Origin of the sequence: Kordiimonas sp. (genome assembly GCF_048264555.1) — a bacterium.
GTDB lineage: Bacteria > Pseudomonadota > Alphaproteobacteria > Sphingomonadales > Kordiimonadaceae > Kordiimonas.
In genome coordinates, this window is the sequence record NZ_JBLXCX010000001.1 from 230,687 (window position 1) to 286,144 (window position 55,458).

At 52.6% G+C, this 55,458-nt stretch carries 58 protein-coding genes (2 of these 58 only partly in view); 36 read left to right on the plus strand and 22 right to left on the minus strand.

The genetic code is table 11. From position 1 onward, the window contains the following. Nucleotides 1-126, minus strand: the 5' portion of a protein-coding gene (locus tag ACN0XZ_RS01005) for a bifunctional riboflavin kinase/FAD synthetase (RefSeq protein WP_417455840.1). It extends 903 nt beyond the left edge of the window; 126 of the gene's 1,029 nt are visible here — the first part of the coding sequence; the start codon lies at nt 124-126; the stop codon falls past the left edge of the window. A gap of 58 nt (nt 127-184) precedes the next feature. Next, a complete protein-coding gene (locus ACN0XZ_RS01010; RefSeq protein ID WP_417455841.1) occupies nt 185-613 on the minus strand; it encodes a MaoC family dehydratase in 429 nt (142 codons plus the stop codon). Nucleotides 614-893: 280 nt separating this feature from the next. On the opposite strand from ACN0XZ_RS01010, the gene ACN0XZ_RS01015 reads away from it, so the two are divergent. Both ACN0XZ_RS01015 and ACN0XZ_RS01020 read left to right on the plus strand, forming a co-directional pair. Then, nucleotides 894-1,280 (plus strand): response regulator, encoded by a 387-nt coding sequence (locus tag ACN0XZ_RS01015; RefSeq protein WP_417455842.1) that lies wholly within the window; start codon nt 894-896, stop codon nt 1,278-1,280. Next, complete coding sequence (locus ACN0XZ_RS01020; protein WP_417455843.1) at nt 1,280-2,245, plus strand: protein phosphatase CheZ; 966 nt, start codon at nt 1,280-1,282, stop codon at nt 2,243-2,245. Before ACN0XZ_RS01015 ends, ACN0XZ_RS01020 begins: the two co-directional genes overlap by 1 nt. 283 nt (nt 2,246-2,528) lie before the next feature. On the opposite strand, the gene ACN0XZ_RS01025 is transcribed toward ACN0XZ_RS01020, so the two are convergent. Together ACN0XZ_RS01025 and ACN0XZ_RS01030 are read right to left on the minus strand one after the other, a co-directional pair. Continuing rightward, entirely contained in the window at nt 2,529-3,419 is an 891-nt protein-coding gene (locus tag ACN0XZ_RS01025) for a TIGR01459 family HAD-type hydrolase (RefSeq protein ID WP_417455844.1), read from the minus strand. A 9-nt stretch (nt 3,420-3,428) separates the two neighbouring features. Continuing rightward, the gene (locus ACN0XZ_RS01030) at nt 3,429-4,889 is read right to left on the minus strand and encodes an EAL domain-containing protein (RefSeq protein WP_417455845.1); all 1,461 of its coding nucleotides are present in this window, start codon (nt 4,887-4,889) and stop codon (nt 3,429-3,431) included. Between the two features lie 339 nt (nt 4,890-5,228). Here ACN0XZ_RS01030 and ACN0XZ_RS01035 point away from each other — a divergent pair, with 339 nt between their 5' ends. From ACN0XZ_RS01035 to ACN0XZ_RS01045, 3 genes are read left to right on the plus strand one after another with little or no spacing between them, the layout of a single operon-like run. Beyond that, nucleotides 5,229-5,978, plus strand: coding sequence for a hypothetical protein (locus tag ACN0XZ_RS01035; RefSeq protein WP_417455846.1), 750 nt, complete (start codon nt 5,229-5,231; stop codon nt 5,976-5,978). Nucleotides 5,979-6,032: 54 nt separating this feature from the next. Next, nucleotides 6,033-6,332, plus strand: coding sequence for an SCP2 sterol-binding domain-containing protein (locus ACN0XZ_RS01040; RefSeq protein WP_417455847.1), 300 nt, complete (start codon nt 6,033-6,035; stop codon nt 6,330-6,332). Nucleotides 6,333-6,364: 32 nt separating this feature from the next. Further along, nucleotides 6,365-6,892: a hypothetical protein gene (locus ACN0XZ_RS01045; RefSeq protein WP_417455848.1), complete on the plus strand. Its 528-nt coding sequence runs from the start codon at nt 6,365-6,367 to the stop codon at nt 6,890-6,892. Between the two features lie 4 nt (nt 6,893-6,896). Here ACN0XZ_RS01045 and ACN0XZ_RS01050 read toward each other — a convergent pair whose 3' ends face one another. Beyond that, complete coding sequence (locus ACN0XZ_RS01050; RefSeq protein WP_417455849.1) at nt 6,897-7,412, minus strand: hypothetical protein; 516 nt, start codon at nt 7,410-7,412, stop codon at nt 6,897-6,899. Between the two features lie 220 nt (nt 7,413-7,632). Between ACN0XZ_RS01050 and ACN0XZ_RS01055 the strand changes: the two genes are divergently transcribed. From ACN0XZ_RS01055 to ACN0XZ_RS01075, 5 genes are all read left to right on the plus strand, one after another. After that, the gene (locus ACN0XZ_RS01055; protein ID WP_417455850.1) at nt 7,633-8,400 is read left to right on the plus strand and encodes a hypothetical protein; all 768 of its coding nucleotides are present in this window, start codon (nt 7,633-7,635) and stop codon (nt 8,398-8,400) included. Between the two features lie 156 nt (nt 8,401-8,556). Further along, the gene (locus ACN0XZ_RS01060; RefSeq protein WP_417455851.1) at nt 8,557-8,892 is read left to right on the plus strand and encodes a hypothetical protein; all 336 of its coding nucleotides are present in this window, start codon (nt 8,557-8,559) and stop codon (nt 8,890-8,892) included. A gap of 171 nt (nt 8,893-9,063) precedes the next feature. Then, nucleotides 9,064-10,203, plus strand: coding sequence for an acyl-CoA dehydrogenase family protein (locus tag ACN0XZ_RS01065; protein WP_417455852.1), 1,140 nt, complete (start codon nt 9,064-9,066; stop codon nt 10,201-10,203). 24 nt (nt 10,204-10,227) lie between these two features. Then, the gene (locus tag ACN0XZ_RS01070; protein WP_417455853.1) at nt 10,228-11,184 is read left to right on the plus strand and encodes a glycosyltransferase; all 957 of its coding nucleotides are present in this window, start codon (nt 10,228-10,230) and stop codon (nt 11,182-11,184) included. A 102-nt stretch (nt 11,185-11,286) separates the two neighbouring features. Continuing rightward, complete coding sequence (locus tag ACN0XZ_RS01075) at nt 11,287-11,466, plus strand: hypothetical protein (RefSeq protein WP_417455854.1); 180 nt, start codon at nt 11,287-11,289, stop codon at nt 11,464-11,466. On the opposite strand, the gene ACN0XZ_RS01080 is transcribed toward ACN0XZ_RS01075, so the two are convergent. Continuing rightward, nucleotides 11,463-12,044, minus strand: a complete 582-nt coding sequence (locus tag ACN0XZ_RS01080) for an SRPBCC family protein (protein WP_417455855.1) — start codon at nt 12,042-12,044, stop codon at nt 11,463-11,465. The genes ACN0XZ_RS01075 and ACN0XZ_RS01080 overlap by 4 nt on opposite strands. 87 nt (nt 12,045-12,131) lie before the next feature. Between ACN0XZ_RS01080 and ACN0XZ_RS01085 the strand changes: the two genes are divergently transcribed. Then, nucleotides 12,132-12,524 carry an MAPEG family protein gene (locus tag ACN0XZ_RS01085; protein ID WP_417455856.1) on the plus strand — a complete coding sequence of 131 codons (393 nt, stop codon included), beginning with the start codon at nt 12,132-12,134 and terminating at the stop codon, nt 12,522-12,524. Between the two features lie 42 nt (nt 12,525-12,566). Here ACN0XZ_RS01085 and ACN0XZ_RS01090 read toward each other — a convergent pair whose 3' ends face one another. From ACN0XZ_RS01090 to ACN0XZ_RS01100, 3 genes are all read right to left on the minus strand, one after another. Continuing rightward, nucleotides 12,567-13,067 carry an MgtC/SapB family protein gene (locus tag ACN0XZ_RS01090; protein WP_417455857.1) on the minus strand — a complete coding sequence of 167 codons (501 nt, stop codon included), beginning with the start codon at nt 13,065-13,067 and terminating at the stop codon, nt 12,567-12,569. Nucleotides 13,068-13,118: 51 nt separating this feature from the next. Further along, entirely contained in the window at nt 13,119-13,760 is a 642-nt protein-coding gene (locus tag ACN0XZ_RS01095; protein ID WP_417455858.1) for a LysE family translocator, read from the minus strand. A 90-nt stretch (nt 13,761-13,850) separates the two neighbouring features. Beyond that, entirely contained in the window at nt 13,851-14,795 is a 945-nt protein-coding gene (locus ACN0XZ_RS01100; RefSeq protein WP_417455859.1) for a hypothetical protein, read from the minus strand. A gap of 230 nt (nt 14,796-15,025) precedes the next feature. Here ACN0XZ_RS01100 and pabB point away from each other — a divergent pair, with 230 nt between their 5' ends. The 12 genes from pabB (at nt 15,026) to ACN0XZ_RS01160 (ending at nt 25,481) form a co-directional block, all read left to right on the plus strand. Continuing rightward, nucleotides 15,026-16,861 carry an aminodeoxychorismate synthase component I gene (gene pabB, locus ACN0XZ_RS01105; protein ID WP_417455860.1) on the plus strand — a complete coding sequence of 612 codons (1,836 nt, stop codon included), beginning with the start codon at nt 15,026-15,028 and terminating at the stop codon, nt 16,859-16,861. Nucleotides 16,862-16,870: 9 nt separating this feature from the next. After that, a complete protein-coding gene (locus ACN0XZ_RS01110) occupies nt 16,871-17,743 on the plus strand; it encodes a fumarylacetoacetate hydrolase family protein (protein ID WP_417455861.1) in 873 nt (290 codons plus the stop codon). A gap of 156 nt (nt 17,744-17,899) precedes the next feature. After that, nucleotides 17,900-18,094 carry a hypothetical protein gene (locus ACN0XZ_RS01115; protein WP_417455862.1) on the plus strand — a complete coding sequence of 65 codons (195 nt, stop codon included), beginning with the start codon at nt 17,900-17,902 and terminating at the stop codon, nt 18,092-18,094. Nucleotides 18,095-18,734: 640 nt separating this feature from the next. Continuing rightward, nucleotides 18,735-19,511 (plus strand): DUF3450 domain-containing protein, encoded by a 777-nt coding sequence (locus ACN0XZ_RS01120; RefSeq protein ID WP_417455863.1) that lies wholly within the window; start codon nt 18,735-18,737, stop codon nt 19,509-19,511. Between the two features lie 2 nt (nt 19,512-19,513). Continuing rightward, entirely contained in the window at nt 19,514-20,878 is a 1,365-nt protein-coding gene (locus ACN0XZ_RS01125) for a MotA/TolQ/ExbB proton channel family protein (protein WP_417455864.1), read from the plus strand. After that, nucleotides 20,865-21,392: a MotA/TolQ/ExbB proton channel family protein gene (locus ACN0XZ_RS01130; protein ID WP_417455865.1), complete on the plus strand. Its 528-nt coding sequence runs from the start codon at nt 20,865-20,867 to the stop codon at nt 21,390-21,392. Before ACN0XZ_RS01125 ends, ACN0XZ_RS01130 begins: the two co-directional genes overlap by 14 nt. Before the next feature lie 22 nt (nt 21,393-21,414). Continuing rightward, nucleotides 21,415-21,837, plus strand: a complete 423-nt coding sequence (locus ACN0XZ_RS01135; protein ID WP_417455866.1) for an ExbD/TolR family protein — start codon at nt 21,415-21,417, stop codon at nt 21,835-21,837. Nucleotides 21,838-21,897: 60 nt separating this feature from the next. After that, nucleotides 21,898-22,299: an ExbD/TolR family protein gene (locus ACN0XZ_RS01140; RefSeq protein ID WP_417455867.1), complete on the plus strand. Its 402-nt coding sequence runs from the start codon at nt 21,898-21,900 to the stop codon at nt 22,297-22,299. Continuing rightward, complete coding sequence (locus tag ACN0XZ_RS01145; RefSeq protein ID WP_417455868.1) at nt 22,299-22,916, plus strand: energy transducer TonB; 618 nt, start codon at nt 22,299-22,301, stop codon at nt 22,914-22,916. Before ACN0XZ_RS01140 ends, ACN0XZ_RS01145 begins: the two co-directional genes overlap by 1 nt. 20 nt (nt 22,917-22,936) lie before the next feature. Further along, nucleotides 22,937-24,295, plus strand: a complete 1,359-nt coding sequence (locus tag ACN0XZ_RS01150; RefSeq protein ID WP_417455869.1) for a tetratricopeptide repeat protein — start codon at nt 22,937-22,939, stop codon at nt 24,293-24,295. A gap of 162 nt (nt 24,296-24,457) precedes the next feature. Next, complete coding sequence (locus tag ACN0XZ_RS01155) at nt 24,458-25,072, plus strand: energy transducer TonB (RefSeq protein ID WP_417455870.1); 615 nt, start codon at nt 24,458-24,460, stop codon at nt 25,070-25,072. A gap of 10 nt (nt 25,073-25,082) precedes the next feature. After that, nucleotides 25,083-25,481, plus strand: a complete 399-nt coding sequence (locus tag ACN0XZ_RS01160) for an ExbD/TolR family protein (protein ID WP_417455871.1) — start codon at nt 25,083-25,085, stop codon at nt 25,479-25,481. A 60-nt stretch (nt 25,482-25,541) separates the two neighbouring features. Here the strand turns inward: ACN0XZ_RS01160 and ACN0XZ_RS01165 are convergent, their stop codons facing one another. Then, nucleotides 25,542-26,801, minus strand: a complete 1,260-nt coding sequence (locus ACN0XZ_RS01165) for a serine hydrolase domain-containing protein (protein WP_417455872.1) — start codon at nt 26,799-26,801, stop codon at nt 25,542-25,544. Between the two features lie 202 nt (nt 26,802-27,003). Here ACN0XZ_RS01165 and ACN0XZ_RS01170 point away from each other — a divergent pair, with 202 nt between their 5' ends. Continuing rightward, on the plus strand, nt 27,004-27,945 hold the full coding sequence (locus ACN0XZ_RS01170; protein ID WP_417455873.1) for an ABC transporter substrate-binding protein: 942 nt from the start codon (nt 27,004-27,006) through the stop codon (nt 27,943-27,945). Continuing rightward, on the plus strand, nt 27,942-29,657 hold the full coding sequence (locus ACN0XZ_RS01175; RefSeq protein WP_417455874.1) for a sensor histidine kinase: 1,716 nt from the start codon (nt 27,942-27,944) through the stop codon (nt 29,655-29,657). Before ACN0XZ_RS01170 ends, ACN0XZ_RS01175 begins: the two co-directional genes overlap by 4 nt. A 2-nt stretch (nt 29,658-29,659) precedes the next feature. Here ACN0XZ_RS01175 and ACN0XZ_RS01180 read toward each other — a convergent pair whose 3' ends face one another. From ACN0XZ_RS01180 to ACN0XZ_RS01190, 3 genes are all read right to left on the minus strand, one after another. After that, on the minus strand, nt 29,660-31,657 hold the full coding sequence (locus ACN0XZ_RS01180; RefSeq protein ID WP_417455875.1) for an ATP-binding protein: 1,998 nt from the start codon (nt 31,655-31,657) through the stop codon (nt 29,660-29,662). Between the two features lie 119 nt (nt 31,658-31,776). Further along, the gene (locus ACN0XZ_RS01185) at nt 31,777-32,391 is read right to left on the minus strand and encodes a glutathione S-transferase family protein (RefSeq protein ID WP_417455876.1); all 615 of its coding nucleotides are present in this window, start codon (nt 32,389-32,391) and stop codon (nt 31,777-31,779) included. Nucleotides 32,392-32,418: 27 nt separating this feature from the next. After that, nucleotides 32,419-33,504, minus strand: a complete 1,086-nt coding sequence (locus ACN0XZ_RS01190; protein WP_417455877.1) for an NAD(P)H-dependent flavin oxidoreductase — start codon at nt 33,502-33,504, stop codon at nt 32,419-32,421. A 169-nt stretch (nt 33,505-33,673) separates the two neighbouring features. Here ACN0XZ_RS01190 and ACN0XZ_RS01195 point away from each other — a divergent pair, with 169 nt between their 5' ends. From ACN0XZ_RS01195 to ACN0XZ_RS01210, 4 genes are all read left to right on the plus strand, one after another. After that, the gene (locus tag ACN0XZ_RS01195; RefSeq protein ID WP_417455878.1) at nt 33,674-34,030 is read left to right on the plus strand and encodes a winged helix-turn-helix transcriptional regulator; all 357 of its coding nucleotides are present in this window, start codon (nt 33,674-33,676) and stop codon (nt 34,028-34,030) included. Nucleotides 34,031-34,109: 79 nt separating this feature from the next. Next, entirely contained in the window at nt 34,110-34,733 is a 624-nt protein-coding gene (locus tag ACN0XZ_RS01200; protein ID WP_417455879.1) for a class I SAM-dependent methyltransferase, read from the plus strand. Nucleotides 34,734-34,924: 191 nt separating this feature from the next. Beyond that, the gene (locus ACN0XZ_RS01205; RefSeq protein ID WP_417455880.1) at nt 34,925-35,908 is read left to right on the plus strand and encodes a tyrosine-type recombinase/integrase; all 984 of its coding nucleotides are present in this window, start codon (nt 34,925-34,927) and stop codon (nt 35,906-35,908) included. Nucleotides 35,909-36,073: 165 nt separating this feature from the next. Continuing rightward, nucleotides 36,074-36,487, plus strand: coding sequence for a DUF6088 family protein (locus ACN0XZ_RS01210; RefSeq protein WP_417455881.1), 414 nt, complete (start codon nt 36,074-36,076; stop codon nt 36,485-36,487). Nucleotides 36,488-36,533: 46 nt separating this feature from the next. Here ACN0XZ_RS01210 and ACN0XZ_RS01215 read toward each other — a convergent pair whose 3' ends face one another. After that, a complete protein-coding gene (locus tag ACN0XZ_RS01215; protein WP_417455882.1) occupies nt 36,534-36,833 on the minus strand; it encodes a type II toxin-antitoxin system RelE/ParE family toxin in 300 nt (99 codons plus the stop codon). Beyond that, nucleotides 36,820-37,071, minus strand: coding sequence for a type II toxin-antitoxin system ParD family antitoxin (locus ACN0XZ_RS01220; RefSeq protein ID WP_417455883.1), 252 nt, complete (start codon nt 37,069-37,071; stop codon nt 36,820-36,822). Before ACN0XZ_RS01220 ends, ACN0XZ_RS01215 begins: the two co-directional genes overlap by 14 nt. Nucleotides 37,072-37,229: 158 nt before the next feature. Between ACN0XZ_RS01220 and ACN0XZ_RS01225 the strand changes: the two genes are divergently transcribed. Then, on the plus strand, nt 37,230-37,577 hold the full coding sequence (locus ACN0XZ_RS01225; RefSeq protein ID WP_417455884.1) for a hypothetical protein: 348 nt from the start codon (nt 37,230-37,232) through the stop codon (nt 37,575-37,577). A gap of 155 nt (nt 37,578-37,732) precedes the next feature. Here ACN0XZ_RS01225 and ACN0XZ_RS01230 read toward each other — a convergent pair whose 3' ends face one another. The 3 genes from ACN0XZ_RS01230 to ACN0XZ_RS01240 form a co-directional block, all read right to left on the minus strand. Beyond that, nucleotides 37,733-40,264 (minus strand): type IV secretory system conjugative DNA transfer family protein, encoded by a 2,532-nt coding sequence (locus tag ACN0XZ_RS01230; protein WP_417455885.1) that lies wholly within the window; start codon nt 40,262-40,264, stop codon nt 37,733-37,735. Then, a complete protein-coding gene (locus ACN0XZ_RS01235) occupies nt 40,264-40,797 on the minus strand; it encodes a hypothetical protein (protein ID WP_417455886.1) in 534 nt (177 codons plus the stop codon). Before ACN0XZ_RS01235 ends, ACN0XZ_RS01230 begins: the two co-directional genes overlap by 1 nt. A gap of 67 nt (nt 40,798-40,864) precedes the next feature. After that, nucleotides 40,865-42,046 (minus strand): type IV secretory system conjugative DNA transfer family protein, encoded by a 1,182-nt coding sequence (locus tag ACN0XZ_RS01240; protein ID WP_417455887.1) that lies wholly within the window; start codon nt 42,044-42,046, stop codon nt 40,865-40,867. Nucleotides 42,047-42,380: 334 nt separating this feature from the next. Between ACN0XZ_RS01240 and ACN0XZ_RS01245 the strand changes: the two genes are divergently transcribed. The 5 genes from ACN0XZ_RS01245 to ACN0XZ_RS01265 all read left to right on the plus strand — a co-directional run bounded on the left by ACN0XZ_RS01245 (nt 42,381) and on the right by ACN0XZ_RS01265 (nt 48,337). Next, nucleotides 42,381-44,489 (plus strand): AAA family ATPase, encoded by a 2,109-nt coding sequence (locus tag ACN0XZ_RS01245; RefSeq protein WP_417455888.1) that lies wholly within the window; start codon nt 42,381-42,383, stop codon nt 44,487-44,489. Continuing rightward, nucleotides 44,490-44,972: a hypothetical protein gene (locus ACN0XZ_RS01250; RefSeq protein ID WP_417455889.1), complete on the plus strand. Its 483-nt coding sequence runs from the start codon at nt 44,490-44,492 to the stop codon at nt 44,970-44,972. Nucleotide 44,973: 1 nt separating this feature from the next. Continuing rightward, complete coding sequence (locus tag ACN0XZ_RS01255; protein ID WP_417455890.1) at nt 44,974-47,121, plus strand: DEAD/DEAH box helicase family protein; 2,148 nt, start codon at nt 44,974-44,976, stop codon at nt 47,119-47,121. Nucleotides 47,122-47,191: 70 nt separating this feature from the next. Next, complete coding sequence (locus ACN0XZ_RS01260; protein ID WP_417455891.1) at nt 47,192-47,389, plus strand: hypothetical protein; 198 nt, start codon at nt 47,192-47,194, stop codon at nt 47,387-47,389. 18 nt (nt 47,390-47,407) lie between these two features. Continuing rightward, the gene (locus tag ACN0XZ_RS01265) at nt 47,408-48,337 is read left to right on the plus strand and encodes a hypothetical protein (protein WP_417455892.1); all 930 of its coding nucleotides are present in this window, start codon (nt 47,408-47,410) and stop codon (nt 48,335-48,337) included. A gap of 21 nt (nt 48,338-48,358) precedes the next feature. Here the strand turns inward: ACN0XZ_RS01265 and ACN0XZ_RS01270 are convergent, their stop codons facing one another. From ACN0XZ_RS01270 to ACN0XZ_RS01280, 3 genes are all read right to left on the minus strand, one after another. After that, entirely contained in the window at nt 48,359-49,201 is an 843-nt protein-coding gene (locus ACN0XZ_RS01270) for a phosphoadenosine phosphosulfate reductase family protein (RefSeq protein WP_417455893.1), read from the minus strand. Further along, entirely contained in the window at nt 49,194-52,433 is a 3,240-nt protein-coding gene (locus ACN0XZ_RS01275; protein ID WP_417455894.1) for an ATP-binding protein, read from the minus strand. Before ACN0XZ_RS01275 ends, ACN0XZ_RS01270 begins: the two co-directional genes overlap by 8 nt. 130 nt (nt 52,434-52,563) lie before the next feature. Next, nucleotides 52,564-53,514 carry a DUF4007 family protein gene (locus ACN0XZ_RS01280; RefSeq protein WP_417455895.1) on the minus strand — a complete coding sequence of 317 codons (951 nt, stop codon included), beginning with the start codon at nt 53,512-53,514 and terminating at the stop codon, nt 52,564-52,566. Nucleotides 53,515-53,658: 144 nt separating this feature from the next. Between ACN0XZ_RS01280 and ACN0XZ_RS01285 the strand changes: the two genes are divergently transcribed. Further along, a complete protein-coding gene (locus tag ACN0XZ_RS01285; protein ID WP_417455896.1) occupies nt 53,659-54,822 on the plus strand; it encodes a cysteine desulfurase family protein in 1,164 nt (387 codons plus the stop codon). Here the strand turns inward: ACN0XZ_RS01285 and ACN0XZ_RS01290 are convergent. Then, nucleotides 54,819-55,458, minus strand: partial view of a recombinase family protein gene (locus tag ACN0XZ_RS01290; protein WP_417455897.1) — the end only. 1,121 nt of this gene lie beyond the right edge of the window; only the last 640 of its 1,761 coding nucleotides appear in the window; its start codon lies off the right edge, out of view; it ends in the stop codon at nt 54,819-54,821. The two genes, ACN0XZ_RS01285 and ACN0XZ_RS01290, sit on opposite strands and share 4 nt — an antisense overlap.

Below are 55,458 nucleotides of genomic sequence, written 5' to 3' on the forward strand. Positions count from 1 at the left end.
CGCCTGCCGCCCTGCTTCGCCAATCACAACCTGATGGCCACGGTGAAACCCATCAAAATTGCCGAGCGCCACAACAGACCCACGCTCTTTCGGCTTCACTTCATTGATGTGACGATAGAGGCGCATGATCGTTCGGGCATTCCTTCTCGGGCAGTGTTTTTATCGGTTTAAAACAGACGTTAGCTTACGGCTGCGGACGGTTGGGGACATACACGATTGCCTCCCCGACAACCACCTTTTTATCCCCAACCTGACAATGAGTGGTAAACACAACACGATTTTTTTCCGCTATTTTATCCGTCACCTCAACCACAGCCTCCACCTCATCGCCGAGCTTGACCGGGCCGATAAATTTGGTGCTTTGGCTCACAAACACAGTGCCCAGCCCCGGCAGCTTTGTTCCCAGCACAGCAGAGATAAAAGCCGTTGTCAGCGCGCCGTGGGCGATACGCTCCCCGAACATGGTTGTTTTGGCGTAAGCCTCATCAAGGTGCAGCGGGTTATTGTCACCGGAGACATCTGCGAAGGCTTCAACAAGCGCCGGTGTCACTTTTTTCGTGATCGACTCACGCTGGCCGATGGAAATTTCCTCAAAAAAATGCTGCGCGACCATGGGGCTGACCTCCTTTTTTGACAATAATGTCGAAAACTTGTTGGAAAATTGGAACTTATACAGAAAGATGGACCTGCCTGTCCTCCAACCTGCCTTCAGGTTGAGCCCGGGCGAGGGCAAAACTTCCTTAACACGAGGGGCTTTGCATCGGAAGTATTTGAATTGTCGTCACCTTTGGGTTAACCAATTCTTCATTACATCGGGGCTAGTGTCCCGAAAAGGGAATTAAACGGTGTCGCTTGGCGCCGGAGGTGCGAAATCATAAAACTGAGGAAATATCATGGCCGTTGATTTGGGTATGCCGATCCTTATCGTCGACGACTACAAAACGATGCTGCGGATTGTCCGCAATCTTTTGAAACAGCTTGGCTTCAATAATGTTGACGAAGCAACCGACGGCGCGCAGGCGCTTGAGAAGGCCCGTGCCAAGCAATATGGTCTGATCATCTCAGACTGGAACATGGAGCCGATGACCGGTTACGAGCTTCTGAAAGAAGTGCGCGCCGACAACCAGCTCAAGGGCACGCCGTTCATCATGGTTACCGCAGAATCCAAAACCGACAACGTGATTGCCGCGAAAAAAGCCGGTGTTAACAACTATATTGTTAAGCCGTTCAACGCTGCGACACTGAAGCAAAAACTGGTGGCGGTACTCGGAGAATTCTAATGACTTCCGAAAAGCTTCCCAAACAGATTGAACTGCTTGTCGACAGTTTGCGGAAGCAAAATACAGCGCAGTTGTCTCTCACCGATGTTGCATCGGTGACGGAAGTGCTGATCGGCACCATGTCGGTTTTCTTTAAATCCATCGACACCTCGATCTACCGCGAATGCCGGTCGCTGAGCGATTATATCTCGAACGCCCGCAAGGAAATTGCTTCCCTGCAACCGGGTGACCTTGAGAGCGCCCGCATCCCGCGTGCGGGGCTTGAGCTTGATGCTATCGTGCAGCAAACCGAGGAAGCCACCAACACCATCATGGAAGCGGCGGAAGAGATCATGGGTCTCGACCCCGCAGACACGGACAATTACGTGGCCAAAAGCCAGGATGCGGTGATGCGCATCTTTGAGGCTTGTTCGTTCCAGGACATCACCGGCCAGCGCATTTCGAAGGTTGTGGAAACCCTCTCGCACATCGAGAAGCGCGTGCTTGAACTTCGTAACCTCCTTGGGGTCACGGAAGAAGATATCGAGCAAGCGAAGGCTGAGCATACAGAAGAAAAAGCCGCGAGCGGCGACAAGGCGCTGCTCTCGGGCCCAGCGCTTGACGGTGAAGGCATTGACCAGTCTGAGGTAGACGCCCTGATGGGCGGCGCGGCGGCTGAAGCGCCCGCACAGGCTGCGGCGGCACCGGCGCCTGCACCGGCACCAAAGCCAGAACCGAAGCCTGAGCCAAAAGTCGAAGCCCCAAAAGCTGTCAGCCCGAAAGAGCTGGACGCCATGTTTGAGGAAGACTTCGACCCGGTAGCGGACCAAAAAGCCGCTGAAGCCAAAAAAGCCGAGGAAGAGAAAAAAGCCGAGGCCAAAAAGGCAGAAGCAAAGCCCGCGAAAAAAGAGAAGAAAGACGAAGAGGTCGACCTTCCCGCAGGTGAAGAAGTTAGCCAGGACGATATCGACGCCTTGTTTGGCTAAGCAACCCTGCTTTCAAGAATTTCCGAAACCCCGCGAGCCCCGGCACGCGGGGTTTTGTTTTGTGCGGTGCCCACCCCTGCCCCCGCCCTCACCGTCATACCCGGCGAGCGGCCATAGCCGCGAGGCAAGGGTATCCGTGAACCGGCAGCATCCAAGAACAGTCATCCACCATTTCATGGACCCCGCCCGCGCGGGGGTGACACGAAGGAGAACAGTGCACTGGGCGTAGCCTCGATTTAGGTCGGTATGGTCCGCGCGCAGCGCCAACCTCAAAATTTCACACCTACCAAACCAGGCTCTCAAGAACGGCGTGCGGAACAGCTTTGCCCGCGCCGAATATGTTTTGGAAGGTTCCCACAGGCACCTTATCTGCGCCTCGGGCCGCGCTATAAAGCTCAGGCAGCTCGCGGCGGTGAATGCCGCCCGCGATAAACAGGCCCTTATAGCCCGCGGCTTTTGCCCCTGCCATATCGGTTTGCAGGCTGTCACCAATCATCATGATGCGCTCAGGCGCTGTGTCGGGCGCGAGGCCCACCTCTTTGAGGCAGGAGGTCAGCGCGCTGGCCATGGGTTTACCGAACCAGTGCACCTCGCCGCCCATCTCGGTATAGAGGTCTGCGATAGAGCCAGCGCACAGGTAGAGCTTCTCCCCCACATGCACCACGCGGTCAGGGTTCGCGCACAGGAAAGGTACACCGCGCGCAGCCGCCCCCTCAAGCCAGGGCCGGTGGGTTTCAACCTCAAAAAAATCCAGGTCTGTTGCCAAAATGATATCGGCTTCATCGGGCGTTTTCACCCGCTCGACCGGCAGGCCATCCACCGTGTTGTGGTCGCTTTCCGGCCCCATATGGTATAGCCGCGCACCGCTGTAGCGCTCCCGCACCTCATCGCGGGCGAGCCCGCCGGACGTGACGATATAATCATTAAGCGTGATGGGCAGGCCCATCTTCTCGAGCATATCCCGCACATGGGTGCGCGGGCGTGGCGCGTTTGAGAGGAATACGGTTTTAATGCCGTGGGCGCGCGCCTCGGCGATGGCATGCACGGCACCCTCGTTGAGCGTGATACCGTCGTGCATCACACCCCATAGGTCACAAATCACCAGAGACAGATCATCTTTAAAGTCGCTTAGGCCACCGCTGAGGGCAACCGTCGCACCAATGCTGTTGGGCATAAATTACTCTCAGAGTTCGCGGTTCATATCATTGGCGGAGGTCGGCTCGCCAAACAGGTAGCCTTGCGCAAATTCGACCCTGTTCTCAAGGGCCTGCAAGACCATGTCTTCGCTCTCGATCCGGCTGACGATCAGCTCCATGCCCTTGCGGCGCAGGAAGGATTTAACCGCCTCCACGTCACCGTCATCGGGGTGGCTGGCCATCAGGTCACCAAGGTCGGATTTCACAAACTGGAAGTGCCTGTCACCCAAGAGCGCAAAGTCCTGATTGAAATCTTTCACCAGATCCATCGAGAAACCAAAACCCTTGCGCCCAAGGGTGAGCAGCCTGTCTTTCACCTCGCCGGCAAGGCTCAGGTAGTCGGCCTGGCTTATTTCAAACACCAAGCGGTCCCGGAATTCCTCGTTCGAGGTCATGAAGTCGATAAACTGCGGGAAAAATTCTTCGTCCGCCATGGAGTGCTTCGACATATTACAGAAGAAACGCACACCGGGCCTGCGCTTGCCCATGCGGCGCACAAGCTGGATCAACCGAAACAGAAGCAGGTTATCAATGGTGCCGATAAGGCCCTTGCTTTCCGCGACCTTCATATATTGGCGCGGCAGTACGATACGGCCTTCATCATCCCGCACGCGGGAGAAACATTCATAATGTTTGGTGTGGCGCGCGGGCAGGCTCACGATGGGTTGCAGGTAGAGGTCTACCCGGTTTTCAGACAGCGAGTTGCGCACCACAGAAAGGAGCTGATCTTCCCGCTTGATGATCCTGATCTGCGCTTTCTTGCGGGTCATGCCGCGCGGGGTGGCCTTGCCAACCGGCTTCGGTGTGGTGTCATCCAGCGTGTTCGGGTCAACATCCCCTGCGGCAGCGTCAGCATCTTCGCGCTCAACCTCATCGGTGCCTTCATCCACCACCGCCATCGCGGCTTCCTCTGGTGTCAGCTCCAGCGCTTCCAGCTCTTCCTCTGTGGCGGGTTCCATTTCCTCTTCGGGCTCGGGTTCAGCTTTCGCAGGCTTGCGGGCAGCAGGTTTCACTTCCGTATCCGCGCTCAGCGCCAGCGCTTCCTCATCGCTGCCGGATTTTTTCTCAGGCTTGGTTTTGGATTTCTTGCTGCTGAACTCAACCTCGCGCTCCATCACCTGGGTGAGAAGCGTGTGCAAAACCTTCAGCTCAGACACCAGTTGGTCGCTCTTCTCGTCACCCTTTTCACCGTGGCGGCGGGTGCGTTCCAGGTCTTTTCGTAGGATGGTGGTGATGTCTTCAAGCTTGCTCAGGCGCTCGTCCGCGCTCAACTCCGCGCGGCGGTTGATCAACCACATTTGCAGTTGCCAGGCACCAAAAAACACCATCATGCCAAGCGCCATGGAGACATCGGCCGCAAAGTCAAAGGCCCGAGGCGGGATCACAGCAACCGCAACCCCCAAAACCGCATAGGAAACCAGCAGCAAAAGCTGTGTTACAAGCGCCATGAAATTCGTATCCCTTTCCTTAGCCCTTTGTGCTTGGTGCCCATGCTGGCACATGGAACAGGCGAGGTTAAGACTTTTGTTGTGGCGCGCCACACCTCAAAACGCATTATTGGCGGAAACCCTGAAGTTTTGCCGAAAAAAGACGCCACACTCGCGCCACAAAAACCGTCACACTTATGCCACCTGTGTGGCGTAAAGAAGCGCCCCCCGGGTGGTGTTTTTATACCCCCTCACCAATTGTTATGCTAAGAGCGTTTGCATGAGACCCGTGTCATGGGCCGGATGGGAGCCTATCTGACACTATGCGTTGAAAAGCACATTGCGACGGAGACCGATAAGATGAAAAAGTTTTTCCTTCTGCTCCTTGTCTTGATCGTTGGCGGGGCGGCCTATGCCTATTACCAGCTTGATTCTATTGTCAAAACCGGCGTTGAGACCACGGGGCCTGATGTGCTTAAGGTGGATGTGAAAGTTGATAGCGTCAGCCTCTCCCCCTTCTCCGGCAAGGTGGGCATCAAAGGACTTACGATCGGCCAGCCTGAAGGGTTTGGTGAAGGGGCGATCGCGTCGCTTGGGGCTTTTGATCTGCAGCTCCAGACCAAAACGCTGATGTCGGATCATATCATTATCGACCGCATGTATATTGAAGCCCCGGTTCTTGATGCCCGCACCAAAGGCAAACTCACCAATTTTGACGCCCTGCAAAAAGGCATCGGCTACACCGCCAGCGAAGATACCGCGCCGTCAAGCGTTACGCTGACCATCAAGGAAATGGTGGTGAAAGCACCTGAAGTTGCGGTCTCAACAGAGGGTGGCCTGATGGATGTGAACGAGCGTATCAAGCTTGCTGACTTCACGCTCACCAACCTTGGTACCGATGAAAAAGGCTTGGCCCCCGGCGAGATCGCCCGTCATGTGATGGATGTGCTGCAGCCCCAGATCGCGAAAGCTCTGATCACCGCTAACGCCCCGGATAAGCTCAAGAATATTGCCAATGATGCACGCGGCACCCTTGAGAAAGGCATCGGCGGCCTTGTGGGCAAGCTGAAGAAGAAGTCTGACGAAAAAGACGATGACGGCAATAACTGATTGATTTCTGGACTGAGGCGTCCAATATTCACCAAATTCATCAGGGAGATCACTATGTCACTAGAAAAAATCACCAATGAGCTACGCACTCGCATTGGCGCACACTCACCCCTCACCGCTATCATCAAGTTTGATTTTGGTGATGACGGCGTGGTGCGGATCGACGGTAAATCTTCGCCAACGGTTGTGGACAATGCCGATTCGGAAGCGGACTGCACCGTGAAGGTCACCATGGATAATTTTGTCCAGATCGCTGAAGGCAACCTCAACCCACAGATGGCTTTCATGACCGGCAAATTGCGTGTAGAAGGCGACATGAGCCTTGCAATGCAGCTTGGCTCCATTCTTGGGTAAACTAAAAATAACAGCCAAAATAACAGGTTGATATGTTTGAGAAATTTCGCAGTGCTGCCATAGGGCTCAGTGTCCTTGTTATCCTTGCCGGGGTTGGTCTTTACATCCTTGTGCAAACCGGCGGCGGCGATAAAATCTTTGGGGGCAAGGAAGGCACTTTGCCCCCCGTTGACTTCGCGGTGCTAAGCCGCGCGTTTGACGACCCAAGCTACCTTTTGTGCGACAAAGAGCTGTGCAAAAACGCGGAGGTCGACGGCCCCGCCCCACAGTTTGAGGTAGACGCCCAGACCCTTCGCCTCGCCATCGCAGATTACACCGACAATATGCCCACGGTGCGGACCTTCCGGTTCGACCCCATGGCAAACCAGTTTGATTTTACCGAGCGCCTGCCCGGTGAAAGCCTGCCGTCTGTTGTTACTGTCCGCATCATCGACAAAGGCAACTATGCGAGCGAACTGGTGATTTTCAGCCGCACACCGGTTGGCGACAGCAAGGCGCAGGATCATGAAGAACGGGTGACACGCTGGATCAGGATGATCTCGTCACGCCTCGCGGGCTAAACACTCAATAGCTATCGCTATCAAACTCGTCATCGCCGTGGCGTGCGTAAGGGTTCGCAGCGGTTGTGCTGCCGCTTGAGCCGTAGTCAAGTCTGCCGGAGGCACTGGCTGGCGCCGCCTCGGTTTGCTCACCCGCATCCGGTTGTGCGGTAAGCGCTGCGAACTGCCGGTTAAGGGCGATGGTCTCCCGCACGCTTGCCTGCACGTTGAGGTAACTGTCCCGCGCGCGGCCAAGGCTTGAGATGGGCGGCAGCGGCGCACTTGCTTCCTGGGTTCTGGTTTCCGCCAGCGCAAACTGCACACCGGTTGAAAGCAACCCACTGCCCGGCCTTGGGCTATTGTCCTGCAAAACCGCCGCTGTGGCCGATGCTGATGTCAGGGAAGATGTGCCGGATGACAGGCCACGGGAAAACTCGCCAGAGCGCACTTCGCTTGCCCCAGAAGGCCGGGCGCTTGCCCGTTCCGAACGTGTTATAGGGGCCGCAGACTGCGACCGCATGGCAAATGTTGCATCCGCCATTCAAGCACCCAAAAATTTTCACCCACCCCAATTTACCGCGCAATGCCCCCAAAAGGCAACGCAGAACCGCACAAAGCCGCTAATAGTTGCTGGAATGCCCCCGATTGCTGTGCTATCGCTCAAGCCGCAAACGGTGTGTTCTGGCTACCTGCTCGGCAGAGAGGGAAGGTGCTAAAGGGGGGCTCACTGATAAAACTCAAGATAAAAGCGAAAAGTTGACATGGATAATAATACCCTCGCGATTTACATTCACGAACTTAGAAACCAGTGCCTGCACGCTGAAGCGTCATTCAATATCTTCAATCAGGCCATGACGAACCGCATGGGGTCCGGCATCCTCTATGGTGGCCAAATGATCCTCATTCCCGGCAGCCAAATTGCCTCCGTGCTGTGGCCAACACGTGCCCGCGCCCGCACACGCGGCGAAGCGCTAAGGAAAGTACTCCAACTGCCTGAGAAGCATCCGCTGAACGACCGTCGCCTTTGCGAACTGTGGGAACGTTCTGACGAGAAGCTCGAGGAATGGATCACAGCCACTCGTGGTCAGCAGGTTATTTTTGACTTTGTGGGTGACCCTGCAACGGTTGGTGACGGCAAAACACCAGATGCCTGCATCTACCGCGCTTACAACCCGGCTGCACGCATCTATTGGTACCGCGGTGTTGCCTATAACCTGCAAGCCGTTGCCAACGCGCTGACAGACGTTGCCACCCGCGTGAACACAGTTTACCGGCAGATGTTCCCTGAGCAGGCGAAAGCGGAAGACGAAGCCCGCCGCCAAGCAATGGAAGCTCAGAAGGCGGCGCAGGAAGCAGCGCAAGCTGCAGCACCGGCGCAAGCGGGCGCTGACGCCGCACCCGCTGCCGCGAATGATGCGGAAGACGCACCAAAAGCAAAGCCAGCAAAAAAAGCAGCAGCCAAAAAGCCAGCCGCGAAAAAAGCTGCGCCTAAAAAAGCCGCCCCTAAAAAGGCCGCAAAGAGCGAATAATCAGAACCAGGTGAAAAGGGTGGAAACCTGCCCTTTTCGCGCCCGCGTGGCCGGGTGTCTCGGGATATTGCGCGAGCGAACAAATTCTGTAAGATACCGCCAGTTGGGCTTGAGTACCGCACTAAACAAAGGAATTGTGCACCGATGAAAAAACATATGTCTCTTGTATTTGCCGCTGCACTGTTTGGAAGCCTGCCAGCCATGGCGCTGGACTGTGGCGAACCACCGCTGGATTACCCGCCCGTGCCAGACGGAAGCCGCGCAACCGCCGATGATATCCGCGACGCCCGTGACGCTGTGCTTGCCTTCTCACGCACCGTTGATGAATACCTGACGTGCATGGACCAGCGCGCGCCAAACATCCTGCCTTACCTGACCAAAGAGCAGAAAGCCCGCTGGGACGAGGACCTGACCAAGATCCACAACGAACGCCGCGACCTGCAGGTGAAGCTCAATGAAGCGATCCGGGCTTACCGCCGTCAGGACAGCTAAGACGAACAGCGCATCACCTCAGAGTAAACAGCAAGGGGCTTTCATGGGCCCCTTTTTTGTATCTCCCTCCCAATATCCCGCCCATTATTGGACTGTACCGTCCATAAAATTTGACAGCCCGCATCCCTCGCCCCATCTTCATTTCCAACAAGGAAATAGAGGGGATGATCCATGCTTGCACGCCGTGCCGTTTATGATGAAGAACATCATATTTTCCGCGATGCTGTCCGTAAATTTTTTGAAGCGGAAGCCACGCCACATGCGGCAGACTGGTCGAAAGCCGGGCAGGTCCCACGCGACTTCTGGAACAAGGCAGGCGAAGCGGGCATCCTGTGCCCTCAGCTACCGGAGCAGTATGGCGGTGTTGGCGGTGACTACCGCCTCAATTGCATCATCAATGAGGAGCAGGTTTATAACCGCGCGGGCGGCGCAGGCCTTGCTGTGCATTCAGACATTGTTGCGCCATATCTGCTGCACTACGGCTCAGACGACCTCAAGGAACGTATCCTGCCCAAAATGGCGACCGGCGAGATGGTTGGTGCTATCGCCATGACCGAGCCCGGCACCGGCAGTGACCTGCAGGGCATCAAAACCACCGCTAAGCTGGACGGCAACCACTATGTGGTCAATGGCTCCAAAACCTTCATCTCAAATGGCCAGAATTGCGACTTTGTGATTGTGGCCTGTAAAACCGACCCCAAGGAAGGGGCCAAGGGAGTGAGCCTCGTGGTAGTGGAATGCGACCGGGAGGGTTTCCGCCGTGGCCGCAACCTGGAGAAAATCGGCCAGCATTCATCGGACACGTCCGAGCTGTTTTTCGACGAAGTGCGTGTGCCTGCCACCAACCTCATCGGGCATGAAGGGGCGGGCTTTATGTATCTGATGCAGCAGTTGCCGCAAGAGCGGCTCTCCATCGGTGTTATTGCCATGGCGGGCGCCCAGCGCGCGTTTGACATCACGCTTGATTATGTGAAAGAGCGCCAGGCTTTTGGGCGGCCCATCGCTGCGTTCCAGAACACGCGCTTCAAACTCGCGGAAATGAAAACCGAGATTGATGTTGGCTGGGCCTTTATCGACCAGTGCCTCGCCCGCCACGTGAAAGGCGAGCTCGACGCTGTGGGCGGTGCCATGTCAAAACTCTGGACCACCGAGATGCAGGGCCGTATCGTGGACACCTGCGTGCAGCTTCATGGCGGTTACGGCTTTATGGCAGAGTATGAAATTGCTCACCATTTCACCGATAGCCGGGTACAGCGTATCTATGGCGGCACGTCTGAGATCATGAAGGAACTTATCGGTCGCTCTCTATAGAGCCACAATATTCAAGCAGGTTTTATGTCGCTTCCCGCCCTTACCGCTGTCATCTGTTTTGCCAATGAGGGTGAAGAGGTTGAGATCACGGTTCAGGGGCTTCGCGATACCTGCGGCGACGATATCGACATTCTGCTCATCAATGATGCATCAGATGACAGACGGGACTATGAAACGGTCGCGGACCGCTATGGTTGCCGTTACCTCTTGAACGAAAACCAGATCGGCCCAGCGCATAGCCGCCACAAAGGCGCGAGCTGGGCCAAGACCGAGAATGTTATCTTCCTTGACGCTCATATGCGCTTCTATGAGCGCGGCTGGCATATCATCGTCAATGAAATGATTGCCCAGAACCCGACCACTCTTTTTTGCACCAAAAGCAAACCGCTTAAACCGGGTGGCGAGCCGTCCGGCGCGCCCACCGGGCACGGTGCGAGCATGATTTTCATGGCCGACGATTTTAACGCCGCGCTGAAACCAGACTGGAATATCTACCCCCTTGAGGGGGCTGGCCCCGCGTATGTGCCCTGTGTGCTGGGTGGCAACTACGCAGTAAACCGTGATTTTTTCCTCAGCATTGGCGGCTACAGGGGGCTACACAGATATGGCGGGGAAGAAGCGCTCATCAGCATCAAGACATGGCTCGCAGGCGGGAACTGCCAGTTGATCCGGGACGTTGAGATTGGCCACATATACAGGGACGGGCGCGGCGCGCCGTGGAAGGACAAGGTGAAATACTTCCACTTCAACAAGCTGGCCACGGCGGAGATCCTTTTTGACGCGCAAGAGAAAGCACCATATTTCAAGCTTCTTGACGCTTTGCCGGAGGGGAAATCAGCCAAACAGGTGTTTGATAGCCGCCGGTCGTTTGTGCATAGCGCCAGAAAAGTCTTCCAATCTGTGAAGCGCCACCCCATGGCCTATTTCCATGAACTGAACGATGCGTTTCGGCGCAAGGAAAGCATCACTCCCGAAGCGTGAAACCGACCGCACCAACTCTGATTGCAGGGCGCCCTGCTTCATGCTAGACCGGGCAAAAGTTGGGTGCCAAGCACCCGCCCAGAGCTAAAGAAGGAAACATCAATGGCCCGTCAGAGAGTCACCCTGCAAGCAAACCTGCCTCACGGCACTTTTTATTGGGTTACCGAGGTCAATGCCAGCACGGAAGAAGAAGCCGTTGTGGCTGCAGAAAACCTGTTTCTGGCCGAGATGGAAAACATTGATGAATGGGAATTTACCGACTTTGAGGTAGCTGGCGCCTAAGGCTCCCCACCTTCCGCCACACACGCAGGGGCCCTTTTTCCAAGCCAGCGCTCAAGCGCCTCCAGCGATGTGCCCCATTTTTCCTGATGATCGCCCGATTCCCTGAAAAACCAGAAACGCGCATTATAGGCTTTTGGGCGAATAACCTCAGAGATGGATACGCGGGTCGAACATGGCCCTTCGGGTTTAAGCTCAATACGAAACCAGCGCTGGTCATTGTCTGATTCCTGAATTGTCGCAAATACGCGGCCCGGCAGCACCTCGCTGGTTTGTTCCATGGCGTGCCAGCGCTTGCCTTGCTTTTTCCAGAACACGAGCCGGGTTGCGCCATTTTCAAGCTCATTGCCTTTGAGGCGTTGAAGATCAATAAGTTCAGCCTGCCACCGTTCGCGGTTTTCGTCGTTTGTGACCCATGGCCAGATGGCTTCCGCGCTATAGGGCAACACCGCTTCTTCTGAAATTTCAAAACCGGCATCAATCACCAGAATCAGGCGGACGACAATACTGACGCCAAAAGCGACCAGCGCCGCCACCACCGATTTATGATATAGATTCCAGTCTCTAAAACGGTCTTTCACTGCCATTCCCCTTGACCAACCTTCGCCACCACCCCAGTTTTATCCCTAGCTGCAATCCCTGCAGCGGATGATGTCTGGGGAGGGCATATGACGATCACCCTTATTTCTGCAAGCCTTTTAGGTCTGCTTCTTATTCATCTTTCCGTCAGAGTTTCAAAAAACCGGCAACGTGCCAAGGTCTCAATTGGTGATGGTGGCGATGAAATGCTCGCCAACGCCATTCGCGCGCACGGCAACCTGACAGAATTTGCGCCATTCTTTCTGATCCTTCTCGGGCTTCTGGAGTTCCGCGAGGTCAATCCTGTGCTGCTTCTTGTGCTTGCAGGCGCCTTTGTTGTTGGCCGCTTCATGCATGGCCTGACCTTCGGGCGCTTTGAGGGCCTCAATCCGTTCCGCTTCTGGGGCACTGTGCTCTCTTGGCTCGCAATCCTTGCGGCCTCCATCTTGGGCCTGCTGGACGGCTACAACCTGCTGCCTTAAGCCATAGTTTGGAGGCGCACCTGCGCCTCCAGCACAATAGGGTCAGGATGCTTTCCCGCGTTCTTCATCGGTTTCGCCTCTCACCGTCCGCACAGAAAGACCACCAACAATCAGTGTTAGCGATACGGCGATAAATGCCATGAGGCCGAGGAGGTAAAACCCGAAGCCAAGCGCGAGGCCTATAGCGCCCGACGCCCATATGCTGGCGCCCGTCGCGGTACCAACCACATCATCCCCCCGCTTGAGGATCGCGCCTGCGCCCAGAAACCCGATGCCTGTCATCACACCTGAGATAATTTTGGAGAGGTCTACGAGCACGGGTTCCCCCACATGGGCATAATCCGCATAAAGCTCCTGCCCCATAACCGCGAGGATGCAGCTGCTGGCCGCGATGATCATGAAGGCGCGAAAATCCATCGGTTTTTTCTTACGGTCCCGATCAAGGCCGATCACCGCACTGAAAAGCATCGCGAGCCCAACCCGCAGCAGGAGCTCTCGCCCTGAGACAATGCTCAAACTTAGTTCGTCAAATATATAATCCATACGCCAAGCATGGCAGCGCTTCTTGACGAAATCTAGGCAGGCCCACCCTCGCTACTTTTCGGAAAGCGCGAGCCTCGCCCCGAGGCCGATAAGCGTCGCACCCGACAATGCCTGCACGAGCTTCGCGCCCGCGCCAGAGGATTTCATCTTCCGTGCAACCTTATCTGCTGCAAGGATCACCATCACGTCCGCCGTGCTGAAGGAGATATTCACGAAAGCACCGAGCAAAAGGAACTGCGCCCACACGGGCAGGCCCGCCCCAGCGTCAACAAACTGCGGCAGAAACGCGATAAAAAATATCGCCACTTTGGGGTTGAGGATTTCAACCCACATGCTTTCGATAAAAGCCCGGCGGGCCGACTTGGGCATATTTGTGGATACGCCCTCGTCAGCCACCGCGCCGGAGAGCTTCTGCCTGATCAGGCTGATACCAAGCCAGACGAGGTAAATAGCCCCCACAATTTTCACCACGGTATAGGCCAGGGGCACATGCACAAAGATGGCTGAAAGCCCAAGGGCTGCGGCAAATACGTGCACATAACAGCCCAGGTGAATACCAAGCGCCGCCATAAATCCCGCACGGCGCCCGCGCGCCAATGTTTGCGCGGCCGTATAAAGAATGGCCGGGCCCGGCACAAAAGCAAAAATGGCGGTCGCTATAAAAAACGGTATCAGGTGCTCAAAAGACGGCATGGCTTAGCCCTCTGCATGCAAGTTATAAATTCGCTGGCCATAGTGCCGCATCCAGACAAGGCGTTCAATGCAGGGATCTAGGCTTCCCAACTATTTTTGAAGCGCTGTCTGTAGGTCGTGTTGAGCGGCGGCATCGATCCATTGAAGATAGGGCTGTACCAGCAGGGCATTGTCATGCTGCTTGTCCTGCATGATCTGATTGACAGCGTTGATGACCTGCTGGCCTACCGGGTCCACACTACAGCCGATATAGCTCTCAACAAGTATGGTTTCCTCCTCAAGGGGTAAGGTGGTCAGCGTATCCATCATGTCTTTGCCCTCATGCAAGCGCATGAAATAACCAACCTCATCCGGATAGCCGAAGGTATAGTCCACCCTGCCCCGCGCCAGCATCAGAAACGCAAGTTCCGACCGCGCGGCAACGTGCAAATCGCCCTTCTCCCGCGCGACATGCATCCAGGGGTCGATATGTGGACCATAACTTCGGTCTTTTACTGCCGCGCCCGACAAGCCCTCCAAAGCGGCCAACTGCGGCAGCCCAATTCTTCCGTGCTCATTCACGAGCTGTTTAAGCTCATCACTGCGCGTGCTGTTTACCACCAGACGCAGAGGGAGCGAGGTTAAAATAGGTTCAGAAAAAACCATGAAACGCGCCCGGTCTTCCGTCTTTGCCAAGGCGCTTGCACATGCAGCTTCTCCATACCGGACATTAGCGATAACACGCGCGAGCGCTGTCTCATGGCGACGGATACGGAAATCGACCAGCCGTTCTTCGAAATAGTCAAGGATCTGGTCCTGATATCCTTGAGCCTTGAAAGGGCCATCCATAATAAAGGCGGGCGGATAGTTGAAACTGTACCAGTGGACAAGCGGCCGGGCGTCGCCCTCCCCTTCCGCAGAATTCGCTGGTGATGCATCAGAACTGATGACACTGAACAGCAGTACCCATAATAGCTGGAAAACGCGACCTGGCTCGATCAACCGGCGTCTACGACTGAGGATCGACGGTAAAAAAAACGCTTTAGGTTTTCTCATGGGTAATATCATGCTCAATCTATCTAGCCGACAGCATCATTCTGGCCGACTATTCTGTGCAGTGCAACACGTGAAACCAGTTCACATTTCTGCAACGCCGATTGACTTCATCAACAGGTTCACCGGCAAGAACATCACTCTATGTTGACGCGGGCGCGTCATCGGCACATAAGGTGCCCGCGAGGCCCTTGGGCCACCAGACTTTCTACCGAGGCAAACACGTGACGGCAGTGAACCTGAGACAGGGCCCTTTTGTTCTGCTTGATGACAGCAGACCCCCGCATCTGGCGGGGCGGTCACTCCTGTTTCATAGCCCACGGGAAATTGTCACCGCGCATACCTTTGATGAGGTGGGCTCGGCCCTTGAGCGCATTGATGCCCTGCAGCAGGAAGGCCTGCACCTGGCAGGTTGGACCGCATATGAATGTGCCGCATATTTTGAGCCTCGCCTGAGAGAGGTGATTACGACCACGGCACATGAGCCGCTTGTGTGGATGATGGCAACAGAGCACCGACTTGAGCTTACCCCCCATGAACTGACGGATATATTTTTGCAGGCGCGGCGAGGGAACGGGCGGGCCTCAAACCTCAGCTTCGGCACGAGCCGCGAGACCCGCGACAGCTACGGCGAGGCGCTAGCGCGCATCCATAACTATATTGAAGCGGGTGATGTCTATCAGATCAATCATACGTTCGAGCTGCCAGCCACGCTCGACGGTGATTTTCTCGCGCTCTATGAAGACCTCAGGCGAAACCAACCCGTGCCCTATGGGGCGTTGATCGACACCGGTGACTGGCGGGTTTTGTCCCTATCGCCTGAACTGTTTGTGGAGCGCAAAGGGCGCACACTGATGTCCCGCCCCATGAAGGGCACGGCCCCGCGTGGGCGCACCAACGACGAGGATGCCACGCAAGCAAACTTCCTGCGCACCGACGCCAAATCCCGCGCGGAAAACCTGATGATTGTTGACCTGATCCGGAATGACCTCAGCCGGGTTGCCCTGCCCGCCAGTGTGGACGTGCCCGCGCTTTTTGAGGTGGAGCGCTACCCGACCCTGCACCAGATGACATCTACTGTAACCGCTGAAACCAAGGATGATCTGACACCGTCCCAGTTGCTGGCCGCGCTGTTCCCTTGTGGTTCTGTCACCGGCGCGCCAAAGGTGCGCGCGCTTGAGATTATTAGTGAGCTTGAAAAGTCACCCCGCGGCATCTACTGCGGCGCCATCGGGCACTTCGGCCCCAGGGCGGCAAGCAGGGATGCACACTGGTGTCTCAACGTGCCCATTCGCACCATTGTGCTTGATGATACCGGCAAAGGCCGCATGAACGTGGGAAGCGGTGTGGTTGCAGACAGCAATACGGAAAATGAATATGACGAGTGTCTGCTCAAGGCACGATTCGCCCAGCAGGCAGCCGAAGATTTTTCGCTGATCGAGACCATGAAGCTGGATACATCCGGCAGCTATCATATGCTGGACGCCCACCTGCACAGGCTCAAGGCAAGTGCCGCCTACTTTAATTTCCATGTGGATGACGAAGGCCTCAATGAGGCACTCAAAGACCATGCTGCTGCCTTTGAAGCCCATGATCTACCCCGCAGGGTGCGGGTGCTGTCGGGGCCGCGCGGCTCGGTTTCCGTCACCAGCACGCCTTTGCCTGTTGCTCTGCCCGAGCCACTGCAGGTGTGCCTGGCCAAGGAACGTGTTTCTTCCCGAGATGCTTTTCTCGCGCACAAGACCACGAACCGCCGCCAGTATGACGGTGCCTATGCGCGGGCCTTTCAGGCAGGATACGCCGACATACTATTTTTCAACGAACGTGATGAGCTAACGGAAGGCGCTATCAGCACCGTATTTGTTGTGTGTGACGGGCACTGGTATACCCCGCCCCTCGAGGCTGGTGTACTGCCCGGCATCTTACGTTCGGCCCTGCTCGGCGATAGCGATCACAAAATTGAAGTCCGTCCAATTTCAAGAGCCATGCTTCTGTCGGCCCAGACTATATATATCGGCAATAGCGTGCGCGGTCTGCGCGAGGTCACGCTGGACCCACTAGAGATTTAGGAGAGCACTATGCGCCTTGCCCGCCTTCAACTTGACTATGCCCCCGTGCCCGCCTTCGTATATGAGGGGAAATACCTGCCTGTCTCAAACATTCTGGCTGAAGCTTCGGGCAGCATCGGCGCGCTGGTCTCTCGCACGGATTGGGCTAACCTCGCACAAGCCGCACAAAACGCCAGCGGGTGGCAGCCTTTGGAAGGCGTATCGTTCCTGCCAGCGTGCGACCCAACCAGCCGCATCTTCTGTGTTGGGAAAAACTACGCCGACCACGCCCGGGAAATGGGCATGACCACACCAGGTGGGCCCGCAGCACCAGATATTTTTGTGCGCTTCCCGCAAAGTTTTGTCGGCCACGGCGGCACAGTTGAATATCCCAAAAGCGAATCCACTTTCGACTATGAAGGCGAACTGGCCGTGGTGATCGGCAAAGCCGGGCGTGCCATTTCGCGTGAAGCCGCAAAGGACCATGTATTTGGCCTGACATGCGCGAACGACGGCTCACTGCGCAGGCTACAGAAACGTACCAGCCAGTTCACGCTTGGTAAAAACTTTGATCGCTCAGGCGCGCTGGGGCCCACGATCACACCGCTCACGCAACTACCGGCGTCACTCAAGCTCGATCTGCGGACCAGCGTGAACGGCGCGGCAAAGCAAAACGGCAACACGGCCGACATGATCTTCGATATCGAAACCGTCATTGCCACCATCAGCGCCATGACAGAACTTCAGCCCGGTGACATTATCCTGACAGGCACACCATCAGGCGTGGGGGCTGGACGTACACCACCTGAGTTCCTGAACCATGGTGACAGAATTGATATCGAGATCGAAGGCCTCGAGTCGCTCAGCGTCACAGTCGCCGCCGTGGACGTTTTGCCGCAATAGGCCCAATAGCCGCCCAAATAACGCCTCACTTTTAGCCAAGCATTAACTCGTTCTTTAGAACTGTGAGCTAGGATAGTTGCAGTCATGAATCGCCTGTTATTGGGGAATTCACAGGATCTCGTGGCAGCTCGCTAGGTAAGTTTGAGGTGTATGAGTATGAGTCCAATATCAGCAAGTTCAGCCGCAGTGCCAACTGCGGATTTTGAGGACAGCAATATTTCTGAAGACTGTCGCGCCCTTGCCCGTCGTCTTTCAGGCCACATGGGTTTGGAGCATGCGCTGCAAATCAGCAATGAGAATCAGTGGCACGGTGTCGTAGCGGCACTTCGGGAAATGCAGCGTAAAAAATAACGCGTTTTCCTCATCGAATATAAACTTAGGTTTATTTCCAATCTTTTGCATTCTGCTGGATGCAAATCACAACCCTTACTGGCGATGCACCTCTAAACATTTGACTTTTTTCGATAAAAGTTATATTATCACATATACAAAACTGCCATCATTTCCCACAGCGAAAGCAGTAAAATTATATGTTGACCCCCCTTCAGAGACGAAAAGTGAAATTTTTGCTTGGAATCACAGAAGATTCTTGGATGATAGGCACCGAGCCGGACCGCTCATCTCATTCCGGGGTCGAGGTGCGCAAGTACATCAATCACGGAACTAATGATAAAAATCGTCCTCCCGCCTCCCCGAGGAGGGACATGTGATGGCGAGATACAAAAGAGATAACGCGGAATTAATCCGTGAGGTGGTCGGCACAATTGGGAGAGGTACGGGAAAGCCTTTTGAAACGACATTCAGTCAGACCGAACGATTTCGCTTCGGGTTCTGTTGTATGTTGGCTTGCTCCCAATTTTATAGGGTAAAGGTTTTGAGGCCAGCGGATAAACCATCCAACGGCACATCATCTTTGCAAGGTTTAATCCGCTGCAGGATTTTCTCGTCAGAGAGTTTCTTGCGGCTTTGTTAAAACCCATGTGGGCAGAAAATGGATAAGGCTAAAGTGAAACGGATAGCTGTCTCGACGGCTGCGGTTGCCTCGGTCCTTCTCGGCGCAACTCTTGCCAACGCACAAGATGCACGCCTGAAGTCGATCGTAGAAGAGGTCAACCAGGCCAATCAAATCGCACAGGAATCTCAGCAACGCATTGATAAAACTGCTGATGCCACTTCCAAACTTTTTGGTGAATATAGAACGGTCCTTAAGACCAACGCGGGCCTGGAGGCATACAATGCCCAACAGCGCCGCGTGATCACCAAACAGTTAGAAGAGATCGAGAAAATCAAAAACTCAATCGGTCAGATCGACGAAATTAAACGTCAGATCACACCGTTGATGCTTGATATGATCTCGAACCTCGAAGAGTTCGTCAACGCAGACGTGCCTTTCCAAAAAGAAGAGCGCCTCGCTCGCATCGAGTCCCTTCGTGACGCGATGGACGATCCAAACGTAAGCGACCCAGAGCGCTTCCGTGTTGTGCTTGAAGCTTACAAAGCTGAAACACAGTACGGTCGTACGGTGAACTCATATGAAGCCAACCTTGATGATGGCCGTAGCGTGAACTTCGCTCGTATCGGTCGTGTTGGTTTCTATTATCAGACCAAAGACGGCAAAGAGAGCGCGGCTTGGGACAAGTCAACCGGCAGCTGGAAACAGCTTGACGCCGAGTTTGCTACTCCGGTGAAACAGATGATCCGGATGGCACGTCGCCAGGTTCCTTATGACATCGTCGTTCTTCCGATCCAGGCGCCGAAAGGTAAGTAATAATGAAAAAGATTCTGACATCTGCTGCTGTCCTGGTCTTTGGTGCAACTGTTGCCGTCCAGGCTCAAACCGCCGATCTCGGTTCCCTTCTCAATAAAGTACGTGAAGGTAGCGTAACCGAATCTGCAGAACATAAACGTCGTGAAGCTGAGTTCCAGGCACGCAAAGACCAACAGCAAACGCTGCTGGCCGAAGCACGCCGCGAACAAGAGCGCCTTGAGCGCGAATCAGCGCGTCTCGAAGAGACACGTCGTACAAACGAAGAAGAAATTGCTCGTCAGCTTGAAATCCAGCGTGACCGTCTTGGTCAGTTGCAAGAGCTGTTCGGTGTTCTTCAGCAAGCTGCTGGTGACGCGAAAGCGGTTATCAAAGGCTCGCACGTAACGATCGACAACCCAGACCGTATGGCTGAGATCGACAATCTCGTTGCTAAAGCTGCTGACAGCGCCGAGCTGCCAACGCTTGACGAAATTCGTTCATGGCCTGCTCAAATGATCATTGAATCTATCGGTTCAGGTGAAGTTGTTACCTTCGATCATGAAGTACGCATGGTTGACGGCACAACAGACGTTGTTCCTCTGACACGCGTTGGTGACTTCGCGCTGATGAGCGGCGACAAATTCTTTATCCTGAAGGAAGACGGCTCTGTTGAAGAACTGCAGCGTCAGCCTTCAAGCCGCTTTACCGACACTGTTTCTTCGTTCACGGGTGCCTCCTCCGGCATGCCAGGCGTTGCAATTGACCCAACACGTGGTCAGCTGTTGAACCTGGAAGTTGAGAAGCCAACCCTTGAAGAGCGTATCGCACAAGGTAAAGAAATTGGTTACATCACGCTTGCACTTGGTGCGGTTGGTGTTCTGATGGCTGTACTTCAGTGGCTGTACCTCATGGTTGTTAAAGGCAAGGTTCGCCGGCAGATCCAGTCTGACACTGTCAGCACTGATAACCCGCTGGGCCGTGTTCTCGCTGTTTACGACAACAACAAAAACGTTGATGTTGAAACACTTGAGCTCAAGCTTGACGAAGCCATCCTTAAGGAAACGCCTGCCCTTGAGCGCTTCCTGGTACTGATCAAACTGATCTCCGCTGTGGCTCCACTGTTCGGTCTTCTTGGTACAGTGACCGGTATGATCGAAACCTTCCAGGCTATCACCCTCTTCGGTGCTGGTGACCCGACCATGATGGCATCCGGTATTTCCGCTGCCCTTATGACGACGGTTGAAGGTCTCGTTGTTGCTATCCCGACTCTGCTGCTGCATGCCTTTGTTGCCGGTGCTTCCAAGTCCGTGATCCACGTACTTGAAGAGCAATCCGCTGGTATCATCGCTGTACACGCAGAGAAGGAGCATGCGAATGCTAGCGCTTAATGAAGCATTCGACGCGATCCGTGCGTTCATGGAGAGGGGCGGCGACGTCCTTCTCATGATCCTCGCGGTCACGTTTATCATGTGGGTGCTAATCGTTGAGCGGCTCTGGTACTTCGCGCTGGAGTACAAAAAGCAAAAGAATCGTGTTGTTGACGCATGGGAATCCCGTGCCGAGCGTCGGTCCTGGTATGCGCATAAAATTCGCATCGCCATGATCTCAGAGGTCCACCACAACCTGAACCAGGGTGTGGGTATGATCAAAACGCTCGTGGCTCTTTGCCCTCTTATCGGGCTTATGGGTACGGTTACCGGCATGATCGAGGTTTTCGATGTCATGGGTTCGCAGGGGACGTCAAACGCCCGTGCCATGGCAGCAGGTGTATCAAAAGCAACAATCCCGACAATGGCGGGCATGGTTGCGGCGCTCTCGGGCGTATTCCTGAGCACCTATATCGAACGCCGTGCTAAGCGCGAATCAGAGCGTCTCGAAGATAGCCTGACGACTGATCACTAGACCAGGAACTGGAGTTTAACCAATGCGTAAATTCGCAAAGGCAGAAGAAGAAGCTGAAGTCAACATGACCCCGATGCTCGACATCGTGTTCATCATGCTGATCTTCTTCATCGTAACTGCCACCTTTACCAAGGAATCTGGTCTGGAAATCAACAAACCGGAGGATAACAATACCCAAAACGATCCTCCGCCACCGGATGACGACAAGCGTGCCATCGCTTTCATTATCGATAACAACAACCGTATCAGTCACGATTTCCGTACGATTGATATCTCGTCTGTTGCTTCGATAATCAAGAAAGAGAGCGTGGAACGCCCGGAAGCACCGGTTGTTATTCAGGCTGCCGAAGGGGCTTTCACAGGGAATGTCATTCGTATTTATGACAATGCCCTCGAGATTGGTATCCCGCGGGAAAAGATCGTCGTAACGCCCAAGAAGAAATAAAGCCGGTGGGGGCTAGCCCCCGCCTCAAGGGCCGCCCTTCGGGGCGTAGTGGAGAAAACAATGCGAGACCACGCACAAAACCAAGAAGAGGAAGCTGAAATCAACATGACGCCGATGCTCGACATCGTGTTCATCATGTTGATCTTCTTCATCGTTACCGCGGTCTTCGTGAAGGAAGCCGGGGTCGACGTCGTGAAACCGAACGCCGAGACTGCTCTTGCCCAAAAGCAAGTCAGCATTCTTGTCGCGGTGACGCCAAACGACGAGATCCATATCAACAGGAATGAGGTGGCTCTCGACAGCGTCCGTACGACGATCGAGAAACTACACGCCGAAAACCCGAAAGGGACTGTTGCTATCCAGGCTGATATCGAATCGAAGGCCGGTTTGGTGATGAAAGTATACGACGCCATACGCGACGCAGGCGTTGAAAAAATTGCCATAGCAGCGGAGAGACAATAATGATTACACGTGTAATTTCGTCGCTCATTGCCGCATCTGGCGTTACCTTTGGCTTGTTTTTCCTCATGCAAAGCCTGGTTTCCTTCAATGACGAAGTAGACCTGAATGAGGACAAGCAGCTGCGTTTCATCGATGTTGTGGAAGATATTGACGATCAACCACCACAGCGCATGGAGCGTAAAGTCGAAAAGCCGCCAGAGGTGGAAGCACCTCCGCCTGAGATGGAAACACCTCAGGTGGAAATCGACGGTCCTAACAAGATGAACCTTTCTATCGGCCGCGCCAATTCCGGTTCGGGTGTAGACCTCGGTTCCATCGATCTGGGTCCAAGCCAGGATGGTGACTATCTGCCGCTGGTACGGGTTCAGCCTCAGTACCCACGCCGTGCACAGGAACGTGGCATTGAGGGTTATGTGATCGTAGAGCTAACGGTGAATGAAGACGGTACTGTACCGCCTGAAAGCATCCTCATCCTTGAAGCTGAGCCGAAAGGTTATTTTGAACGCGCTGCAACAAAAGCTGCAGAGAAGTTCAAATACAAGCCCAAGGTCGTTAACGGCAAACCTCAGAAGGTGACCGGTGTTAAATACCGCTTCTCCTTCGACCTTGCAGACTAATTGGGGGACAGGAGACCATCATGAACATGATCGAAACCATCAAGTCCCTTCCTATGGCCTTGGCAACTGCTGCGATCCTCGCGGCCCTGCCAATGCCTGAGGGCGCCTCTCTTGGGGGGAAAGCATTCGCGCAAGAGAATGAGGAATCATCCTACGCTTCACGGGCCAAAACCCGTAAAGTGCCTGCTATGAGCGTGGATATTCACAAGAAGATCCAGAAAGCTCAGGAAGCAATGGACCTCAAGGAGTATGTGGAAGCCAAAGATATCCTCACGGAGACTCTTGAGAGCAAACGCATCAACGACTATGAGCGTGCTGTTGCCTGGCAGCTCCGGGCGATGATTTCCTATGAGGAGGACGACACCGCAGGCACGATCCGTGCTTACGAGCAAATCCTTCAATATTCGGAAAGCATTCCGGAAGCACTTGAGCTGAACATCATCTATGGCCTCGCTCAGCTGTATTACAGCGAAGAGAACTACCAGAAAGCCATCGAATATGTGAAGCTTTGGGAGCCTCGGGCTGAAGTTATCAGTGTTAACCACCTCGTGTTCATCGCACAGGTTTATTACACACTGACCAACTTTGAGCAGTCGCTTGCCTATATCTACCGCGCAATTTCCGATGCTCAGGCTGTGGATACAGTCGAAGTTAAGGAAGCCTGGTACGGCATGGCTCTCTCCGCACACTGGGAACTTGGTCAATATACCAAGGTTCGCGATGTGCTTGAGATCCTGCTCATCAACTGGCCGAAGCCACAATACTGGATTCAGCTGGCGGGTGTTTATCAGGAACTTGGCGATGAGAAGACGTCTTATTCACTGACCGAAGCGGCCTACAAGCAAGGTTTCCTTGATGACAAGCCTCTTCAACTGGTGAACGTTGCTCAGATCCAGCTTGCGCGCGGTGCGCCAATCAAATGTGCGTGGGTTCTTGAGAAGGCCTTCAAGGAAGACCGTATCGAGAAAACCGCACAGAACTACCGCACTCTCGGCCAATGTTACCTGATGGCAACTGAGTATGAGCGTGCGCTGAAGCCACTGACTGCAGCAGCGAAAAGCGAAGCAGACGGTGACCTCTGGTTCCAGATTGGCCAAGTGCAGATGCAGTTGACCCACTATGCGGATGCTATCAACAGCTTTGATAATGTTGTTGATGCCTTCAAAAACACCAAGGACCCTAAAGACGCTGACAAGCGCCTGACCTCGGTGATGCAGAAAGGCCAGGCCCTTACAGAGATGAAGCGCTTCAAAGAAGCTCATGAAGCTTTCGATACGGCTAACCGCATGGCGTCAGACCGTAAAGACAAGCGCATGATCACTCAGTGGCGCAACTACCTGAAAGCAGAGCAAGCCCGCGAGGAAATGCTCAAAGGCTAAGACCTGATGCGATAAAGAGTTCAAACGGCGTCCTTTCGGGGCGCCGTTTTTGTTTATGCACCTGTCACTTTGCACCTATCGCAACAATAAAAAGTTATATTATAACTTTTTATTAATACCCTCTCATGATAATGTTATGTAGTAACAATTCAGGAGGGTATGATGACATCATATGCTAGGGTGTTTCCGATACTGACCGGTGCAATGCTGAGCACATTCTCGCTCTTCTTCCTCATGCAGGCGCTCGTGAAAAACGACGGTTTAAACCTCATCGATGAAGGGCCAAGCTTCAAGTTCATCGATATTCTTGAAGAGACAACAACCATCCCCGTGCGTGAGGTAGACCGCCTGCCCCCGCCGCCCGAACCGGTCGAGGTCCCACCAACAGAGATTATTCGCACACCGCCCGGTGGCGGCCTTGAGATTGACCTCCGTGCCCGCCCACAGGGGCCTATTCAGGCGACAAACGACCGGAAAATCCAGCTCGGTTTTTCCGATGGCGAGCGCCTGCCGCTTGTACGTGTGCAACCACAATACCCGCGCCGCGCGCTTGAGCGTGGTATCGAGGGCTCTGTGGTCGTTGAATTCACCGTTACAGAGGACGGCACCGTGGCAGACGCACACGTCATTGAAGCCACACCAGAGGGCTATTTTGAGCGCGCCGCACTGACGGCTATCTCAAAGTTTAAATACAAACCCACTGTGGTGGACGGCAAGGCCTATGCCTCAAAGGGAGTGCGTTTCCGTATGGCTTTTGAACTCGCCGGCGGAGAATAGGAGGTACGTGATGAAACAAATTCGCTCAAAACTTCATGCTCGAACAAACGTGGACATGACCCCAATGCTCGACATTGTTTTCATCATGCTGATCTTCTTCATCGTAACAGCCAGCTTTGTAAGAGAGACCGGCATTCAGCCCAACGTAGCCCAAGGCAAGGGGGTGAAATCCCCGCTTGAACCCATCGCGTTCCGGATCGATTCCGACAGTCGCCTCTTCTATGCAGGCCGCCTCATCGATCCATGGCTGGTGGAACCTATCGTCAAAGGGGAAAGCGTGCTGCGCCCTAAAGCACCGGTGCTAATTTCGATGAACCCGTCAGCACGGACCGGGGCCTTTGTCAGGCTGCACGACGAGGCACGCAAAGCAGGCATGCCAAGTGAAAGGATTGCGGTTCTGGTTGAGTAATGGGCGTTACGACGGAACCGCGAGGAAAGGGGTGGCCAACCAGCCACCCCTTTTTAGTCTCTAATCCGCAATCGCGCCGTTCACATAGGTGCGCATCTCATTGCGGAGTTCATAGATGCCATTGGGCAAAATATTGGTCATCAGGATCGCCACAATATCGTGCGTGGGGTCGATCCAGAACACGGTGTTGGCCATGCCGCCCCAGAAATATTCACCCGGCTCACCCGTGTTGCCAAACTTGGCGGGGTCCAGCACCACGGCGAAATCAAGGCCAAAGCCAAGGCCCCGTTTGCCGCCAGCAATACCCGGCAGCGCTTCCGGCAACTGGTTTGTCGACATCATGGCAATCGTTTCAGGCTTGAGGATGGTGACACCGTCAAGCGTGCCGCCGTTCGCCACCATCTGGGCGAACCGCCAATAGTCAGTGGTTGTGGAGACAAGGCCACCGCCGCCGGATTTGAACTGAGGATTGATGGAGAAATCCTGCAAAAGCTTGTTTTTTGACGCCACCAGCTTTTTGTTTTCATCCAGTTCATAGATGCCCACGAAGCGGTCGAGTTTATCACCCGGCACATAAAACCCGGTGTCTGTCATCCCAAGCGGACTGAAGATACGCTCTTGCAGGAACTCATCAAACGGTTGGCCCGAAAGCACCTCAACCAGATAGCCCTGAACCTCGACCGACAGGGAATAAACCCAGGCCGCACCGGGCTGGTACAAAAGCGGCTGTTCAGCAAGCCGCGGTACCCATTCCGCCATTGGTTGATCAACCCCGATCAACTGGCTTTTCAGATAGCTTTTGTCGACCGGTGTGTTCCCGAATACGCCGTAGGTTAAGCCGGAGGTATGCCGCATCAGGTCACGGATAGTGATGTCACGCGCCGCAGGTTCTGTAACCAGCGTGCCGTCTTCAGCTTCTGATTTGAAAACACGGGCGTCGGCAAAACCCGGTATGTATTTTGAAACCGGATCATCCAGCGCAAACTTGCCTTCTTCATAAAGCATCATCAACGCAACACCGGTGATAGGCTTGGTCATGGAATAGATACGGAAGATCGCATCCTCCCGCATCGGCTGACCGCTTTCGGTATCAAGCGCACCATAGGTTTGAAAATCCACCACCTGGCCTTTGCGTGCCACCAGTGTTGTCAAGCCAGCCAACCGGCCATCGTCCACATAAGCCTGAAAATGCGCTTTCATTTCAGCCAGTTTTTCTGCGGAAAGACCAGCCTCAGCCGGTGCCGCTTTTGGCAGATCAGCCGCAAAAACAGCAAACGGCGCCAACGCTATGAGAACAAGCGATACTAGGTATTTATTCATGGTGACATCCTCCCTCCCTGAGAAGATAGCCCAAGGCTTTCACAAGGCAACAAGGTGTCGGACAAAACTGCGTGCCTCATCGCTCACGCCGCAAGATAGCGTTTACTTTGCCCTAACCATGTTTGTTTAGAATAAATCTGGAACCCTTATAGGGGGATGACATACACTGACCTTGTATTGGGGGTCATAGACCGAGAATTCTATGAACCGTTCGCGCGCGCTGCTCAAAACCTTAAAATGGCCCATCAGGGCCATCTGGTGCAGCTTGGCGATGCTCTTACCCAGCCCTACCCTGTTTGCGGATGTCATCGTTGTAGATTCGTTCAAACACGACCTCAGCATACAAATCGCAGGCGGCATCAGTAGAAGCTGCCCGGCGTGTGGCACCATCAAATATATGGACATGCACCGTGACCCCGCCGTCGGGGTCGAGATCATCAAGGACCTGCGGGCGAGAAAAGCGAACGGCACACTGGAGCTGGTTATCGCGCTCGGGCCGCAAGCCGCGACGCTGATTGCAGAAGGGCTGCCCGATACCCCGACCCTCTACTCGGTTCATGATGAACCCGATAGTGAGTTGATCAAAAATACCCGCTTCACTTTCTTCGACCCAAGGCCGCCACTGTCGCTCCAGCTTGAGGTGTTGGCCGCGCTTAAACCCGACATCAAAACCGTTGGCATCATCGCCCGGCGAGAAACACTGGAGCCAATTCGCGAGAATCTTGTCAGCGCTGCACAGTCACAGCATATCAACCTCCGTGTCTATTATGTAGAGGAACCACAGGATGTGAGCGCAGGCCTCAGGCAGGCGATCTCGGAATCGGACGGCCTGATCTTCCTGCGCGACCGTATGGTGCTCAACAGCGATACTGTCCGCTATATTCTGCGCCTGACCCTTGAGAACAGGATACCTACCTTCGCCTATTCTTCATCTCTTGTGGACATGGGCATGACGGTAACCTTGCGCGCAGACCCGTTGAAACTGGGTGGCCGTATTGGAGAAGCTTCTCAGGCACGGTTGACCGGCAGCGCACCAGACCCAGCCTCAGGTGATGACATCTTCATTCTGGAGATCAACAAACGCACCCTGCGCCATATACCGGGCGCTGCGGCACCAAGCGGAAGGGAGGTTGTGTTTAAATGACCCGTCCTGACCAACCGATAGTCAACCGCGCCGAGAGGCGCCCTGGTTTTATCGACCGGCTCAGCCTCAGAACACGTGCCATCGCCTTTCTTGTCCTGCTGGTGGGTGCGGTTGGCGGCATGATGGCAATGATTTTTATTGGTACCGCCAGCCAGCTGATGACGGCTGACCTCGAAAAACGCGGGCGCGTTGTCGCCGCAGGTATTGCAGAAAACGTCAAACTTGGTCTTCTGGTTGCGGACGAGGACCTCCTCAAAGCAGCACTCGCGCCCTACCTCCTGGACCCTGACATTGTGCATATTGATGTGGTCGCATCAGACGGCACCACGCTCATCAGCCTACCAGAAGATATCGGCCCTCTCGAGATGACAGACACACTGCTCGAAGAAACCTTCAGAACCGGCAACGTTGTTATCAGGCACTTGTCTGATGCAGAGGCAAGCTCGGCAAATATGCCCGGTTATCATATCGGCGCGCCAGTGGTTCGCAACGTCATCGAGGAAACAGGCTTTGACGAAACCCCAACCTTCAACAAGGAAGAGAACACCGTGGGGGCAGATATCATCGGCATGGTGCGGCTTGGGTTTTCAACCGCCCGCGTGCATGACCAGATAGACACCCTTGTCAGCCGGGCGGGGCTGGTGGCGGCCTTTCTGGCCATCGTTGGTCTTGCTGTTGCCTCCATCCTCCTGAGGGCATGGATACGCCCTCTTGATGCGCTCACCCGGATTGCGCGTAAAATCCACACCAGCGGGCTTGATGACGCCATGGAAAGCGAAGACCTTTCCGCCATTGCGGCCGCAAGCGCCACCCAGAACTCAAGCGAGTTAACCACGCTGCAGATCGCGTTCCTCGATATGCTGGAAGAACTCAAGCTGCATGATAGCCAACAGGCGGAACAGAAGGACCGGCTGGAACAGATGGTGGTTGAACGCACCATGGAGCTTACTTTTGCCAAGGAAGAAGCCGAGGCCGCCAACATCGCCAAGTCCAAATTCCTGGCCTCCATGAGCCATGAACTGCGGACACCGCTCAACGCTGTGATCGGCTTCTCGGAAATGCTCAAGGGGGAAATTGCCGTCACACCTGAGCAGGAGGAGGAATATCTCACCTACATCTGCGACAGCGGTAAACACCTGCTTGAAATTATCAACGACATTCTGGACCTCTCGAAACTGGAAGCTGGTCGGTTTGAACTGCAGATACGGGAAGCCTTGCTTGATGAAGTGGTGGCCGCCGCGGCTGCTCTCAGCCAGCCCATTATTGAGCGCAAGAACCTGCGTTTCAGCCTCGATTGCCCACCCCTTCAAATCCGCACAGATACCCGCATCCTCAAACAGGTGATCATCAATCTTGTCTCAAACGCGGTGAAATTCACCCCGGCAGACGGCGATGTATCCGTGAGCGCAACTGAATGCGGTGACAGCTATTGCCTGACGGTCGCCGATACAGGCATCGGCATGAGCGACGCTGAAATTGATGTGGCGATGCAGCCTTTCGCGCAAGTCAGCGATCATATGTATATCCGCCAAACGGAAGGCTCAGGCACCGGCCTTGGTCTACCGCTTGTTGAACATTTTGTCTTGCTGATGAAGGGCGATATGAAGATTGAATCTGAGAAAGGCAAGGGCACCAAGATACATCTTACTTTGCCCAAATTTCCCGAGCCTGTTGAGCCTCACAAAGCCGACGATGATTTCAACTATATCTAATTTTACATGGAAACCGGCAACTTGGGCCGCTCAGCCAAACGCTGAGAACTCAGCAGCCTATATAGATCAGAGAGACGGGTCGGTTTACCGAGAAACCCTGTAAACCCGCTTCTTTTATAAAGTTGCACGTCATCCTGGGTCACGTTGGCTGTCAGCGCAACAATAGGGATATCCGGGTTAAACTTGCGAATTTCCCGTGTCGCTGTAACCCCGTCCACCTCCGGCATCTGAATATCCATAAAGACCATATCAAAACTGCATTCCCGCATCTTCGAGATAGCTTCAGCCCCATTGGTCGCGCGCACAATCGTGCACCCTGTTGGCCGCATCATCTTGCTGAACAGAACCGAATTCAGATCCACATCTTCGGCGTGCAGAACCATCCTTCCGGAAAGGTCCGGCACTTCCGATGCTGCCGTCGCACCTTTCACCTTCGGTGCCTCACAGGGAGCAAGCGGCAAACAAATACGAAAGAGCGCACCCTCGCCTTTTTTACTGAAAAGTTTGATGGTGCCGCCCATGAGCTCAATCAAGCTTTTCACGATCGACAAGCCAAGACCTGTGCCCCCAAACCGCCGGTTGATAGAAGCGTCTGCCTGCACAAAAGAGCTGAACACTCTGCGCTGTTCTTCCGCGCTGATGCCGATACCCGTATCAGAAACCACAAATTCAAGCATGGGGTGCGCGCCCTGGTGTCGAGAGGCGGCGCGCAGGCGCACCGTGCCTTCTTCTGTGAATTTGACAGCGTTGCTAACCAGATTCATCAGGATTTGACCAATCCTAATCTCGTCTCCGACCCAGAATTGATGCAATCCTTCTTCAAGAACCAGCTCAAACTTCACCCTTTTACCGTTCAGGCTCGTGCGCGCATTGCGCTCGACATATTTAAGGATATTGTCGAGGTTAAAGGGCGCTTTCTCAAGGGTGAGCTGTTGCGCCTCGATTTTGGAAAAATCGAGAATATCGCTGATGACATGCATCAGGTTATCCGCAGAAGTTTTTGCCGCCTCAAGCAAATCTTTCTGCGCGTCAGAGAGCTGTTCCTGATCAAGGAGCTGAATGACCCCGATCATGCCGTTCATGGGTGTGCGTATCTCATGCGACATATGAGCCAGAAATTTCGATTTCTCCCGGCTGGCTTCCTCTGCCTCCCGCTTTGCGCACAGCAGCTCTTTTTCATAAGCTTCCTGTCTCTGGAGAAATCTGACAGCAAAAATAAACGCCAGAAACATGCCGGTCAGGAAGACGGCTCGTATAAAGTGCCTGCTGACCATAAAGGGGGCGTTGGCTGCCAGTTGCCAGCTACCGTATGGTAATTTGAGAGTGGACAAGCTCGCCTCGCCCTGCACGAACAAGTTCTCGTCGCCATAGATCATGTCGCCTGCACTGCCGAGCGCGTCTTTCCCACGGATCGCAAGCTCAACATCCGGCATTTCCGCATGCACATCGTTCAGAAGCGCATCCACATCAAGCACCACGGACACAACCCCCCACAGCTCACCATTGTCGGCCCGGAAAACCGGTTGGCGCGCAATGATGCCCTGCCCGCCCTGTACAAGGGTAAGCGGCCCGGCAAGCACAGTGGTATTTTCATCAATCGCCCGCTGCACCATTTCAAACTGTTGTGCATTTGTGCGGAAGTTGAGCCCAACCGCTTTTTCGTTCCCTTCGAGCGGATACATGTGTGTGATCACCAGATCCCGCGCAGCACCCATATTTTTAATCTGGTTTTTTTGGGTCAGCAGGTCACGTGCGAACGCTTCATACCGGGCTTGGTCAAGCTCCGGCTCAACTGAGATATAAGACTTGAGGCTGGCCGTTAACGCCAAATTCTGGATGAGCTTTTCTTCGAGAACCGCCCGGTATTCCGACACCAGATCGGTTGAGCGTGCGTGATGTTCCTGCGCCTGCGCCTGCAGAAGCCAATAAAAGAGGCTCACCCCCACAATCAGGAAGAGGGCTGCGGTTACGAGGATACGCTGTTTATACTTCTCTGGCATACTCACCACTACTTTTACCCCCGTACAGGCCCTTTATAGGGGATATCGGTTAAGCAGCGGTTAAAAAGAAACACGCGCCAACAGGAGTTAGCGCGTGCGTTGTTCATGTGGCGTAAGGGCTAGGCCGCCGCTTTATAGTCCACACCTTCGGTCGTCAGTGCCTTCTGGAAGGATGGCAGCGCAGACACATCTGAAAGCATGCGGCGCACATTCGCACCAAGCGGAATATCAACCGTGAAGAAGCCGCCCCAGTTCGCATAGACCGTCAGCAGGATATCGGCGATGCCAAGCTTGTCACCCGTCACAAAACGGGTTTTGACAAGCTGTTCATCAACCAGCGCCCACAGCTTGCCTGCGGCTTGCGCTGCCGCTTCAAAAGCCTTGTCTTGCGCTGCATCACCATCCAGCGCGCGCATAATGAAAAAGAGCTTGCTGTAAGCCGGGTGCACCGTGGCGTTCGCGAACATCAGCCACTGAAGCGCGTTCGCCCGCTCAGGTGTGCCTGCCTCAGGCAACAGCGCGCTGCCGTGCTTCTCAACAAGGTAAAGCACAATCGCCGCCCCTTCGCGGATCAGCGTGTCCCCGTCCCTCAGCACAGGCACTGCGCCCAGCGGGTTGATGGCGGCGAAATCAACATCGTTTTTATTGATAAGCTCAAACGGCTGGCCAAGTTCAATAAGCAGGGTGTGGATCGCAAGCGAGCATGCGCCCGGTGAATAATAGAGCTGATACATATCTGTCTCCTCTTTCGTCATCGTGGGTTAGTTGGTTGTGGTTCTCGTGAAAATCTGGTCGATACCGCCAACAAGCGCCGCCATCACATCGGCCGCACGGCGGTGTTCAAGAAGCGGTGCCCCCTGCCCTGCGTAGAAGGACGCAAGCTCTGGCTTGCCCTGCGCGAGCGCGGTTTTCTTAAGCGGCGTGGTGAACCATGCCTGCACGGGAAACGGCAGGAAGGCGTTTGCACCCTCCACATCCGCCACAAAGCGGTTGGGCAGGAAACGCGCGAGTCGACCCGTATACGCGCGGGAAAGCACGGTGTCATCCGCGGCGGAGCCGAAAATCAGGTCACGGTGCTGGTCTGTGGTGTTTGATTCCGCGCACGCAAGGAAGGCCGTGCCAAGCTGGACTGCATCGGCCCCCAAGGTCAGCGCCGCAGCCACGCCGCGCGCATCCGCGATGCCACCCGCCGCCACAACAGGGATACTCACCGCATCCCGCACCTGCGGCACCAGCGGCAGCGTGCCCACGAGGCTCGTCTCCGCCGATTTAAGGAAAGATGGCCGGTGGCCGCCCGCTTCAAAACCTGTGGCCAGCACAATGTCTACGCCTGCGGCCTCAAGCGCTTTCGCTTCAGCCACGGTGGTTGCGGCGCCAAGGGTTTTAATGCCCGCTGCACGGCACCGGCTGAGCACATCCGCACTCGGGATACCAAACACAAAACTGAAAACGTCCGGCCGGGCTTCAATCAGCGCCTCAACCTGCTCTTCATAATGCTCAACATGGTCATGAGGCATACCGGGGGCCTGCATGCCAAGCTCGTCATAATAGGGCTGGAAGAACTCAACCGCCTGCCGGTATCCGGCTTCATCAAGCCCCTCACCGCCTTCATCAACCACTGATATCCAGAGGTTGAGGGCAAAGGGTTTATCGGTCTTTTGGCGGATCTCTTCTGTGACACGCAATATCTCATCGCCGCGCAGGTTATGCGCCCCAAAAGAGCCAAGACCGCCCGCGTTTGATACCGCCGCCACAAGGTCTGTTGACGAAAAGCCGCCACCAAAGGGCCCCTGAACGATGGGATGCTGGATACCAACAGCCTCAGTGAAACGTGTTTTCTGCCACATGGGGCCTGTCCTCCTTCCGCAAATGAACAAACTTTACGAATGAAGATAACCAAGGCATATTAAGTTTCAAGAAGTAACCAGGTATTTATAAGTTACCATACGGTAAGTAGGTCACCACGCCGTAACCTTATGTAAATATTACAGTTTTATTGAACCAAGAGAGAGGCGCATGATCACACGCAGGAAAAGTAAGGTCTCCCCACCGCCCTATGAATGCCCGCTCAACAGTTGCCTGTCGATTATTGGTGGCGCCTGGACTCCCAACATCATCTGGCAACTGAGCGAAGGGCCGCGCCGCTTTAGCGAGTTGAAGGACGACATCCCCGGTGTATCCGCCAAAATGCTCACCACCCGGCTCAAGAAGCTTGAGGCCGACGGTGTGGTCAGGCGGAAGGTGATGTCTACCTCCCCGCCCACGGTGGAGTATTCGCTCACTGACCTCGGGGCCGAGCTTCAGCCCGCGATCGCTGCGATTGTAAGCGTCGGCCATCGCCTGAAAGAACGTAGGCAAGGTAAAAGCTGCTAAGCCCCTACACATTCCCGCCCCAATCCCCACATAAAGTCTGCAACCAATTTACATAAATGCGACCAGATGGGGGAACATCATGAGCGCGACAGCGAAGTTTTGGAACCGCATGGCCAAGGGCTATGCGAAGTCATCCATTGCCGATCAGGCATCCTATGAGCACAAACTGGAGCTTACCCGCAGCTATTTCACGCCGGAGACGGAAGTAGTTGAGATCGCCTGCGGTACCGGCAGCACAGCGCTTTTGCATGCGCCACACGTGAAACATATTCTCGCCACTGATATCTCTGAAAACATGCTCGCGATCGCACGCGAGAAGGCGGCCACACAAAACATCCCGAATGTGACGTTTGAATGCACACCGCTTGAGGACCTGACCGTGCCGGACGGCAGTGTGGATATGGTGATGGCGCATTCTATCCTGCACCTGCTGCCCAAACCCGAAGCCGCTATCGCCCACGCGCACAGAATGCTCAAGCCCGGCGGGCTCTTTGTCTCCAGCACCGTATGCCTTCAGGACGGCCTTGGTTTCTTCAAATATATCCTGCCCATCGCGCGTGCTGTTGGCTATGCACCGCCGCACGTGGGTTTCATGAAAGGAACAGAGCTTGCGGCCATGATCGAGCAGGCAGGCTTCAGCCTTGAACATAACTGGCGCCCCGGCCCCAAGAAGGCTGTGTTCATCATCGCCCGGAAAGTTTGAGAGAAATGGTGCCCCCGGTCGGCTGAGGGGGAGATCGTGAGTAATTCTCACCACATACAGTTAAGTCGTGTAATTTCAAACACTTAACTATACATTTCGAGTGCCTCGGGATAGTCGATTCTATCAGGTCACGAGCGCGTAAATTTGGGGCGATGTGCCGAATTTACGCCATAGATCGATAGGAGAACACAATGGCTACTTTCAGGAAACGCGGTGCCAATTGGCGCGTCGAGGTTCGAAAACAGGGCTTTTACCTGTCGGCAACGTATAGCACAAAAGCCGAGGCGCGGGAATGGGCCATCCTCAAAGAGGCCGAAATCTCATCAGGCAAAATAGTTATTGAAGAGGCGGTAGCAGAGCGCCTCCTCGTGCGGGATGCCTTCACGCGCTATGCCAAGGAGGTCTCACCGACCAAACGCGGCGCCCGTTGGGAACTCATCCGGCTGAACTCTCTCTGTCGTGATCCGCTATCCCGCGTTCGGCTTGTAGACCTCAAGACCCAGCACATGGCGAAGTTCCGAGATGCCCGCCTCAAGAATGTATCACCTAGTACTGTGAACCGAGATCTCAATCTCATCTCCGCCGTGTTCACGAGGGCGCGCAAGGAATGGGGCTGGCTCAAGGTAAATCCCGTACATGATCTGGACCGGCCCAAGCAACCTCGCCCGCGTGACCGTCTGATCAGCGAGGATGAAATCGATCGCATCATCATAGTACTCGGGTATCAGGAATATTCCCCTATCCGCACCAGAAGGCAACTGGTGGGGCTTTTCTTCCTGCTTGCCATTGAGACTGGCATGCGGCTTGGGGAGATGTGCAGCATGGACGATTCTTCCGTACACCTAGCCGAACGGTATGTGCAACTGGACCAGACCAAGAATGGCGACCAACGTCAGGTACCGCTCTCCTCAAGGGCAGTGGAACTATGCGAGCAATTCCTCCAGACAGCGCTTCGGATAGATTCTCGGGTGGCCTCGACCTTCTTTCGGCAGGCGGTGGCAAAAGCGGAGATCGAGAACCTCCACTTCCATGACACCAGACATGAAGCGATCACACGGCTTTCCAAGAAGCTTGATGTACTCGCCCTTGCCCGCACGGTGGGGCATAGGGATCTCAAGAGCCTGATGATTTACTACAACGAGTCCGCAACAAAACTGGCGCAGATGCTGGGGTAATAGGAAGGCTATCCCTTTGCACTGCTCAAAGCCCAGACAGGCACAAACCATGAGCCATCACGTTAAGAATATGGCTCATGGTTTTTCTCGGTGTCGGCAAGCGAGTGCTTTAAAAGGCATTTACCTGTATTATTTCGTCAACGACGTCGTAAGTTTGATATTGCCATGCCAACCGAGAAGACACTGGAAGATCGAATGATGTACCGTATAAAACGAAGTGCGGTGCCTGTTTTCGTGATAGGCGATTTTAAGGACTTATCTGGCGGCGATCAGATTGGCCGCGTCCTCAGATGCATGACCAAATCTGGCTCTCTCATCAGAATTGGCAAAGGTATCTATGCCCGCAGCAAGATCTCATCACTGACCGGCAAGCCGACAATTGAGTGGCCAATTCAGGAACTCGCAAAGGCTGCGCTTATCAAGCTAGGAGTGACGATTACCCAGTCCCGTTGCGAGAAGGCATATAATGAGGGGCGGACAAGTCAGGTTCCAACGGGCCGCGTTATCGGCGTTAAGAGCCGTATATCTCGCAAGATTGGCTACAATGGAAATTTCGTGACCTTCGAGCAATCATCATAGAGCTGCAGAGGTCTATCTGAAAATTGCGTCAAGTTTCAGTCGAACATCATTCATCGGCCAGTTGCTCATCGACATCCATGTTCTCGTGCAGGATGCGGACGACATGCACCTCCCCCTCCCGCACCAGATAGACGATCAAGTGTTTCTCATGATGAAAGATGCGAACAGGCGGTGTGAACTCGAAGCGTTCACGACAAACATGCGGCGTATTGCTCAGAAAGCGGAAGGCATGCTCAAAACCATCAAGGTATGATACGGCCTGATCCGTCCCCCACATGCGGAGGGTATAGTGCCAGATATTTTCCAGATCGGCTTCGGCTGCGGGGAAAAGCCTATAGATCGCCATCGCTTCCGCTTGCGGTCATTCGGCTTTTAAACTCCTGCATGTCGAAGGCTTTGGCAGGGCCGCTTGCGAGCCCCTCGGTGATAGCCTGCTGCATAGCCTTGATCTTCGCGCTTCGTTCCTGATCCTGACGGATCAAATCGCGCACATAGTCGCTACCGCTGGCATATCGGCCTTCATTCACACGATCCTGCACCCAATTGCGCATCAGGTCTGGCAGGGAAATATTCATAGTTGCCATTATTTTTGTCTCCATACCTGTCCATAATGCCATTTTTTGCCAATAATTGTCAAATCGGAAGGCAGGCGCTGGATTGGAGACACTGCATCTCAAACGGTTGACTCCTTATATGAATGTTCTTACTTTGTTCTCATTCAAAACCAGAGACGAGCGATATCATGCCCAAGGATTTTACTACGATAGAGGATGCAACCGAAAGACTAGAAGCAATAGCTGCCGCAATCGATGAGGATGGTCTGGTTTGGTTGCCATACGTCCGCACGCCAGCCAAAGCCATATACCGACAAATAGAAGAGCTGCTCCCTCACAAATCACTCTATATGGCCTCGCCCGCGCCGGATTGGGACCACGTCATTATTGAAACAGATAGACTTCCTGACTGGATGACATGGTTAGAGCAACACGCGCACACACGATATGCATTGAAGGAGCAAGGCTTGGGGGAGCATCTACTGCCACCCTTGCCACGTAATATTACTCCTCTGACCGATGAAGATCGTTATTGAACCGCCTAAATGGCGATGCGGATAAACAAGTAGGTTCTGGCTTCAAAAGTAACATGATCGGCATTCACGGGATCAACAGAGCTGGTGCATAGCGGAACTCGATAGTGTTGAGTTTTGATAGAGCGGTACAGAGACAGATTGGTTGCAAGCTCTGTTCAGCAGGAGCGCAATGCGTGTCTGAGCTGCTCGCGGCGATACTGCTGTTCCTGCACGGCTTGCGGTGGGATGAACGCAATCTCCACCGCATACCCGGCTACACTCGCCGCATTCCGTCTTAGTGCTTCATACCGGCCCAGCCACGTTGCAATGTCACCCTCAGTGCCAAATAGCACTCGCGCCCATTGTTCCACTGCCAGCTTGTCCCGCACGAACGCTTCAAGCTTTTTTTGGTGCTCGGCATCAGGCGCCACCATCCAGACGGTCGTGAAGCCCGCTTCCAGAGCTTTCTCGATATTGGAGAGTTCATAGGGCGCGCGATTGGTCACCGAAACCTCAATCGCAATCCGAAGTCCATGCCCAAACAGCACCACGTCGATACGTTTGTCGTTCGGGAGCAGATATTCCACACTCGCCGTAAACCCGTGTTTCTTGGCTTTCTTGGCGATTTTCTCCTGAATGGCACGATGGCCTGCGACTTGCGCCTCCTGCGCAACGTCGGGCGACACAGGGGCTCCTGGAATCCGTTCTGCCTCGGAGATTGTTTCCTGCACCGATTTTGGCTCAGGTTCCGGCAACACTGCTTCCAGCACATAACACACCCGCTCCCGGTTCCACTCCATGAGCGCTTCATAATCCTCGGTGCTCATAGCGCCCTGCTGTTCAAGAAATCCAATCGGAATATCAATCTTCAGTGCATGTGGTCTCTGATTGCGAACCGACAGCGCGAACTCGGTCTGGTCCGCGCGCTTTCGCATGGAGAGCAGCATGTCCACACTGGTTCGCATATCGGAGGCGAGTGCCCGCGCATCCTTGTCGCTGATGCCTCCGGCAAACTTGATCGTGGTATTAGCTGCCAGCACCGCATTCAGCCGTGTCGAAGTTTGTGCCAAATTCTGGTGCGCCATGATGAGTCCAAAGTGCTGCTTCCGTCCCTGCACCAGCAAGGTCTCAATGGTTTCATCAAAATAGTCTTGGGCTTCATCCACATATAGGAATGTCGGGGTGCGTTCATTTTCCTTGAGTGTGGCGCGTTCCATGATCGCATGTTCAATCAGCGACAGCACAAACCGCCCAAAGATGGCCGCCCCGTCAGCCTTCAAAAGATCTTTGGCCGTGTTCACCAGAATGATGGTGCCGTCATTCAGTGCATCGAAAAAATTGATCTTCGACTTCGGCGCCGAAAACAGGCGGTCAAATGTGGGGATGGACAATACTGTATACAGCCTCTGTTTGATCTGCTGCCGCGTCGAACTGAATCCGCCTCTTGAGAATTCCTGCTCGAAGAAGCGCTTGGCTGTAGGATCAAGCTGCTGGATGTATTTCTTGAACGGTGCCGGGTTGTCCATCAGCTCAATAAGCGTATGAATGGTGGCTCCGTTGACGGTCAGCATCAGGCGAGCAAGATAGCGAAACACTGCACCCTGCTTGGCCGTCAGCTCTGCGCCCAGAAGCGAGCCAAAGAAGCGGCCATAGATATCCACCAGTGAATTGAAGGCCAGTTCCCGCTGGTGAGGCGTGTAACTCTCTAGTCGGTCAAGACCGGCATCAAACAGATTGAGCGCTGGCGGATGTTCGATATCTGCTGGGTCTATGATGATCAGACGTTCAGCAAGCGGTCCCGAAAACTGCTTAAGGTTCGACAGCTTGCGGATGAGGTCGCCCTGACTATCCACGACCACCAGCGAGAGCTTCTCTTGGGCTGCACTCTCGATGTCCCGCAGCAGCATATATTGCAGAAGCTGTGTTTTACCGTGCCCTGTGCCACCAAGCACATGGGTGTGCTCGAAACGGGTTTCTTGCGCCACCACAATAGCGACTTTGTCATCAAGGAAGGGCAGAAAGGGTGTCCCGGCCAGATAGGCTTGAGCAAGCTTGTGGGGATCCTTGATGGTTGAGGCGTCAGGGGATTTGCCCCCAGCTTGCTCCAGATTATGGTCAAATCGATGCCGAAGCCGACGGAACAAGTTCCTATCCGCTAGACCCTCATCGAAGAAGGGAAGGACCATTCCTTCAACAACAGCACCACAATGAGGAGTGCTGGACAGCATATCAGCCTCAAAGGTCTGCACGCCCGCACCGGTGCGATCAGGGTTACGGAATGGGACCGAGTACAGACTGTTTAGCGATACCGCAAGTGCATCCTGCATGGCCTGATACGTGCTCTTGAAATCCTTCATGAGATCAAGCTGTGTGCGTAACAGGGCACGCAGGTCAAAATGCTCCGCGACCGTATAGGAAGTGCCCCAGTCAATGTGCGGCAGGACAAACAGGTCTTCATAATCGATGACCTGAGCGACCAGCTCGGCAAGCTTGTTCCGGTGCGCATGTTCTTCGGACAAGCCAAAGGTATCAGCCAGGTCGCCGGCAAGCATGAGGGCAAGGCCAGCCCTGCCCATGGTATCTTCCAAGGCCTCGCGCTCCAGCAGGAACTGAACCCTGTGGTACAGGAACCATGTTTTGCGCTCTTCCGACGGGCGGAACAGACCGTTCGCAAAAGCATGGAACCGCGCAGCAATATGAAAGCCCATCAGAGGCCCTTAATTATAATCTTTTTAGCCTCGTCTTTGGGCAGCGCTTTAATAGGAAAGCGTTCTTCACCATCCCAATGCAGGGCACTTTCCATTACCTGTCTCAAGTATGAGCAGACGGTCTCAAGCCACGCCTCCTTGCGAGCGAGTTCGATCACGCTGTCGCATTTGAAATACCGACCATGGATAAGGTCCCGGACAAAGATGGTCTCTCGGTTCTGGTGATAGTACCAAAAGCCGAAAACCGCCGTGACGACCATGATGAGCAAGAAGGCAAACAATGCGTTCGCGAATATAGCCCTCGCCCCGAACATGGCGAGGGAAAGCAGCCACAAAAGGATAAACACGCCGAGGCTTCTTAGAAATGCCTTCCTCGCAAGCGTGGGCTGGTAGGTATAGATTAAGACGGCTTCGTCGAAACGGTATTTCTTGGTGAGCGCCTGCTCTTGATCATCAAGGTCAAGCTTGCAAAACAATTTGAATGAAGCACGACCGATCCCGCCCTCTTGAGAGCGTTTAAACAGCAAATCCATGGTTACCCCCTGCCCATATGTTAGCCAAGGAGCAAAGATTATCGCAAAAATAGATAAAATTCTACTTTTAGGGAATTCGAGGCGGTAGCGTCACAGCACTGAAGGGGCGAGACGGCACACCGTCGATCATGAGCTTCAGGTAGATGTGGTGGTTGGGGAGATTGATGAGATCTTCCTGGCTGATATCTGAATAGAACTCCCGCGCCATATAGGGTGCATCCTGTGCGCCGACGCGGAAGGAGATGAGCGTACCTACGTTACCAAGAATTGCGGCGCGGATATTCTCGGGTATCTGGTGCAGATGCTGATGCGCTAAGATCAACCCAACCTTCATCTTGCGAAGCTCGGATACCGCGTTGGCAAAGCTATCTGTCGCAAAGTTCTGGAACTCATCGGCATAGATAAAAAATGGCTCACGCCTGTGCTCCGGCTGATCTGCCCGGCTGAAGGCTGCGTTGGTGAGCATCGTGACAAGAAGTCCGCCCAACAGGGAAGATGCATCGTCGCCAATCCGTCCCTTGGCTAAGTTCACGATCAGTATTTTCTGCTCGTCCATGATGCGACGAAAGGACAGTGGCTTCTCCGATGCTGTCAGCACACGATATAGCATAGGGTCGGACAGGAAGGCTCCCACCTTGTTGAGCACTGGCCCTAGTGCATTGGCACGATTGAAGCCGCCAGCTTCAAAATCATGTTCCCAGAACCGCCTCACCTGCGGATTGGCAATATGGGATATCACAGACTCTCGAAGCCGTTCATCCGTGAGCAGACGGGGAATATCTGCCAATGTCGCACGGGGCATATCCAAGAGCGCCAGCAACGCATTGCGCAAGATATGCTCCATGTTCACCCCCCAACTGCTGCCAGTCCACTGCTTTTTGAACACCTCCAACACACCGGACGCCACGAGTGGCCGAACATCCGGGGACACCCGCCGCAGAGGATTGCAGCCATACGTCTGGCGTGAGGCAGTCGTGTTGAAATGGATCAGGTCGTCGGAACGGAATAATGGGATGCGAGCTGCGATACGCTCGGCAAGGTCGCCATGCGGGTCAAGCAAAACCAAGCCGCGACCGGCACGGATGTCCTGCAGGAGCAAGTTTTCTAGAAGGGTGGTCTTACCGGTGCCCGTTTTTCCAATGACATACATATGGGATAGGCGGTCCAACAACCTGATAGATACTCTGGTTTTCTCAGTCCGACTGTTGGACCAAGCAACGTGCAACAACCCGTGGATGGACGATAACATTGCCTATATTATTACAGTTTAAAAAAGAATTTTCCAGGAGGAGAACGAAGCTAACCCCCAAGGACAGACGCTGTTTCACATGAGCTCACACTCATAGAGACCTCCAGCCTGACCTGTGACCCTTTCACCAAAACAGCTATTTATGCTTATTATTTTGGCTCAAGCGTTAGTACATCCTGTAGAAAAAAATTGAATTTACACAACTCAATCTTGTAACTTCTTGCAGTTGTTATTGGTCTATCGCGCTTTCTTGGGGGAAATAGCTTGTTGTACACAGAAAAAGAGTTGGACCAAATTATTCGTGAAATCATTGGGGCAGAGCGCCAGGTCCTATATGAGACTGGCAATTCGCCTACAGCGCGTCGAAAAAAAATCAGAGAAATCATTGATCGGCGGGCCAAAGGGAGTGACACCAATGATTCTTGATAAGATCATCCTGAAGAATTTCAGATGTTTCTATGGCGAATGCACCATCGACTTCTCACGCGACCCTGAAAAAAATGTCACCTTGATCCATGCGGAAAATGGGGTCGGAAAAACAACACTTCTGAATGCGCTCTTGTGGTGTTTTTATCGCAAAACTACAAAACGGTTTGAGCAACGAGAAGACATCCTCAACCACCAGGCTGCAAAAGAAGGGGAAGATGTTGCATGTGTTCGAGTGCAGTTCGAGCACAATGGAGCAGATTATGAAGCGGCTCGTCACTTTAGCAAAAGCGACGAATCCGTACAAAATACTCTGAAAGTGGCGAAAATCGATTACGGCAATCATGTTCCTCATACTCACGTAGAACCAGAAGCATTCATCAACTCCGTAATCCCTCGAGATATGGCTGGCCACTTCCTATTTGATGGGGAACACGCCGAGACTATTTCTGGGGAAGAAAATCGCCATGAAGTAGGTAAGGCCGTAAGAGACATCCTTGGCTGTACTCTGATTCAGAGTGCTATCGATGACCTTGACTATATCCATAAAGAATATCGAAAAAATGCGAACTCAGCCGTCGGCAGCACCAATATTCAAGAACTTGAAGACAAAGAAAAATCCTTCGAACAGCAGATACAAACAGCCAAACAGAAAATCGAGCAAGCGGAATTAGAGCTTTCTTCAATTTCCCAACAACAAATCGATATCAACAAAGAGTTGCGCGACAGTGCTGCCGCTAAGGAAATACAGCGCCGGAAAGAAGAGCTCGAGCGACACCTTAAACGCGCGCAAAACAATGCCAATGCAGCTAGGACTAAAGTGCTTAATTGGCTTGGAGACAATGGCCGCTTTCTTGTAGCAAGCAAGATTACGGAAGAAACTCATGATTGCCTAGAGGATGAAACCACTAGGGGTAAAATCCCAGCACCATACAATAAGGATTTCGTTTCATCAGTTCTGCGGGCGGAAAAATGTATCTGCGGCGCCCCATTGACAGCAGGATCTCCAGAAGCTGCTTTGGTTGCTTCCCTTCTGGACACTGCTTCAAGCAAAGTACTACAGGATCGGATCATCAAGGTGAGATCAAGGCTTGAAAGCCTTAGTGAGAACCGAACAAAGGCCCCTTCTCGCCTGAACGAGGCCCGAGCTCAATTGGCTGACGAAGAGGAAGAAGTTACTCGGCTTGAGGTAAAACTCGCCGAATGCCGAAACCAAATCAAAAACATCGACGTTGATGAGATTCGCGAAAAAGAAATCAAGTTAGAAGAGCTCCGCAATCGAGAAAGAGAAATCGATCGCGACGTAGTATCTCTTCAAATGAATATAACTCGCTGTGAACGTGAACAACGAGATATCAGTAAGCAGATTGATCAGATCACAGCGAAGAGCCGAGAAGCCAAGCGCTTCATCGCGCGTCGGGACTTGGCTAGGGACCTGAAGGAACGTTTAGAAAACGAGCTGAAAAACGATGAGGATTCTGCCAAGGCTCAGATTCGCACTTTCATTAGGGAGATCATCGACAAAACAGCTCGAAAAGATTTCGTGGTTAGCATGGATAAGAATTTCACAATCAAACTTCGAAATTCCGATGGAATGTCCATGGCCAAAAGTGAAGGCGAAAATCAGTTGCTGGGCCTTGCTTTCATCGGCGCCCTTTGCAAATTCGCTAAACTGAGAAAAAATGCCTCCGGTGAACATTTGTTGCCTGGAACCGAAGCACCTTTGGTCTTGGATTCGCCTTTCGGCAAACTTGACCAAATATACAAAGTTGCCACGGCGGAGTTCATTCCGGAAATGGCCTCTCAGGTGATCCTAATGGTATCAAGCGAGCAAGGCTCGGCAAATGTGATGGCTAGGCTTAAAGACAAGATCGGCGCTGAATTCTGCCTTATACGCCACAACACAGGAGAACAAGGCGATAAGGAGAGTGAACACATCGATATCGGGACCAAGCGAATATCCACTACTGTTTACTCTTCAAATTTCGATGGCACCGTCATTGAGGGAGTGGCTTAGATGGCACGTGCGGCGAACATAAATCGAAGCAAAATTCATGAACCCATGGTTCAGCGGTTATGTACCGATAAGCTCCCAGAACTCGGTAAATCACTGTTCCCGACCATAAGAGAGTTTATGACCTTCTCTGCACTGCTAGGATACTCGGAGGGGCGCAAAATACCGTTGGATAAATCCCAGGGAGTCGAAGACATCGCTGGTGCACAATTTGAGCACAACGAGGCTATTGAAATTCTGTGGGCTATTGGTATCGCCGAAACGAAGAGTTCAGACATTCTTAGAGAAGGTCACGAAGGCGAGTGCGCTCAGATTTTTGAAGAGTATGCAAATGGGGGAATGACCCTCGTGTCGGAGTGGCTTGAGGAGTACGCAGATCAATCTCCTGACAAAGCCATCATCGTGGGCTTGCATAAAGCTGGCTATATCACATCATCTAGTAGTGATGCAGATGTCGAACAGCAGATAGCAGATATTAGCTTTTAGAATGCTTCGCGATGTTGATATCAAAGCGGTCTACGAAAGTGAGGAAGATAATCTACTCACTGACTTTTATATTCCTGCTTTGTCAGAGGCCTCTAGTTATCAACGGTCTGTTGGATATTTTTCCGCCGCGACATTGACGTATGCTGCGCAAGCATTTTCTGTCTTTATTGAAAATGAGGGACATATCCAGCTCATCGTTGGAGCATTTGTCAGCGAAGAAGATTTTGAGGCAGTAAAGTCCGGCTATAAACGCAAGGAAATTGCCGACCAGTTAGGGACACAGTTCCTGCAACAGGTGGACGAAGAGACTTCCTCAATTTTTCAGTGTCGCGTTAAGGCCCTTGCTTGGTTGGTTTCTCACAACAGATTGGAGATCAAAGTCGCGCTGAGACCCAATGGACTGTTCCATGAAAAAGTAGGCATCATCAAAGATGCGGATGGTGATTGCATAGTTTTCACAGGATCCGCAAACGAAACAGACAAAGCTCTTTTGCCTCAATTCAACTATGAATCGATCAACGCCTTCAAATCTTGGGTGCCCGAGCTCGAACCGCATTGGAAGCCGCACGCACTCAAGTTTGAAAGGCTTTGGAACAATGAGTATTCAGGCACAGCAGTTATCGAATTTCCAGAGGCTGCCAAACGAAAACTAGATCTCATCTCTAAAGCATTGGAAGAGAAACCATCAGTAGAGATGGAATTATCCGCCTGGAATGAGTTCCTTGGGAAACCGAAAAAACAACCGACATCAACCCTTCCGAGGGTCCCGGAAAAAATCCACGGTAGCAACTTTGAGATACGGGAGCACCAAACTAAAGCTCTGAACAAATGGCGTGCAAATGACTTTATTGGCATTTTGGCCCTATGCACAGGTGCAGGTAAAACTATTACTTCAATCTATGGCACTGTACAAATAGCTAACAAGGTCCCTGGTCTTATAACCGTTATTGCGGTTCCATATCAGGATCTTGCAGATCAATGGATAGAAGTCTTGGAGCTGTTCAACATCCATGCAATTAGGTGCTATCGCTCTCGCCACCTTTGGGAAGGCCGCCTTGCGAACGCAGTTCATGCCAACCAAACAGGTACCGCAAAGTTCACCGCCATTGTTGTGGTTAATAGAACTCTTAAATCGCCTAGTTTTCAAAGACACCTCAAGGCACTTGACGCTAACAAGATGCTTTGGATAGGCGATGAATGTCACCACCATGGCTCCCTCTCTTTTAAGGGATACATTCCTACCAAAGCCCGGTTCAGGCTAGGTCTTTCGGCTACACCTGAACACTATCTCAGCGAAGAGCGCAATGAGCATCTTGAGAGCATCTACGGCAAGGTGGTTGATCAATATTCTCTCGCAGAAGCAGTCAAGAATGGCATTCTCACGCCTTATCGTTACAACGTTATCCCCGTTGAGCTTAACGCAGAAGAGTCGGACAAATATCGGACTCTATCGGCACAAATTGGCCGGATGATTGCAGCACAATCAAGCAGCAAGAAAGGCAATTCAGATAATGAACCTCTACAAGCCAAGCTTCGAGACAGAGCTAGAGTAGTTGCATCGGCCTCCCAAAAGATAACCGCACTACGGTATATCCTCGACGAAATTAATCATCCCATCCCTCACAGCTTATTTTACTGCGGGGACGGCCTAATAGATCCTGAGGACCCTGAAGAAGATGATATCGGCCTAAGGCAAATCCAAGTGGTCAGCAAAGTGCTCCATGATCATGGCTGGACAAGCTCCCAGTTCACGGCGCGGGAAAACCGAAGACAGCGAGATGAGATATTAGATAGCTTCAAACGCGGATATCGCGACTCCTTGGTCGCCATCAAATGTCTTGATGAAGGCATCGACATCCCAGCTTGTAGAACAGCATTTATACTTGCTAGTTCACGCGACCCCCGTCAGTTCATTCAGCGCCGCGGACGTATTCTACGGCGATCCAAAGGAAAAGACTTGGCGGAAATATACGACTTTCTTGTCATGCTTCCTGAGGCCGAAGATGATGAGTCAGGATATTCAAGACGACTGTTGAAAGCTGAGCTCGCCAGGGTCGCTGAGTTTGCTAGTTTATCCGCCAACAGGCACGAGTGCTATAACAGCTTGAGGCCGATCCTGACCCGGTACTCGCTGGAGCACTTGATATAGGAGGAATCTATGGCTGGGGACTTAGATCGGTTATTTAAGGCTAATGCTGCCAACGTCTATGATGTGTTTAATGGAAAAGGGCAAAACTGGCATCGATGGTGCCAGAGGTCTTGGCTTGCAAAAGTCTCAGGCAAGAGGGCTGCCTACTATTGAGGAATTTAAAACCTATTTGAAGGCATACCTTGGTGTCCCTCGCATCGACATTACCAATAAGGATGCGTGGATCGCTAGAATGAGCAAGCTTTATCTCTCCATGGCTTTTGAATAAGGTAGAAGTCAATCTAAGATGTCAGAATCTGAGTTCCCAACTCAAAAATGCGATATTTGTTCAAAGATGAGGCCTTTGGCAAAGCATCTTTTCGAACTGTCTCAATACTGTCTTTATCTGGGCGGATCTGCGAGCTATCAAAGCGGTGATGGTTCGAGAGAGGTATTTCCTTCAACGATTGGAAGTTGGCTTGAATTGGCCAGTCAACTAAAAAACGTTGAAATAAATGCATGGGAGTTTTCTGGCTCAGATGGTTTTTATTGCGGCACAGTTGCGGATTACTATGATCGTAATTCCAAGCACTATTCGAGTTACTCGACCGACCTGACCAGGTTCATCTTCATATGCAATGCGTTAGAGGAAACGTACAGATTTGTTGTTGGCCGTTATGAAACTCCTCAATTTAATAAGAAATTCCGTCTTGACAAGAAGTTAAGAGGTGTAAGCTTAAAGGCTGCGTATCTAGTGAATCAGTGTAGTAAAATGTATGTGCCTGATCAATTGGTCCATATATGTAGCAATTTCGAAAAAGCCTTTTCGTATTATCGGAAGGTATTTCCTGCCAGCTTGTCTGGCATGAATAACGTAAATTCTACGGATTTAAACTATGGCCTGCACCTACTTAGAAACCTAAGAAATTACATAGCGCACGGCGTTTTCCCTCTGATGGAGCATCCAGAAAATATTGGGAGCTCTTACTTGGCTGATGGATTCTTGGAATATCTGTTGAAATCGGGTTCCCGTACAGCAGCACTATATATTCAAATGTTCTTGGGCCAGTTCTTCAACGGGTTCAATTCCTGGGAATACGATCAAGTTGACGGTGCATGCGGCGAAGAGTTTGACCGCTTCTTGGATAATTGTAGCCCAACATATTGCCGATCTCTTCATTTTATCCAAGACTTCGAATTTGAAGACTGGATTGGCTACAGAGAAGATGGCCTTTAAACAGCAGTGGTCTGAATAACACTATTTATGGCACGCCACACACATTTTTTGTTGACCGTAAAGATCGTCTATATCGATCGGTGTGCTATCTGGACGTAGGGGATCAATAACCCGTTTCGCTTTAGCGCGCTCCATACGCTTTTCGTAGTCAGCCTTGATCGCCTCCACTCGTTCAGGGCGCATCATTTCTTCCAAGGATTCACCTTGTGACCATGTGAAAGGGGAACCATGCTCAAGGGCGTTTTTCTCGTACGCCTTGGCTTCTTCGAAGGCCTCTGGGTGTCGTTCTTTGAGGCGGACCCATTCAATCTTCTGCTGAAAGAAGCAGAAGGTACAACCACTACGTGACCGCCATTCATAGTATGCAGGCAAGCCTAGACCCGCTGAATCGAGAATGTCGTGAACGCCGGGCTTATCGATCCCAGCCTCTTTGAGCGGTAGTTTCACTACAAGATTATCGTTCTTGGAGGCGTATCCCTCCCGATACTCTTCGTCAGCGCGAATAGCGACATAGCTATATACTTTGTAGCCTTTGCTAAGAAATTCGTCCTTAACCCAGTTTTCGAACGGCTTCAGCTTCAGCATTTTGGTGCACCAACGTGTCTGCGCTGATGGAAGAAAGTTCTTATATTGGACCAGCCAATAGTCAAAATGGCGGCTTGGATCCAATCTGATAATTTCTTTCCCCAAAAAACCTTCAAGCATCGATAGGTAAGAATATACCTCTGGAAGTTCCTTCTCGGTATCAGTGAAGAAATATTGGATATCGAGCTCGGGGTGCATTTGGCTCATATAAACGGCCAGTGCTGCACTGTCTTTACCGCCAGAGAGCCCTAGGACATGCTTTGTATTTGCATCATCCATTAGACACCTCCTCCTCATCACCTGCGCCCTCAACGCCGATTACAGAGGCGCTGACCGTAGCCAAGGCTGCGAGCGCGACATTTTGAGAAAGCGCGGGATACTTTGAGAGCACTTTTTGGAACTCGGCAGCAATCTTATCCACACTGGCTTTCTCACTGTCCAGAACATCGAACTCTTGCACAATCGGTACCGGGCGACCATCCATGCCGACAACAACTGCCATGGCTTCTCGTTTGCCTTTGCGACCATCAACACGAACAATCATTTCATGCTTATTGAACTGCTGGGCAAAATTAATGAGAGCAACTGCCGCTTTATCGATATCGCTATCAACCCAACCCTTAGCTGGCTTATTGATAGCTAAACCGACCAACTGCTCAATACTAGTATCTTCATTGTCAAATTGGCACAGCCTGCCGATAAAGGCCTCGAGGCGCATCTCCCCTGTTATGCCTTTGATCGTTTTCGCGCGCTCATTTAATTCGTTGATTGCTTGAGGTGCCAAACTCGGCACTTGCAGTTCATGCAACACCTGATCACGCAGCTTATGTAGCATTAGGGGGTAGCGTTCCATTAGCTCCACCAGCCCATCCTTGATGTGCTGCGTGATAAACTCCACCCCTTCTTGGGAAGCCGTATTGACCTGGTTGGCATAGAGAGCAGGAATATCATCAAACAAAAACTTGTTCGGATCTGTGGATCGCTTGAACAGAGCCCTTATTTGAATTGCATTTTGAGAAAGCTTCGATGTTTTGTGCACCCATGGGGCGATGTTGTCGAACGCTGCGATTAGTGATCGAGCAACGTCAAGTGGCTCCAAATTCAGCACCGGCTGCCCTGAAATATCTGCCGCGATACCTGCCAAATTTGAAAGAAGCTTTCGCGACAATTCTGACATGTCCATCCAGCGAACATTGATGAGCTCTGGAGCCTTCAGTAGGTAATCAATGTCAATGTCGGTGAACCTTGAAAGGAATATGCCCTCACGATAAAACGCGAGACTTGAGCGCTCTGTAATCAAGAAAAGAACTGCGATCAGAGGCATCAAGCCATCCGTCACACCATACGGCTCTTGTCCCCAGAGGTCGTATAGTTCATTTAACGAAACGCTATGATCGGCATTGTCATGAAGGTAGGTTATTGTAGCTTCCCAAATCGGTTGGAATGTATTGCCGTCGATTTTACATGGAGAAACAAACTTGAAAACCTTCCCCACTTTCTGGTGAAGATCGTTCGCTTCGAGAATAGAGCAATAGAGGCCTTTTTCTGCTGGATATTTAACAAAACCAAGTTGCTCTTTCTCTTCGCGGAGCACCATTGCATACAGAAGCTGTTTTAACCCCGCATTTGCACTTCCCGAAGGAGCCCGGCGGTTCAGCAATTCGTTGTGTATAATAGGCGCTTTAGCGAATTTTTTGGCGGCGATGTCTGAAATAACCGAGTTTAACAGTGGCCAACTCAAGTGCTCAACATCTCCATTGGGCATTACCCATAGCGATGAGTTCAAAATCGACCATATTTCTTGATTTATCAAGTTGGTGGTGGCTTCCAACCGGTCTCTTATCTCACGTCTAGCAACTTTGTCTCTACCAACCTCCTGTCGAGTATCCAAGATGTGGTTTAAGAGAGTATGAGACCTAGCCAACGAGACTAGCCGGGCTCCATCGGGAGATGTTGCTAGCAACAATGTCTCGCCCTTCATGGAGCTTTGGAGCTCACTCAGATGTGCTTTAATGCGCTCCAGCGGCTCATCATTGGTGGGAAGCGCCAACACAGCACACCCAAAGGCTTGGGACTTGGCCCTCCTTTGAAAGGCATCTTTGAGCTCATCAGCCGGCAATACCATGAAATCAAACCAACGCATGGTCCCTGTTTCATGGTAATGCCGCTTTGCACTAATCGCACTGAAACCAATTGCTTCGCTGATAGCTGTCAAATTTGGCTTGGTTACCTCGCGCGATGCCTCTTCAAGTGCATTTTCAATATCAAAATCGCTACCTTCAAAAAGGCCGTAGGTGCCACGATAATGCCTAAAGACAATAACGGATTTTTCAAGGAGCCGCTTTAATGCAGATTGGACTTCTGATTTAGGGAAGTTGTCACAGGCAAGAATGACAGCTTCCTCTGATGCTCCCAATCCAGATTGTTTCCGAGTTAGCTCCAACAGCGCAATTGACTTCAGAATCAACTCTTCGAGGTGCCCCTCATACTCTGGTGCCACCAAGTCCAAGGCTTCCATGGCATTCGAGAAATGATGGCTATCCGCTGAAATCGCGATTGACGAGTATAGGTTTTGGATTAGGTAATCCCACAAATTACAAAGTCGGTAAAGATCACCCTCGTTGTGGTTTGCTAAGAAGTCTTGCAGACCTCCACTTTCAGCTGAGCTTAGGAAGGTAAAAATACTTCTCTGGTTTTGTCCGTAACTCTTCTTTGACAATGGCCCTAGCACAATCGCTGCCAAAGGATGCAGCGGCCAGATACTCTGGAGAGTAGCTTTAGTCTCATCAGCCAATGTAAGCTTAGAAGCCTTCAGGAGGGCTATAGTTTTTGCTGCCAAGTCACCCATGCGCTTCGGCGCATTGTCGCAGACAATGGCTTGGGAAATCAGCGTAAGCTGCTCATCCGCAGAAATATTTACAGGAATATCTGTGAAGCGACCTTGAATTTTTGCCCATTCATCGCGAATATTTCGGTCGAGCTTGTTTGCATACTCTTGAAATGCTTGATGGAGAATCCCTACAACAATCAGCCGCCCATTGCTACGAGACGCGCGCTCCGCCAATTGCTGAAAGAAATAAATATCATTTGCACCCGCAGCGGAGTGCTCTAGGAATTTCCCCATCTCGTCGATTACGAGAAACAGCCCCCCTGATGTCTCTGTATTGTCGGCAGCTAATTCTGAGAGCTTTTCAATGACCTCATCCGCAGTGGCGGTTTCGTCGATCTTAGAAAGCCCACTCGCATTTATTCGCTTTGCTATCGCACGCTGAGGTTCAATAAGTTCGCCAACCACGTTGAGAAAAGTCCACCCACATTCATTTGGTTTGAACTGCTCTGTGATCTGTTCAACAAAGTGGGCATCGCCCACAATCTTCGCGGCATGTTTTCTATTGGCACACGACCCGCCAATGAGCTGGCCAAGCACTACGGCTAGGCTTGACTTACCGCTACCATATGGGCCTGTCCAAGTGTAAGCGCCTTGGTGTGAAAGGCTCTCCTGCGCGCCCATACGAAGGAGTAACTCCTTCAGTGAGGGCGAGAAAACAAACCCATCCAGAGATCCCGCCGCAGAGTCCACGTCAATTCGAGTGGATCGTATAAACTTTCTTGAGATTCTAACTCGATCTTGGAGTGTCATTTTAAGCTGCTTTACTGTGGTGGCTATTGATTGAGCTCGTCACATGCGCCCATGCTTTTTCAACAGTGATTTCTTTTGATCTGACGATCTGGCGGAGGCCTGCCGTCTCGGACCAAGCTAATGCGTTCATGGTCAATTCCGAAAGTCTCATGAGACGCATCGAAAGCTCATTTTCGTCCATGAGAAAAACTCTTCCCGGCGACCCTGGCTCAAGCATAATTGACTGAATATTCAAGGTGTTGGCATCTGAAAAACGTTGCCAGAACTGCAAAAGAGCAAAAAGGAACAGCTCATCGCACAAAGTTGGCTTCAAGCCCCATCCAAAATGATATTTTTTGTCTTCGGGGCTTTGTCGCAAAAGCCCAAGCTCTGCCAATGGCGACGAGAGGCTATCCTCTTGAGAGCTTTTTTTCGAAAGCGCAGGCATTGCATAAGTATTTAGAAGGACAGCCAAATCCTTATCAGCTGTAGATCTGTTTATTTTTTTCCAGCCGTATTGCTCTGCATGAGCAAATAGCTTCTTTTCCATCAACGACTTCGAAAAAGTTGCTTCATTGAAATGGTTAAAAGCCCAGAAAAAGGAAGTCCGGTTCACATTGGACGCCAAGTTCCAATGAATCAGCCACAAAGAATTTGGATTCTCTAGGTAGGGGTCACAACCTAGATCATCAAGAACCCGCTTCCCCGTCTCTCCTAGAGCTATTTTTCCGTCTTCAACGCTCAATACGTCACAAGAGGTTGCCCAAAACCTTATCGAAGCTACCATGTTTTTACCCACCCCAAAACGAGCGATCGCGTCATCATCTGTGAAAACCTTGAGCGGATCTCTCCCGCTGGCAAGAGCTAGGGACACTTGGTCATAAGCCTTCTTGAGCCAACCATACCTCAAGTGAAAGGACTCATGTCCTGAAAATTGGGGCGTATAGTCAGGGCTAGTCAAACTTCTTTCCATATGTCGCTCCGGTAAGGTCCTGGTGAACATCTCCAGGAAACAAATTGCAATTTTGAAAGAGGTAAGTCAACATCTCCTGGGAGTCATCGCCAGTACATTTTTTGTTATACATAGTTGCGTTTCTAGTCACTAAAGGGGGTATTTTTGGACAATATCATTTATCTCGATCATCAAGCGAGCACCCCTTTAGCTCCCGGGGTACTTGATAAGATGCTGCCATTCCTTGAGGGAAATTCCGCAAATCCTCACTCAAGCCACCTATTGGGTATGCTCTCTCAGCGGGCAATAGAAGAAGCCCGTCACGCTATAGCTGATCTTTTTAACGTGGATGGCTCAGAGATCTACTTCACATCTGGAGCAACTGAAGCCAACAACCTTGCCATCAAAGGTGTCTTTCAGGCCACCCAAAGCGCTAGCTTCATCACCTGCACTACTGAGCATAAGTGTGTTCTCGCCACAGCCCGACATATAGAAAGTCAGGGGCATAGCGTTGTATATGTCGGGGTGGACAATAATGGGTATGTCGACGTCGATGATTTGGAATGTAAGATAGCAGAAAACAAGCCAAAGCTACTATCTCTGATGTTTTCCAACAATGAAATTGGAACGATACAAGACATTCGAACCATATCTAAGTTATGCGGACGATATGGTGTTCTTCTGCATAGTGACATGTCACAAGCTATTACACACTCTGACATCAGCCTGAGAGAGCTAGGAGTGAATCTCGCAAGTATTTCAGCTCATAAGATGAACGGCCCAAAAGGAATTGGCGCGATTTATATTAGCCATGAAACAAAAGATCAGATCGGTCCCATAATTCATGGTGGCGGCCAAGAATTTGGGATGCGCTCCGGGACACTCCCAACGCCATTATGCGTTGGCTTCGGGGAGGCTGCACGACATTGGCGATCAAATGGCCAAAAGTTGAGAACAGAACTAGCCCTCCTTCGCAACGAACTTTGGAGAAACCTGAAGAGAGCACTACCGGAGAGTCGACTCATTGGCCCAAATATCGAAGACAGACACGTATCAAATTTGAATATTCATGTACCCGGGGTTGATGCTGAAATGCTTTTGGGCACCTTAAGCTCTGAAATTGCCGCATCCACAGGTTCTGCCTGCACATCCGGCATTCCTGAACCGTCTCATGTAGTGAAGGCGGTTGACAGCGAAGCTGCATCCGACGGAACGGTTCGCCTTAGCGTTGGAGTTGGACTAAATACTGACGCAATACTGCGTGCAGCAAATCTTATTGGTGACGCCGTTCGCCAACGATTAACAGTGGGAACTGGGGTGGGGTACTAAAGTTCGGCTAGCAGTGCCCTCAATTCCGCAATGCCTTCCCTAATCCCGGAAGGGTTGGCTAGTTCTGAAAGCCATGCTGTCGGGCAGCCCAATGAGACGAGGCGGCTTTCCAACGCCTGGAATCCGTTTCTACAGCTAAAACTCAACGTATTTTCCGAGAGCAAAAGTTCGGAAAACACCAATCGCACGATCCGCTCTTTTCGCGGCGGTTTTGCCGAAATATAGCTGGAATGCGCGCTTTCCAAGAGTTCGGAAAGAATTACGACACTTTCCATCACTTCGGTCATTGTGGCGTCGGAATCCTGCTCCGCCTGCTGCAATTCGAGGAGCTTTCTGTTCAAGCGATTTTCTTCCTTCACGACACCGTCGGCGTCAAAGGCGCCGGTCTTCAACAGTGCCAGCTTGTTCTCCCGCAGGTATTTCAGATCCTCCCGCACTTTGCGCTTCTGGCGTTCGTTCTCAGCCAGATGCTCGTGACGCTTCTGCTCCACAAGTGCGATATCGGTTGACGCTCTAGCTTCGATCTCAATCAGTTCATCATCGGTGAGCACCAGATTTTCCAACACATTACCAATCTTGCACTCAATGCTTTCAAGGCTGAGATTCTTCACGCTGTTCTGACAGCCCGGCTTGCAG

Excerpts from the sequence above, each read along its gene's own strand:
- ACN0XZ_RS01110 (WP_417455861.1), top strand. The coding sequence starts at position 16,871 with ATGCGCCTTGCCCGCCTTCAACTTGACTATGCCCCCGTGCCCGCCTTC.
- ACN0XZ_RS01020 (WP_417455843.1), top strand. The coding sequence starts at position 1,280 with ATGACTTCCGAAAAGCTTCCCAAACAGATTGAACTGCTTGTCGACAGT.
- ACN0XZ_RS01015 (WP_417455842.1), top strand. The coding sequence starts at position 894 with ATGGCCGTTGATTTGGGTATGCCGATCCTTATCGTCGACGACTACAAA.
- ACN0XZ_RS01060 (WP_417455851.1), top strand. The coding sequence starts at position 8,557 with ATGTCTCTTGTATTTGCCGCTGCACTGTTTGGAAGCCTGCCAGCCATG.
- ACN0XZ_RS01040 (WP_417455847.1), top strand. The coding sequence starts at position 6,033 with ATGTCACTAGAAAAAATCACCAATGAGCTACGCACTCGCATTGGCGCA.
- ACN0XZ_RS01095 (WP_417455858.1), bottom strand. The coding sequence starts at position 13,760 with ATGCCGTCTTTTGAGCACCTGATACCGTTTTTTATAGCGACCGCCATT.
- ACN0XZ_RS01170 (WP_417455873.1), top strand. The coding sequence starts at position 27,004 with ATGAACCGTTCGCGCGCGCTGCTCAAAACCTTAAAATGGCCCATCAGG.
- ACN0XZ_RS01035 (WP_417455846.1), top strand. The coding sequence starts at position 5,229 with ATGAAAAAGTTTTTCCTTCTGCTCCTTGTCTTGATCGTTGGCGGGGCG.
- ACN0XZ_RS01140 (WP_417455867.1), top strand. The coding sequence starts at position 21,898 with ATGCGAGACCACGCACAAAACCAAGAAGAGGAAGCTGAAATCAACATG.
- ACN0XZ_RS01150 (WP_417455869.1), top strand. The coding sequence starts at position 22,937 with ATGAACATGATCGAAACCATCAAGTCCCTTCCTATGGCCTTGGCAACT.
- ACN0XZ_RS01010 (WP_417455841.1), bottom strand. The coding sequence starts at position 613 with ATGGTCGCGCAGCATTTTTTTGAGGAAATTTCCATCGGCCAGCGTGAG.
- ACN0XZ_RS01115 (WP_417455862.1), top strand. The coding sequence starts at position 17,900 with ATGAGTCCAATATCAGCAAGTTCAGCCGCAGTGCCAACTGCGGATTTT.
- ACN0XZ_RS01030 (WP_417455845.1), bottom strand. The coding sequence starts at position 4,889 with ATGGCGCTTGTAACACAGCTTTTGCTGCTGGTTTCCTATGCGGTTTTG.
- ACN0XZ_RS01280 (WP_417455895.1), bottom strand. The coding sequence starts at position 53,514 with ATGGAAAGAAGTTTGACTAGCCCTGACTATACGCCCCAATTTTCAGGA.
- ACN0XZ_RS01100 (WP_417455859.1), bottom strand. The coding sequence starts at position 14,795 with ATGAGAAAACCTAAAGCGTTTTTTTTACCGTCGATCCTCAGTCGTAGA.
- ACN0XZ_RS01160 (WP_417455871.1), top strand. The coding sequence starts at position 25,083 with ATGAAACAAATTCGCTCAAAACTTCATGCTCGAACAAACGTGGACATG.
- ACN0XZ_RS01050 (WP_417455849.1), bottom strand. The coding sequence starts at position 7,412 with ATGGCGGATGCAACATTTGCCATGCGGTCGCAGTCTGCGGCCCCTATA.
- ACN0XZ_RS01045 (WP_417455848.1), top strand. The coding sequence starts at position 6,365 with ATGTTTGAGAAATTTCGCAGTGCTGCCATAGGGCTCAGTGTCCTTGTT.
- ACN0XZ_RS01270 (WP_417455893.1), bottom strand. The coding sequence starts at position 49,201 with ATGGATGATGCAAATACAAAGCATGTCCTAGGGCTCTCTGGCGGTAAA.
- ACN0XZ_RS01145 (WP_417455868.1), top strand. The coding sequence starts at position 22,299 with ATGATTACACGTGTAATTTCGTCGCTCATTGCCGCATCTGGCGTTACC.
- ACN0XZ_RS01255 (WP_417455890.1), top strand. The coding sequence starts at position 44,974 with ATGCTTCGCGATGTTGATATCAAAGCGGTCTACGAAAGTGAGGAAGAT.
- ACN0XZ_RS01120 (WP_417455863.1), top strand. The coding sequence starts at position 18,735 with ATGGATAAGGCTAAAGTGAAACGGATAGCTGTCTCGACGGCTGCGGTT.
- ACN0XZ_RS01220 (WP_417455883.1), bottom strand. The coding sequence starts at position 37,071 with ATGGCAACTATGAATATTTCCCTGCCAGACCTGATGCGCAATTGGGTG.
- ACN0XZ_RS01215 (WP_417455882.1), bottom strand. The coding sequence starts at position 36,833 with ATGGCGATCTATAGGCTTTTCCCCGCAGCCGAAGCCGATCTGGAAAAT.
- ACN0XZ_RS01250 (WP_417455889.1), top strand. The coding sequence starts at position 44,490 with ATGGCACGTGCGGCGAACATAAATCGAAGCAAAATTCATGAACCCATG.
- ACN0XZ_RS01230 (WP_417455885.1), bottom strand. The coding sequence starts at position 40,264 with ATGGGCTTTCATATTGCTGCGCGGTTCCATGCTTTTGCGAACGGTCTG.
- ACN0XZ_RS01085 (WP_417455856.1), top strand. The coding sequence starts at position 12,132 with ATGACGATCACCCTTATTTCTGCAAGCCTTTTAGGTCTGCTTCTTATT.
- ACN0XZ_RS01025 (WP_417455844.1), bottom strand. The coding sequence starts at position 3,419 with ATGCCCAACAGCATTGGTGCGACGGTTGCCCTCAGCGGTGGCCTAAGC.
- ACN0XZ_RS01205 (WP_417455880.1), top strand. The coding sequence starts at position 34,925 with ATGGCTACTTTCAGGAAACGCGGTGCCAATTGGCGCGTCGAGGTTCGA.
- ACN0XZ_RS01190 (WP_417455877.1), bottom strand. The coding sequence starts at position 33,504 with ATGTGGCAGAAAACACGTTTCACTGAGGCTGTTGGTATCCAGCATCCC.
- ACN0XZ_RS01125 (WP_417455864.1), top strand. The coding sequence starts at position 19,514 with ATGAAAAAGATTCTGACATCTGCTGCTGTCCTGGTCTTTGGTGCAACT.
- ACN0XZ_RS01135 (WP_417455866.1), top strand. The coding sequence starts at position 21,415 with ATGCGTAAATTCGCAAAGGCAGAAGAAGAAGCTGAAGTCAACATGACC.
- ACN0XZ_RS01195 (WP_417455878.1), top strand. The coding sequence starts at position 33,674 with ATGATCACACGCAGGAAAAGTAAGGTCTCCCCACCGCCCTATGAATGC.
- ACN0XZ_RS01210 (WP_417455881.1), top strand. The coding sequence starts at position 36,074 with ATGCCAACCGAGAAGACACTGGAAGATCGAATGATGTACCGTATAAAA.
- ACN0XZ_RS01090 (WP_417455857.1), bottom strand. The coding sequence starts at position 13,067 with ATGGATTATATATTTGACGAACTAAGTTTGAGCATTGTCTCAGGGCGA.
- ACN0XZ_RS01275 (WP_417455894.1), bottom strand. The coding sequence starts at position 52,433 with ATGGGCGCGCAGGAGAGCCTTTCACACCAAGGCGCTTACACTTGGACA.
- ACN0XZ_RS01075 (WP_417455854.1), top strand. The coding sequence starts at position 11,287 with ATGGCCCGTCAGAGAGTCACCCTGCAAGCAAACCTGCCTCACGGCACT.
- ACN0XZ_RS01200 (WP_417455879.1), top strand. The coding sequence starts at position 34,110 with ATGAGCGCGACAGCGAAGTTTTGGAACCGCATGGCCAAGGGCTATGCG.
- ACN0XZ_RS01130 (WP_417455865.1), top strand. The coding sequence starts at position 20,865 with ATGCTAGCGCTTAATGAAGCATTCGACGCGATCCGTGCGTTCATGGAG.
- ACN0XZ_RS01265 (WP_417455892.1), top strand. The coding sequence starts at position 47,408 with ATGTCAGAATCTGAGTTCCCAACTCAAAAATGCGATATTTGTTCAAAG.
- ACN0XZ_RS01260 (WP_417455891.1), top strand. The coding sequence starts at position 47,192 with ATGGAAAAGGGCAAAACTGGCATCGATGGTGCCAGAGGTCTTGGCTTG.
- ACN0XZ_RS01165 (WP_417455872.1), bottom strand. The coding sequence starts at position 26,801 with ATGAATAAATACCTAGTATCGCTTGTTCTCATAGCGTTGGCGCCGTTT.
- ACN0XZ_RS01235 (WP_417455886.1), bottom strand. The coding sequence starts at position 40,797 with ATGGATTTGCTGTTTAAACGCTCTCAAGAGGGCGGGATCGGTCGTGCT.
- ACN0XZ_RS01155 (WP_417455870.1), top strand. The coding sequence starts at position 24,458 with ATGACATCATATGCTAGGGTGTTTCCGATACTGACCGGTGCAATGCTG.
- ACN0XZ_RS01240 (WP_417455887.1), bottom strand. The coding sequence starts at position 42,046 with ATGTTATCGTCCATCCACGGGTTGTTGCACGTTGCTTGGTCCAACAGT.
- ACN0XZ_RS01055 (WP_417455850.1), top strand. The coding sequence starts at position 7,633 with ATGGATAATAATACCCTCGCGATTTACATTCACGAACTTAGAAACCAG.
- ACN0XZ_RS01225 (WP_417455884.1), top strand. The coding sequence starts at position 37,230 with ATGCCCAAGGATTTTACTACGATAGAGGATGCAACCGAAAGACTAGAA.
- ACN0XZ_RS01180 (WP_417455875.1), bottom strand. The coding sequence starts at position 31,657 with ATGCCAGAGAAGTATAAACAGCGTATCCTCGTAACCGCAGCCCTCTTC.
- ACN0XZ_RS01175 (WP_417455874.1), top strand. The coding sequence starts at position 27,942 with ATGACCCGTCCTGACCAACCGATAGTCAACCGCGCCGAGAGGCGCCCT.
- ACN0XZ_RS01070 (WP_417455853.1), top strand. The coding sequence starts at position 10,228 with ATGTCGCTTCCCGCCCTTACCGCTGTCATCTGTTTTGCCAATGAGGGT.
- ACN0XZ_RS01245 (WP_417455888.1), top strand. The coding sequence starts at position 42,381 with ATGAGACTGGCAATTCGCCTACAGCGCGTCGAAAAAAAATCAGAGAAA.
- ACN0XZ_RS01185 (WP_417455876.1), bottom strand. The coding sequence starts at position 32,391 with ATGTATCAGCTCTATTATTCACCGGGCGCATGCTCGCTTGCGATCCAC.
- ACN0XZ_RS01065 (WP_417455852.1), top strand. The coding sequence starts at position 9,064 with ATGCTTGCACGCCGTGCCGTTTATGATGAAGAACATCATATTTTCCGC.